The sequence below is a fragment of the Thalassoroseus pseudoceratinae genome, from assembly GCF_011634775.1.
Taxonomy (GTDB): domain Bacteria; phylum Planctomycetota; class Planctomycetia; order Planctomycetales; family Planctomycetaceae; genus Thalassoroseus; species Thalassoroseus pseudoceratinae.
This window is the reverse complement of record NZ_JAALXT010000002.1, coordinates 1,153,427-1,211,097: the sequence shown is the minus strand read 5'-3', so window position 1 is coordinate 1,211,097 and position 57,671 is coordinate 1,153,427. Positions and strand designations below refer to the sequence as shown.

The following is a 57,671-nucleotide window of genomic DNA, read 5'->3' as shown; positions in this document are numbered from 1 at the left end:
TTGACGGGATCGTGCTGGCCCCGATCGATCGGGACGCCTTTGTGCCGGTCGTGAAACGAGCGAAACAGCGGGATATTCCGGTGGTGGTCTTCGACAGTGGACTCCGCGACCTCACCAATGTTGTGAGTTATGTCGCCACCGACAACTCCAAAGGCGGCCATCTCGCTGGCGAAAAGATGATCGAGCTGATGGATGGCAAGGGCGGCGTGATCCTGCTGCGGTATCAAGCCGGGAGCGAAAGCACGGAGCAACGTGAGGAAGGCTTTCTTGAGGAGATCGAAGCGGCTGATGGCGTCAAAGTTCTTTCGGAAAGTCAACGAGTGAACTCTTCAGCGGAGGAAGCCTTGAAGATTGCCGAGCAACTCTTGCGAAATCACAAGGACAATGTCACTGGCGTGTTCACCGTGTGCGAACCGAACAACAAGGGGATGCTACAGGCCCTGGAAAACCTGCAAATGGCTGGCGATGTCAAATTCATCGCATTCGACTCGGATCCGCGAATCGTCGAGGGATTGAAGGACGGCTCGGTGGACGGTGTCATCCTGCAGGACCCGGTCAACATGGGCTACCTTGCCGTTAAAACAATGGTCGCTAAGCTGGAAGGCGAAGAAGTCGAGAAACGGATCGACACGGGAGTCTACCTCGTCACTCCGGAGAACATGAACGAGGAAAAGTATCAGAAACTACTCGACCCCGATCAGTTCGAAGCGAAGTAAACGATTCAGAGACCGACGGGGAGCGTGATCATGAATTTCGCTCCCTGCTCGGATGGTTCCAGAGTCATGATGCCACCGTGGGCTTCTACGATGCGTTGGCAGATCGAAAGCCCAAGTCCGGTCCCTTTGGATTTCGTCGTGAAGAACGGTTCGAAGACTTTCGCTCGAAGTTCCTCAGGAAGTCCCGGACCATTATCCTGCACGGAAACGATGACCGCACGCTGCCCTTCGAATTTGCTGTAGGTCGTGGTCACCGTCAACTGCACCGGATCGCTGCCAGCCGCAATGGCGTTCTCAAAAAGGTTGCGAAACACCTGTTCGATGCGGAAGGCGTCAATCGAACATTCAATCGGGGACTCGGAGCGTTCCACAAGGGAAATCTCCCGATCACGGTGACTCTTCTGAATCGATTCCCATGCTCGCTGCCAGATCGCAGCGATATCAGACTTCGCAACTTGCAAGGCCACGGGAGCGGCGAACGAGCGAACGTCATCGAACAAAACTTGCAATCGGTTCGCACTTTTCTGGATCGAATCGAGCGAACTTTCCACGTCGGGAACGTCAGCCGTTTGCAGGCGGAGCAGTTCCATTCCCATTTGGATCGAATTCAATTCGTTCCGGCTCTCATGTGATAGCACGGCGAGCGTCTCGCCGATCGCCGCGAGACGTTCAATGCGAAACGCTCGTTGGTTTGCAACTTGGAGTTCCGCGGTTCTTCGCGCTAACTGAAGACCGAAAATCACGATGGTCCACTGAGCCAACAGGGCAATGACTCGGTTTTCCAGCCCGAGCCAGAATTCCGCCGTTCCCGCAGGCCAAGGAATAGCAAAGCCGATCACCGTGCAGAGCGTGGTCACGATCGCCGCGACGACCACACTGCTACGGTCGGGCATCCACAAGGCCAAGAAGACGACAGTAATATACGGGACACCGGCGGCTACCCCTAAAGGAAAGACCAAGTCGAGCAGAAACACGATCGCCGTTAAGACGACCATCGTCATCCAGGTGACGCGACTGCGAGTCTCCTGTCCTTGTTGATCCGTGGGTATCGGTGACGTGGAACTCAAGCGACCCTCTTGCAAAAATACTCGAGGGCGGCCCAGAACCCACCCTCGAGACAAATCGACTAGTCAAACCTCATTGGTTCCAACGGCTACATATCCGCCGGTCCTTCGACACCGCCCGTGAATTCCTCATCGTTAGCCGCATGCCCGGTGAGAACTTCGGCCTGATATCCACCACGGCTTTTGAAGTAACCAATCAGGATCAGATAAGCCACGAGCATGATAATCGGGAAGATCGCAACTGTCGCGAGTGCTTGTTGTTTGGCTTCGTTCGAGATCTCGTTGATCTGTTCCTTGTCTTCCTTGGGAAGTTCTTTGACCGCGTCTGGGTTGACGGCTTGCAATTCCCCAAAGACCCATTTCTTGGTTTCGGTCACGTCGGCGTGAATTTCGGTGGCTTCGACCTTGACTCGGCTTTCCACTGTTGTGTCTTGGATATACCCCAAGAAAACGGCCCCAACCACACCGACCCCAAGCATCCCGACCGCACCGGTTGCATTGAGTGTTAAAGCTCCCCCTTTCGGGAATTGTTCGGCGACCACACCGAGCATCGTCGGCCAGAAGAACGTTTTGCCGATCCCGTAGAGAGTTGCAGCGATCAAAATCGTCACACCGGCCGCTTGCGAAAGGAAGACCAAACCACCAGCTGCGATCACAGAACTTGCAGCCAGAAGCCCCAATGGGGAGATTCGATGAACAATCGGTCCGGCGAAGAATCGCAGGATCATCATGATCAGCGACGTGTAAACCAACACCCAACCACCGGAAATGCCGAAGTCGCGTTCCATCAACGGTTCCATCAAACCAGCGATCCAGCTATCGGTTCCCAGTTCGGTGGTCGCCAATGGCACCATGATCACGAGCAAGAAGAGGAACAACGGTCGGCCGATCGCAAAACCAATCCACACGCCAAATCCAATGGTCAATGCGGCAATAATCAACCAATTCACCATGGTTGAAAAACCGAACACCCGACCGATTTCCGAGACCATCAAGAAGGACACAATCAGTGCCCCCCCCATACCGAATTCTCGAAGCATATCCCGGTAGGAAACGCCAGCGGCAACCCGTTCGCTCACAGGGAATTTACACGGGATCATCATCACCCCGTAGACCAGAACCGGGATGAAAATCAAACCGATTTTGTACTGCCAATCAGAGACACCGAGGTTCGTCAGCAACAGCGTCAGAAGCCCACCCAAAACGAGACCACCGGGCCAACCGGCGTGCAAGATGTTGAGCCATTTGGTTTTTTCACGGGCAAACATCGTAGCCACCACGGGGTTTACAACGGCCTCAACGGTACCGTTCCCCAACGCAACGACGAAGTTGCTCAGGTACAGAATCCAGTAGGCTTTTTGGCTATCTCCCGCGGCCAGTGACGGCGTCATGATCGCAATGATCGCCGACGCCACGTGACAGACGAAGGCAAACACCATCGCTTTGCCATAACCGATTCGGTCAATAATTAAGCTGAAGAGCACAATGCTGATCGCGAACGGCCACAATCCGACACCGAAGATCTCCCCTTTCTGCGTCTCCGTGAGATTAAACTCGGCGGCCAAGTCATCCATGATCAGGGCTCGGATGATAAATCCGAAGGCAGTCGCGATCAAAGCGATAAAACACGCCCAGAACAGGGTATAATCGGGTTCGTTCGCGGTCACCGATGGGGTTGGTGAGGCCGCTGCGCTTCCGGCGTCAGACATGGTGAAATTCTCCTCAGAGCGTCGATCAGGATGAGTGAAGACCGGATTGACCGTGCGACGAATGTCCCACGACCCCGGCAGGTTGGCGAGCATCGTACACCGAATCTCAAGCGCTTTCCATGATTCGACTCCACAGAAAACCATTCTGGCTTGGCGAAAACGCCTGATTGGAAAGATTTCCCCCTGGCTTGCTGAAAAATCGCTACAATTTGTGGGTGATCGAAATGATCCAATAAGATACTTCAGGCGTCTCGGGATTTGTTTCGCTTCCCCCCATCGCGTCGGGTAAAATGAACGTAACCTCCCAAGGCGTTTCCCCCGCCTTGCCGTTTCGGCCCGAATGTTGGAGAGCTGAAACTCGGCCTGCCTGAATGAAAGAAGGAGTGGCTTATGCCTTGGCGTTCGTACTCGGCGTCCTCATATCCGTTGGCTCGCAGTTCCCGGACTCGCCGACGTTTGTTGCTGATTCCCGACTTCGGTGTCGTTCCGCATCCGGAATTGGAACTCGAAGACGAAGACGATTCGATCGCAGATGAAGCCGCCCTCGACCAATTCTGGGCCGGACACGATTCCCGAGAGTTCGACGACGACCAACTCGAAACATTGGCGGAGGAAGACTTCGTCAATATCAGCGAGTTTGACGAAACCTTCGAGTCGGCGGAACTCCGGAACGAGCAATTGCGATCGGGCTTGGTGAGCGAAAACGTCTTGGATGAAGACGAAAGCCTGCACCATTCGCCATCGGATGACAACTCCCAGATTTTCGACCTGCTCGAAGAACAAGCGAAACGTTCGGGTGAGCAGTCCCAAATTCTGCGTTGGCACGATTCCAGCAACGAGGGCGGAGAGTCGGTTTTTCCGGTCGAATCGACAGACGACGACCGACCGCGGTTTCCATCCTGGTATGTGCCCACGTTTCGGACGCTGAAACGGCTTGTGGACGATCCGCAACCGGCCACGTGGGTTTTCACGGGCGATCGATTAAACGATGGGAACGTTCCGGGCGGTTGGCAAGACTTTTCCGAGCAATTTGGGGAGCGGATTCGTCGGGAGCTTGGTCGCTCGCAGGATGTGGTCATCAGCACGAGCACCACGGACGGCACCGTCGACGAACTACTTTCCAACCTGCAATACCGCGTGTTTCGATTCCGTCCGGAAGTTGTTACTTTGATGCTCGGCATTGGCGATTGCCGACGCGGTCGGGAACATCTCGATCAATTTCGCGCATCGCTAACCGATCTCATTGGCCAAATCCGCCAGCGTGGATCCGCAGTCGTGCTCCAAACTCCGCACCGGTTCGACTTCTCGGCACATCCCGAATACGCGTCGATTCGATCTTATGTGCGGGGCATCCGGGAAGTCGCTCAGAAATTGAGTATTCCCTGCATCGACCATTGGCGTCACTGGAAAGACATCGCTCCGGAGACGCAAGGCAAACCCGAATGGAGAGCCAGTGACGGACTGTCACCAAGTCGGGCCGGTCATCGAGAAATGGCCCGATTGATCTTCAAACGCTTTGGCATCTACGACGAAGCGAGTCCGTTGTGTTCAACGCAGATTCAGTAGATTGCGTTGTATAAGCCGTTATCAGAGCTGGGTCACGCTTCCGAGAACCGCCACCGTCAACAGCACGAACGCAACGATCATCGCGGCTCCACCTCGGCAGCCGCCTTTGTCCGGTACTGTTGGCAACTTGACATTCTGCCAAGCAAAGTCGGGGTCCAGCGTTCCATCGTGAAGATAGACCTTTAAGATGGCGATCGCGGTTTCACGATCGATCTTCTCGACAGGAGACTTGGCGGTGGCATTCTTGTGGTCGAGAAACAGCAACATCGCAGAGCCGCCCGTCACGGTTGCTTGAATCGCATGGTCTCGATCCCGATGGACCGAGACCCAAAAAATCCGGGATTCCTCGAAAAGGCGGTCGAGGTCGTCGTCGCTTGCCGGATCAATGCGTTCTTGACCGGATTCAATGTACGCCACGTTGCTACTCCAAGTGGAAATCGCAATGGGTCATTGCATCAGTCGTTCGATCCGCCGGTCAATCGGAAGATGTAGTAGATCAGCGTAAGGACGCTTTGCAATGTGGCTGCAACGTACGTCCAACCGGCCGCGTTCAGCACCTTCCGGACCGCAACCGCTCCCTGTTGGTCGACGATTTGATAATCGGTGAGGATCTTCTTGGCTCGATTGCTGGCGTCGAATTCGACCGGCAAATTCACGAGCTGGAAGAAAACCAAACCGCCGTACGCAGCGATCCCAAGGTAAATTAACGCTGGCTGCTGCAACAGAAACCCAAGAATCACCAACCCGAAGAACGCCATTGGCCCAAACTGTGCTGCCGGAACGGCGATGTTCCGCACGACCAAAGGCGCGTAGCGTTTGGCATCTTGCAACGCATGCCCGGCTTCGTGGGCAGCAATTCCGACGGCCGCAGCGGATCGGCTGTTGAACACTTCCGGGCTTAGCCGCAAGACTTTGCCACGCGGATCGTAATGGTCGGAAAGATGCCCGGGAGTTTGCTCAACAGTGACGTTATGCAAACCAGCTTGATCCAAAATGTACCGCGCTGCTGCCGCTCCCGTCAGTCGCGCATCGACCTGCATCGCCGAGTGATACGTCGATTTGATCCGGTATTGCGCCCAGAGCATCAAAAGCATTGCTGGTGCAATGAAGAGGAAATAGAGTGGATCAAAGAACATGGGGTGATTCCTAAATTCCAAATAGTCGTTTACTACGTCTTATCAACTTACGTTTTCGGTGCCAATTCTGTGGGAAGAATTTCGCCTCAGACATAGGCAAACGTTGGGATTGCTCGCTCGGATCACAAATTCCCGTTTTTTCGGTCTTGGTCATAGCGAGCAAAAAATTTCCGTTTGGCCGACAAAGTCGCAATTTGCGTACCAGCTTGGTATGTTCTTAACGCACTCGATTTCCGTCACCCGGCAGGGATTGTTTCGTTGACGGCTGATACCACATACACTTGGACTGTTCACCCCGCCCGAAAGCACCCGTGGCTTGCGGTCCTCGTCCTCGGTTCGCTGATCGTTTGCTCATACTGCATTGCGTTGTGGGGCAGTCATTGGATGTGGGGCGGATTCGCCGCCGTCGTCTTCCTCTGGACGTTACAACAATTCTGGTGGCCGACGGTGTACCTCATCAACGCGGAGGGCATCCAGATTCGGATGGGCCTCGCGGACTCGTCCGTTGCTTGGCCCGAGATTCTGAGCGTGACCGTCGACGAACAAGGCGGGCTGGTCCGCTTGCGACGTCCGTCACGCCGTTACTTGCAAACGCGGGAATTGACGCTCACCTTCGCTGGCAATTGCGGGGAAGTAGTCGAGCGAATTGGTCGCCATGCGTCGGAGATCGTCGTTGAGCACCGTCAACACGCGGCGTCGTGGAAACCAGCGGCGACACCTACTTCCTCCAAGCCCAACCGGGAGGGAGTCGCATGAAACCCCGCATTCCCGATTGGCTCCGTCACGCATTCGCGGTGGAAAAAGCCGAGGACTTCGAACCAACACCCGAGCAACGAGAACTTGTCGACAAGTTAGTGCAAGAAGTCATCCGGCGACGGCTGGTGGCGCCGGCCTTGGTCACACTAGAAATGTCCCGCCCGCTGAATTTCCTCAGTTCCCAGGCGTTGCACTTCTTCAATCCGATGATCACGACAGTGACGAACTCGAAAACGTCAACGCACCTGGCGGAAATGCTGGAACACCGGGGCTCGATCGAATTCCTGATCCAGCAACTCGAAGACGCGGAAGAAAAACATGACGCGGCGGTGAATTCCAACGCAGGGGGTGAGTCCGATGGCTAAACCACGAACGGTGGAATGTCGAGGCTTGTGCGTGTGCCTATCGTGCACCGACCGCTGGCGTTCGGAAGAATTCTACATCGACGTTCTCGGATTCCGACTCGTTCGAGGTGGTGAGGAACCAGGCGTATGCCGGTGGTATCAACTTGGCGACATCACCATCAGTATCATGCCAAACGCAAGTCGCCCGATGCCAGCCGGGTTCTACCCGGAACAGTCGACATTCCTTCTTTGGCTCGAAACGGATGACCTGCAAGCCTTGCACGAACGTTGCGTCAATGCAGGTGTTCCCATTGAATTCTATGACGAAGAAACGGTATTGGAGATTTCCGATCCAGACGGATTGCCAATCGAAATCAACCAGAAGTTCGATGATTAACGCTGTCAACTGATAACCCATAACGGTCCACTGACGACTCACAATCCCCATGCCCAACCCCGACGATATCCAAGTCATTCTCGCCACCGACTGTGGCAGCACGACGACCAAAGCGATTTTGATCGAAAAGATCGACGGTCAGTATCGGCAAACGTATCGTGGCGAAGCCCCGACGACGGTGGAAGAACCGGTGGCCGACGTGACGGCGGGCGTGATCAACGCGGTCACGGAAGTCGGGGAACTCGCGGGTCGAAAATTGGTCGATGACGACGGACAAATCATCCGGCCCGCCAACGGGGATGTCGGCTGTGATGTTTACATCTCCACGTCGAGCGCCGGTGGCGGACTGCAAATGATGGTCGCTGGCTTGGTGCGGCAGATGACCGGGGCCAGTGCGAAACGAGCCGCACTCGGAGCTGGGGCGATCGTGATGGATATGATTGCCGCCAACGACAAACGGTTGCCACACGAGCAAATCCAACGCATCCGCGAACTCCGTCCGGACATGATCCTGCTCTCCGGCGGAACCGATGGTGGGAATTCACGGAAAGTTGTCGAGATCGCCGAACTCATCGCTCCCGCCCGACCGCAACCACGGTTTGGGAGCCAATACCGCATGCCGCTAATCTACGCCGGCAACGCGGAAGCCGCTCCGCTGGTGGAGGACGTCTTTGACGACAATGTCGAACTGAAAACCGTGCCGAACATCCGCCCGGTGTTGGAACGCGAGAATCTCGCACCCGCCCGCGATGCCATTCACGATCTGTTCCTGGAACACGTGATGGCCCACGCTCCGGGTTACAACAAACTCATCGGCTGGACCGACGCGCCGATCATGCCCACGCCGGGAGCCGTCGGCGATATTCTCCGCACGATCGCCGAACGACAAGGCGTGAACGCGGTGGCGGTGGACATCGGCGGAGCGACAACTGACGTGTTCAGTGTGTTTCCCGGTCCTGATGGCAAACCCACATTCAACCGAACGGTGTCAGCGAATCTCGGGATGAGTTACTCCATCTCGAATGTCGTCGCCGAAGCCACCCTGGATTCCGTCCTGCGGTGGGTGCATCTCGACATGGACGAACGCGAGTTGCGAAACCGTGTGAAGAACAAGATGATCCGCCCGACCACGATCCCGCAGACACTCGAAGCGTTGGTCTTCGAGCAAGCGGTCTCACGAGAAGCATTGCGGTTGGCGTATCTCCAGCACAAGGAATTCGCCACCACTCTGCAAGGTGTGCAGCAACAGCGGACCGTCGGCGATACCTTCACGCAATCCGGCGGTGGAGAAACCATTGTCGACAACATGAAACTCAATCTGCTCGTTGCTTCCGGTGGGGTGTTGTCGCACGCACCGCGAATGCACCAGACGGCGGCCATGCTGATCGATGCGTTTGAACCCGAAGGAGTCACAAGACTCGCCAAAGACAGCATCTTCATGATGCCCCATCTCGGCGTGCTAGCGCAAGTGCACGCTCAAGCGGCTCTGGAAGTCTTCGAGAAAGACTGCTTGATTTATCTCGGAACGTGCGTCGCACCGAAGGGGCAGGGCAAGGTTGGCAAACGCTGTTTCAGCTATGATCTGCAAGCCCCGAATTTGAACGAACACGGCGAAATGGCGTTCGGTGAACTCCGCATGTTTCCGTTAGCTCCCGACGAAACTGCCCATATTCGGATTCAACCGGCTCGTGGGTTCGATGTCGGTGCGGGACCGGGGAAGGAATACGAAGCGGACGTCCGTGGCGGAGAAGTCGGTCTCATCCTCGACGCCCGTGGCCGCCCGCTCGCACTGCCCGATCAACCCCGAGAAACCGTAACGAAGTGGATCCAAGCCCTACGACTATACGACTGAATTCAAACGACTGAATCAAACCAATGTCTCAAGCCTACACTCCCGGATTGAAAGTCACCCCGCGGATTCGCCACCAGGTGCGGCGGATTCTACCGCTGTCGGGTGATGTGATGGTCAAAAAAGGCGACAAGGTCCAGGCGAGAGATGTCGCCGCCCAGACCGACATGCCGGGCGATATTTTCCCGGTGAACTTGGCGAACGTACTGGCGATTTCGCCAGGCGATGTGCCGAAGTCTTTGTTGGTGAAAGAAGGGGATTCGGTCGAAGTCGGTCAAACGATTGCACGATCCGAGGGCATCTTTGGATTCTTCAAGAGTGAGTACCAAGCGAAGACGGCTGGGGTTGTCGAATCGATTTCCGGTGTGACGGGGCAGGTGATTCTTCGGGGCCAACCGCGACCGATTCAGGTTTTGGCGTATCTCACGGGTGAAGTCGTCGAAGTTTTGCCGAACGAAGGTTGCGTCATCGAAGCGGACATCTGCTATGTCCAGGGCATCTTTGGAATCGGCGGCGAAGCTTATGGGGTGCTGGAGAGTGTCTGCGAGACGCCGCACGACGAACTGACCGCCGATCGTGTGACCGACAACTTGAAAGACAAAATCATCATTGGTGGAGCCCGCATGACGGGCGATGCCGTCCGGAAAGCGATCGAGATTGGTGCCGCCGCGATCATCTCTGGAGGGATGGACGACTCCGATCTTAAAGATATCTTGGGATACGATCTTGGTGTCGCGGTCACCGGATCGGAACACGTCGGCACGACCGTCATCATCACCGAGGGCTTTGGTGATATCGCAATGGCTGAGCGAACCTTCGACCTGCTCCGCACGCACGTCGGGCAGTCCGCTGCGGTGAACGGAGCCACACAAATCCGAGCCGGTGTGATGCGGCCGGAAATTCTGATTCCCTTAGCCGCGGGTGAATTGTCTCAAGTGCAAGAACCAAGACACTTCGGCGGTCAACTCGAAGTCGGTCGGCCGGTCCGAATTATTCGCGATCCCTATTTTGGGCGACTCGGTGAAGTGGCCGATTTGCCAGCGGAACCGGCGATCCTTGGATCGGGATCGAAGGCCCGTGTTCTGGATGTCAAACTCAACGACGGCGAACAAGTCCGCGTCCCCCGAGCGAATGTGGAATTGATCGAACTATGAACCATTTGGTTGCGAAACTATTGGCCTTCGGAATCGCGTCGCTGTGGGCCACCCACGCATGGGCAGCGCCTGCACCGCCGACCGACGTGCAAGCCGAGGACTACGGCGGCGATGACGGTTCGAGCATCGTGGTGACGTTTGGGCTTTCTCCTGACGACAAATTCACGGAAGACGAATCTGCCGCCTCCCCAGTCGCTTTGTATACGATTCAGCGAACCGCCGAGTGGGGTGGGCTCTACGAAGACGTCGGCGGCGTGATCCCCCTGGAAGATGATTTCGAAGCCGGAAAAGCCTCGATCGTCATTGGAAAGAATCGCCGGGGAGAACCCTATTGGTTCCGTGTGCAAGCGGTTGGTAAAGACGGAACACGCTCCGAATTCGTGTACACGGCTGAAGACGATCCAACCATTCCGACCCGAGAGTTTTTCCTCGCCGATCGCCGATGGTTGGCCTTCATCACATTCGTCATTTGTGGAGCCGTGGTCGGATTTATTGCGTGGGCCCGGTCGGGGCGTCCTTTAAGGGTCCGTCGCATCGCCGGTTTGGAAGCCGTTGACGAAGCCGTCGGGCGGGCCTGCGAGATGGGGAAGACGTGCCTATTCGTGCCCGGCGTGCAAGATATCAACGACATCCAAACGATCGCCGGACTGACGGTGCTCTCGCATGTAGCCAAAACCTCCGCCGAATACGACGTCCAAGTTGAAGTGCCGACCAGTCGTTCGCTCGTCATGACGGCCGCTCGCGAAACCGTGGAATCCGCGTATCTTGCGGCCGGTCGTCCCGAGGGTTTCAATCCCGATGTGATTTACTACGTAACCGATGAGCAATTTGGTTACGCTGCGTTCCTCTCCGGTCATATGGTCCGCGAGGAACCGGCCGCGTGTTTCTACTTCGGCGTGTTTTATGCGGAGTCTCTGATTCTGGCCGAGATGGGCAACAGTATCGGTGCCATCCAAGTCGCCGGAACCGCGATGCCGGCTCAGTTGCCGTTCTTCGTCGCCGCTTGCGATTACACACTGATCGGGGAAGAATTCTTCGCGGCGTCGGCCTATCTCTCCGGCGACCCGGATCAGTTGGGCAGTCTCAAGGGGCAAGACTTTGGCAAAGTGCTCACCGGGCTCACATTGATCGTCGGGAGTGTGCTCGCGACGCTGTATCAGGTCACGGGATCGGAAATATTTTCCGACGCCGTCGAGCATCTGCGGGATGTTATCTTGAAATGATTCGTGAGCAAGATCATCAACCTCCTACCTGTTGAACTGACGACGAATTCATGCTGAAAAACACGGTTCCACTACTGATTACCGCCACGACTGGCTTCGTGCTGATCGTTGCGTCGTTCATTCCCGCGACGGTGAGTTGGGGCGAGACGGCGGCGGTTTGGTTCGATATTCTTGCTGCGATTGCGTTCGTCCTCGGTGGCGGCAACTTGTTGATGCACAATCTCAAGAAGATCAGCAATCGCAATGCCGGCTGGGGATACGCGGTTGTCACGCTCGTTGCGTTTCTCATTACGCTCGTGCTTGGACTCGCCAAGTTCGGAGCACCGCCGTCCACCAATCAAGAGTTTTATGGCGAAGTCTTCGCGGACCTCTCGCTCACCGCGTTTCCTGAATCGCAAGTCTTCACAGTGGAAGGTGAAATCCCGGTTCACACCGACGACGAGTACAACGAGTTGCCACCGTCAGTTCACGGACAACTTCGGGAAACAGATGGGAAAATCGAATTCACCGGTTGGATGCAACGCAACCAAGCACAAGACCTGCGGGATTACGATTCCAGTCTCGCTTGGCGATGTCGGATCGAGCAACTCGCCGAGAAAGCTCAACCGCCAGAGTCGCTCCGTGGAAAGATTCGATTTCGAAAAGATCACGAAGCATTGTCCTTTCAAGGGGTGATGACGGGCGAAGACCGCGAGACATTGCTCGACCTGAGTTCAGAGCCCGAATGGCAAGACGCCGTCGCCAAGTTGTACGAGCAAACGCGAACAACCACCGAGAACACGCTGCCGGACGTCTTGGGCTCGTTCACACTGCCGGATTCGATGACCACCGTCGCCGACTACAACACGGAAACACGGGAACTTGCGTGGACCGGCCCGATGTCGCCTGGACAACGCGACACACTTGCCGATCAGTTTCCGCGAATCAAGCCACTCGATGCCGCCGCCCGGGAGGAATTCGTAGCAGAAATCGAAGCCGCCGGTGGGGAACTTACGGAAGAACAACAGGTAGCGTTCGAGAAAACTCTTGATACCGCTTGGACCGTCGAACAATTCACAGCGGCAATCAATCAAGCGGGAATCGGAAAAGCCCCTGAAAAAACGGCCTGCGAACTCTTGGACGAAATGCAATCCAGCGATGCGCTCGCGGTCAACCCGAAGAAGGAGAAACCGGACGACGTGGAATTGAACGTCGCCCAAATCGACGCCATTGAAGAGTTTGCTGCATCCGATTCCCAGAATGTCGATGAGCTGATCGAGGCGATGGCGGATCGAGGCGAATTGACGGATGCTCAGAAGGCGGCCATTCGGTCTTTCTGGAAGTCTGCACCAACGGTTGGGCAACGCAATGTGAAGTTGTTTCAAGCTCTCGCGACCGAAGGCGAACTCACACCAGAGCAAAAACAACTGCTCACCGAAGACGCCCGCCGCGAAACAATTTGGACGAACGCAATTGCGAATGTGTTCTTTGCCGCCCACCAAACCAAGTATCCATGGTCGGGTGACTACACCGCCGCTGGCAGTCCATTTTGGTGGATTTACGAATATCTGTTCAAACCACTGACGGCGACGATGTTCGCGCTTTTAGCGTTCTACATTGCGTCGGCTGCGTTCCGAGCGTTCCGCGCGAAGAACGTCGAGGCGGCATTGCTTTTGGGGACCGCCTTCATCATTTTGCTTGGTCGGACCTACGCCGGTGTCTGGCTCACACAATGGTTGCCGGAGACCTCCCCGTTCCGCATTGAAAACATGAGCGTATTCATCGGCCAAGTCTTCAACACCGCGGGGATGCGAGCGATCATGATCGGTATTGCCTTGGGCGTGGTCTCGACATCTTTGAAAGTGCTACTGGGGATCGACCGGTCCTACCTTGGCTCGTCGGATGATTAACTTTTGCTTTGGAATGTGATTCACCGCAAGCGAAACGGAATACGGAATCAACCGTGTATCAACTGCTGAAAAAACTCGATCGTCGGATGGTGTTTTTGCTGATGGCATTAGCCGTCGGCATTCCGATTCTGCTGCAATTGCAGTTTCCGGAAAAACCCACCGGGTTGGCATTGGCCGTGTTTGAAGAAATCGAAAAACTCGAACCAGGCGACAAGGTGCTGCTCGCGATGGACTTCGACCCGGCCAGCGAAGGCGAACTCGGCCCAATGGCGACCGCGTTCGTGCGGCATTGTTGTGAGAAAAAAGTCAAAATGTACTTTCTCACGCTTTGGCCAGTCGGCCCTCAGATGATTGATCAATCCATCGAAACGGTCATCAAACCCGATTTTCCCCAACTCATCTATGGCGAAGACTACGTGAACCTTGGTTTCAAACCCGGTTACGAAGGTGTGATCAAAGTGATTGTCACCGACCTTCGGCAACTCTACACCACCGACGACCGCGGCACGAATATTGATGAAATTCCGATGTGCCGAGGCATTCAAAACGTGCAGGACTTCGACCTCGTGTGCAACGTGAGTGCGGGCTATCCCGGTACGAAGGAGTGGGTGCAATACGCCGCCACACCTTACCCGGATGACATCCGCATCGTCTCTGGTTGCACGGGTGTGCAATCGCCTCTGATGTACCCGTACTACCCCGATCAATTGATGGGATTGCTAGCGGCGATCAAAGGGGCAGCGGAATACGAGAAACTCGTTGTCGAGAAGTACATCGGCGACGATCCGGACTCGAAATACACTGAGGCTCAACGTCGCATGGGACCGCAATTGATTGCCCATGTGCTGATGATCGCACTCATCGTCGCCGGGAATTACGTCTATTTTCAACGCACTCGGCGAGGAGATCTCGACTGATGACTCGCAACGCTTTGATTTCCACAATCTTATTGGGATGCGCCGGGTTGTACATCGTTGTGCGACTCGCCAACGGTGGCATGGGTTATGGTTTCGCACAGCGATCCGGTGAGGAATGGGTCACCGCGGACGCTTCCGATGCCGCTGCCGGAATTGCTGAATTCAGTCCGTCGCGGACGGTCGGCATCTGGGTTGCCGCCATGATGACCCTGTGCATTTTTTCGTTTCTGTATGGCGACAACCCGTTCTATAAATTCGCCGAGGCGATTGTCGTTGGTGTTTCCGCCGCCTACTGGATGGTCGTGGGATTCTGGACCACCATCGTGCCGAACTTGCTGGGTAAATTGTTTCCCGGCTGGATTCAATCATGGGCGATGCCGGGAATCTCGCCGGTCCGCCAATCCGAAGATTGGCTTTACATTGTCCCATTGATTCTCGGCATCATGCTTTTGATGCGGCTTTCGCCGAAAGGGAATTGGATCGCCCGCTGGCCGTTAGCTCTCATCATTGGTGCCACTGCCGGTTTGCGGTTGATCGGTTTCATTCAAGCCGATTTCCTCAACCAAGTTCGCATCAGCATCGTCCCGCTGGTGGTCATTGGAGAGGAAATTCAATGGGGACCAACGATTGCCAACGTCGTCATGCTGCTGAGTGTGCTCTCGTGTTTGGTCTACTTCTTCTTCTCGATCGAGCACAAAGGCGTGGTTGGAAAAGTCGCTCGGGTCGGGATTTGGGTGTTGATGATTACCTTTGGAGCCGCCTTCGGGTTCACCGTCATGGGGCGAATCGCGTTGCTCGCAATCCGGTTCGAATTCCTATTCGACGATTGGCTCTGGCTAATCGACCCACTGAACCACCGTGTCGGCTGGTAAGTCAATATTCAGATCAAAGAGTCAAAAGCGTGCCACGATTCTGTGACACACCATTAGATAGTCAATCGGAATTATGACGAAAACACTCGATGGACAAGTGGCTCTCATCACCGGTGGCAATCAGGGCATCGGCAAGGCAATCGCCAGAGCCTTGTGCGAAGCCGGTGCGAAACTCGTTCTGTGCGCACGCAATGAAGACAAACTCAACGCCACCACAAGCGAACTCCAAGCGGCTGGTTTTCCTGTCCTTGGCATCCCCACAGATGTCACTGACGAAACCGCTGTGTCCCAGTTGTTTGATCAAGCCGTTGCGGAATTTGGTCGCGTCGATATTCTCGTCAATAATGCCGGTGCGTTTGATGGCGGGCGGATCGATGAAGTTTCGCTCGAGGCGTGGAACAACGTGATCGGTGCCTGTCTTACCGGAAGTTTCCTGTGTAGTCGGGCCGCGTTTGCGGTCATGAAAGAACAGGGCGGTGGACAGATTTTGAACATCGGTTCGATTTCCGCCCAGCGTCCCCGCGAGAACAGTACGCCATACGCGTCGGCGAAGTTCGGCGTTTGGGGTTTGACCCAAGCAACCGCAATCGACGGACGACCGTTCGGCATCAAATGCAGTTGTTTGCATCCCGGCAATGTCCGAGTGGAACGCCGAATCGACACTGGTGAAGACTCCGACGACGAACCCATGATGGAAATGGAAACCATCGCCTCCGCCGCTCTCGCAATGCTCACTCTTCCACCGGATGTAAATTTCCTCGAAGCTATCGTCTTGCCGACAGATCAACTCTACCTCGGTCGTGGCTAAGTTTTCCACCGCAGAAAGACCCAGATTCCGATGACCGCTACGAATTCCCCGACTCAATATGGCATGTTGCTCGTCGCGGGTTCGCATACGCATCAGGAGAATTATGCACGGGCGTTCGCAGCGGATTCGCGGTGTCGGTTGATCGGTTTGACGGACGAAGCCGACATTCCACTACGGCGAAAGTCGCTCAACTTGCGGTTGGCGTCGGAGTTGGAAATTCCCTACTTCGAGGATATTGACGCGGCCTTTCACCGAGACGATGTGCAAATCGTCTGCTTGTGTCCGGAGCCGGAACGTCGGATGAGACTGGTCGAGCAGGCCGCGCAGGCTGGCAAACACGTTTACATCGACAAGCCCATTGGGACCAGCCTCGAAGATGGTTCCCGGATGGTAGCTGCCATTGAACAAGCTGGTGTGACCAGCCAGATGTTTAGCCTCGTGCGGTCGCCGGTCGCACAGCGAGCAAAACAGACGCTGGAATCCGGCGAAATCGGTGAACTGCTTGCCATTGATTGTGAACTGTGTTTCGCCAAAGGTCACGCCGGTTCCGCGGACCTTTCGATCCCCCGCACCGAATCGGAACACACCGACCGATTCACCTTCATCGATGCAAAACGGGAACTGTTCTGCGTCGGACTATACCCGCTGGTGTTGTTTCAATGGCTGACCGGACAACGATTTCAAAACCTCTTCGCGACAACCGGGAACTACTTTTTCGAGTCCCATCAGCGTCACAATGTTGAAGACTTCGCATCGATGATGCTCACGCTCGACGGGGGATTGCAGGCATCGTTGTTCGTCGGGCGAACGGGATGGACAAGTCACCCGAACTACGGTGTGCATCAAATTCACCTCGTCGGTAGTCGCCGGACTGTAACGTTAGACGCCTTCCGTCCCCGATTGGAAGTCTGGAACGCCGACGCCTGGACACCACCGCCCACACCGCATCCGGAAGACCCGATGGGATTTTGGTCCAGCACGCAATCGGAAAATGGAATTCTTCCGAAAGCCGGATGGCAACCGATCGAAACCGCGATTCAAAGTGATGCGGCCTATTTTCTAGACTGTCTCGACGAGAATCGACCAAGCGACGTGTGTGCAAAAGTCGGTTTTCACGCTCTTCAAGCTATTTTGCGTGGGTATCAATCTGCCGCGGTCGGCCAATGGATTTCGCTTCTTTAGGCATTCTTGCCTTAATTTCGTGCTGAGAATCCGTCTCAGCCGACTGTACCGATGAAAACGCTTTTTCCGGTAATTCGGCGAAAAAGAGCCTAACTTTCGCTCAAGTTGAGCTAAAATTGGGATTGCGAGCCGGTTTTCGAGATCTTTTTCGATCCATTTTCCGTTGATAAAGCGGCTGAATTACCAAAACGGCCAAAAAATTCTCAAATTCTGTTCAAGATTTTAAACACCACAGCGAACAACACAGTGAATCTTCGACGTAATCCAACGTCGAAACTGTCCCGCAAGGTTACAAGGAGTCAGAAGATGAAGAAAATCGTCCTCGGTGGTTTAGCACTATTTGTCGTCGCAGGCTCGTTGATCGGCTTTAACCGCCTATGCTCGATCACGGGTATGGGCGTCGATTATGCCCAAACGAAAGTCGATGAAGCGATCCCGGTCGAAGTGCTTTTGAAAGAGTTGGATTTCAAACTCAAGAGCCTTGATCCGAAGATCAAGAGTTCCAAGGTTGCTGTGGCCAGAGCTGATGTCAAGGTTGAGAGACTTCAGGCTGATGTTGACGAATTAACGGCTTCGGTGAAGAAACAATGGGACAACATTGTTGATGTTCGCAAAGCGATCCCTACTGACACTGAAACTCAATTTGTGTCAGTTGGCGGCAAAAAATACACCTTAGATGAGGTCGAGACGAAACTCGACCGACAGCTCACCGTTCACGACGCCAGCGTAAAGTCCTTGAATGCGCAGAAAAGTCTTCTCAACAGTGGACAGAAAGAACTCGCAGCGGAGCGGAAACAGCTCGATTCACTTCTCGATCTGAAAGTGGAGTTGAAGGCAAAAATCGAGGAGATTAAAGCCCGTCTAACAACAGTCAAGGCGAAACAAGTCGAGACCAGTAGTGCTTACGTAGATGACGCTACTCTGGAGGAAACTCAGAAGTTGCTGGATGAAGCTGACCGACGAGTTGCTGAGCAGGAAAAACTACTTGAGTACGAAGCAGAAGGATTCGGGGCAATCGAAGCAGCGTCTGAAAAACGCAATGTGCTCGAAGAAATCGACGCCCGTCGGGCTGAAGAAGCCGTTCGAGGTGAAGATGGCGAACTGATCAACATTCGCTAGTTCACTGAGTGCCGGAAAAATCCGGCCAACAAGTCGGGACAGCAAAAGGCGGCAAGCGGTGGAAGCTCACCTGTTTGCCGCCTTGTGTTCCGAATCACGAAAGCAAATTCAGTTTTCGCATTGAGCGGGTTTGCTCATGAGTCGTCAGCAAACACAATTGGCAACGAACTCAACAACAAACCAACGGCTATGGATTGATGGAGTCGGTGGTTTTCTTCTTTGCTCAAGCGAATCAATGACCGTCGGGAGTTCAAGTTCCGCGGATTTTGCCATCCGTGCTCCACTCTCGCGACAACATGCAACATTCCATTGGAACAGTGAAAACTGGTCTTGGTGGCTGAACCACACCCCACAAGAAACCGCTCAACAGCTCGATCGAAATTCCGGCGAGTTGGACTTAGGAGAAGGGGTTGTCTTGGACTTTCGGCAGTCGCATCCATGGAGCCAATCTGCCGCCTTAAAGTTGAAATCGTCCCACCGACCTCAGCTCGGTGTTGATGGGTGCATTTTGATGCGTCGCGAATGTCTGCTCGGCCCCACCGATGACTGCCACATTCGCTGCCCCGAGTGGAATGAAACGATTGTTCTTTCCCGCATCGATTTTGACTTTCGATGGCATCGCCTATGTGATGTCCATCCGGCGTCGCAATTCCATGAGAGACGGCCCCTACGGTTGAATGAGTCGCAAACACTGCGAACGGATCAATCCAATGAGATTCAAATTCGGATCGAAAACTTGGAATTTTCAGAATTGAAATGATCTCTATTTCAATGAGAAACGTATTCCCAAATGAGTACGAAACCAGACATTGAATGATCATCACACGGAACGAGACACAACTGCCGTCAGCAAACTCCCCTGTGGCGAAGTCAGGCAGATCAATTATGAAGTATAGTTACCCCCCAGACTCACGCCCGCTCGATGGATACACGATCAAACGTGCGATCAAGCGTGGTGGATTTGGCGAAGTGTACTACGCCGTTAGCGATGCCGGCAAAGAAGTCGCACTCAAACTGATTCGAGAGAATCTTGATGTTGAGTTGCGTGGCGTGTCCTTGTGCCTGAATCTCAACCATCCCAACTTGGTCTCCATCCACGATGTCCGTACGGATTCGCAGGGCCAACATTGGATCATCATGGAGTATGTGGCGGGATCGACTCTGGCCTCGGTCTTAAGCGAACACCCCGGCGGCATGCCCATCGAAATGGTCAAGCGTTGGCTCGCTGGTTTAGCAGCAGGGCTGTCGTATCTGCACGATCAAGGTCTCGTTCATCGAGATCTCAAACCAGCCAATGTCTTCCAAGATGATTCGACCGTAAAACTGGGAGATGTTGGTTTATCGAAATTCATCTCGCAGAGTCAGCGGAGTGCCCAGACCGAAAGCGTGGGCACCGTCTACTATATGGCTCCGGAGGTCGCACACGGACGCTACGGTAAAGAAGTCGATGTGTACGCATTGGGCATCATGCTGTATGAGATGCTAACCGGCGACGTGCCGTTCGATGGAGAATCTCAAGCTGAGATTCTCATGAAACATCTCACGCAAAAGCCAGATCTCTCCATACTGCCAACGCGATTGCGACCGGTCGTTGCGCGTGCACTTGAGAAAGATCCTGAAGTCCGGACGCCGAGTGCCGTTCGACTGTATGAAGAATTCGAACGAGCGATCGATGGAAAAAACGTGGTCGATATTCCGGCAGAGAATTTTCTTCACAGAGGAAATCAAGCACGCCGCACGAATGCTCGCCCCATTCCCAGTTCTGAACAACCCACCGTCCATCGGGGGGCTCGGTCGGCACCGCGACATCAGCATCGGCAATATGCCGGCTACGCAACGCCAGGCGAACGCCCGACGGAAGGTCTGGGTGTTTGGAAGTGGATCCTGATTGGCTTCGTCCTTTGGGTTTGCCTGCCTGGTGGTTTTTTCCGCCTGCCCGCGCGAGTCTGGGTGGCGATGATGATCGGTGTGGGGATCTGGTATTTTTCGTCGTGCCTTTTCGGTGCATGCTCTTCCAAACGGCGGTCGCGTCGTCGAGACCCCGACCGCTTCGCAGAGACGACGCCGATCCGAAAAGCTTATAACCGAAAACATTTTCGAGCAGAGTACCGAAGTCCCGCAGCTCAGACCGCCGCACAACGTTGGGAGGAACGACGACGAGTCCGCGCGAATCGGCGAGTTGCTCATGGGTTCTCGCCATATACCACTCGGCAGATTGATTGGAAGCAGCGATTAACGCAACTCACCGGCTCATTGACCGCGGCCGGTTTTTGTGGTGCATTGATCACCGCCGGATTGGCTGGCATTACTCACACCGTTCAGGGTTGGCCGGAAGTGGTTCTGTTTGGAGCTGCAACAATCCTTGCGAGTTGGGGAGTTCTCTCTGCAGGCAAACTTGTTGAAGGCTCTGATCGAGGCACGTTGCATCGTCGCGGCCTGATGATGATCGCGGGGCTGATGGTCGGAACCTTGATTTGGATGCTGGACCAATCATTGATGGTCAGCTTCACGCCCCACGATGGGATCGGCAGCTATACCACTTTTCTCGGCATGCGAGGGTTGACCTTGACCGATGCGGCTCGCCAACCGACCGTATTGGGCTACGCTGTCTTCTTCGGCGGATTGTTTGCTTGGCGTCGTTGGTGGTGGCATGCGGATACGTTTCGACCCAAACAGTTTCGATTGCTTTCCGTACTACTGACAGCGTTCGTCGGTTGGATCTGGGCAATGATGGTCGGATTTCCGATCGTTCTCGGCGTGACCTGGGCCGCTGCAATTTCCAGTGTTGTCCAACTCACCGCTGCGTGGGTTCCGCCGATGGAACGACCTAACCTGATGGAAGGGCAACGCCATGTTGCATGAAATACTGGGCTGGTTTCGAAGCAATGTCTTGTCCGACCCAGCTCATGCCGTGATTGCCGTGCTGTGTCTGTTGGGCCTGACTTCCGTCCTAACAGTGATGCTGAAAGAACGGAGTTTTAGATTACCATCATTCCGGATGTCCGCCTCGACATTCCTTTGGCTCAGTCCCGTCTTGGCTTTGTTGGCAGTGTTGGGAACGAGACTATTCCCGTTCTTCGCTCCGACCACCGCAGCCGAACGGCCCGATGCCGCAACTCAATTGCCGTGGGAAGAGGATCCCGTATGGCACGTGCATCCCGTCGAAACCTGGGGACCAATTGAGGAGCTGGAATTGGCTCACGTCCAAAAACGGACCGAGGACGGTCGAGTCAGTTGGCGTCTGGTTCTGGAGAGTGAACAGCATACGACAACCGAAGATGCTCGAAACGAGTTGAAGGAAACCGTCGTCGCATTGGTTTCCACTGACTTGCAGAGAGTGTACCCGGAAATTGTGAACCCGGTGATTTCCGAACACGACATTCGCAAGGAGTGCGTACTCAACGAAACGTTGATGACAACAGAGCATGAACTTCCGGATTCCGGACGGACCTTCGAAACCAAGCAGTTGCGTTGGGTGGTCGAATTGAATCCGGAAATTCGCAAGCACATTCGCTCAACATGGGAGAAAGAATTAGTTTCGGCCCGTGCCGGGTTGGTGGCGGGTACCTTTGGATTTGTGACGTTTCTATTCGGTTTGTTGGCGACCTACTTGCGAGTGGACTCGCGGACCAATGGCAATTATCGAGGTCGACTTAAGCTCGGTTTGCTGAGTCTCGCAATTGCCGGAGGACTCGGTTTCCTCAAAGTCTTGAACGTCATCGCGACCGATTCGGTCCAAGGTCTGCACTTCTAAATTGGCATTTGTTTGGGATGATGCGAACATCGGGAATCACCTTGCACGATCGCAGGGTGGTTCCCATTTTTTTTCGCTGCCGCCGACTGCATCTGGCGTTACAATGCAGAAGAGTCACGCCCCCGATTGAAGGAATCGTTTTGAATACCAGTTTGCCATTTACCATTCCCTTGTTGCTCGGTGCTGCCAAGGCCGTGGGGTTGTTGCGACTCGAAGGCCGGTCGCTGCTTTTGGAATATGAACTCACCGACCGAACGTTGGGGTTGTTGCGTTCGGAACTGAAAACCGTTCGGCTGCCGTTAGTGGAAGTTGACGAATTGGAACTCAAGCAAGGTTGGCGATTCGACATCGTTCAGATTCGTGTCTCAACACTTCGGGTGGCTCGAAACATTCCTGGTCACGACTGTGGGATCATCCAACTGCGAACCCGCAAGCGTGATCACCAATTCGCCGAACGTCTCGTGCAATCAGCGATGGCGGAGAAGTCGACAACGAACCTCGATCGAGTGGAATCATCTCGGTCCATCACTTAATCGTGGCTTCAACAACACCCGCGTTGGAGCAGATGATGCAACCTCTGCGTCAGCGACCAATCTTTGACAGGAAATTGGGGTAGATTCTACGTGAGTACTCCAACCAATTCGCGAATCGGTTCCGACCTAATTGCAAGCATTCGGGAAGGCAGCAGCGAGGCTTGGAGCGAACTCATCGGTCGCTATGAAGGACGATTATTGGCATTCGCCGTGAGTCGTCTTGGCGATCGAAGTTCCGCGGAAGATGTCGTTCAGGAAGCGTTTCTTGGTTTCCTTGTGAGTCTGCCGAACTACGACGAAACCACACCAATCGAGTCGTGGCTGTTTACGATTACCGCTCACAAGTTGACCGATCACCTCCGACGCGAAGGACGGCGGCCGACAATTCCGTTGGCACCGGCGGGGCTTTCACAAGACATGCCGGGTCAACAACGGCACGCATCGAGCATCATGCGGAGCCACGAACGGCGGCGATCTGAAGAAACCGTGCTGGCAAACGCCCTGCGAGATTTGATCGCGTCCTGGCAATCCGGCGGTCAATACGAACGTCTGATGTGTATCGAATTATTGTTCGTGGCTGGGCTTTCCAACCAAGCAACGGCAGCCCGTTTGGGCATCAGCGAACAAGCGGTTGCCAATCACAAATCGTATGTGGTGCGGAAACTCAAAGAGGTCGCTCAGTCTCATCGACTCAGCGACCTCTTCAGTTGATTTTGACCGTTGCACTCGGTTACAGAATGTCGTGCTTTTCAAGGAAATCGTCGGGAATTTCCGCGACCTTCTGTCCCACAAGAGCGTAGTACGAGAGCGGTGTTCCCTCCATCGACAGTCGGTGCTGATACCGCTCCAAGTGGCTGACTTTCAAATATTCCGACCAGATCAGCTGCCGAATGAATCGCGAGAAACCGGAAGTATCCGATTCATCCAAAAACGTCTCTTTGATGTTGAACGCCACATAACCGCCGGTTTTGACAAATCGCATCGCCTGTAAAAACGCGGATGTGGGGATGTCGCCGAAACCAAGTGCCGCAACGGATGTCAGACAATCGATCGACCAGTCCGAGATTTCTTCGATCAAGTCATCGGATAGGTCCGTAAAGTCCGCAACGTAATACTCGTCGTAGATGCCGGGACGATCGCGGAAGGTTGCCACCTTTGCTTCTTGGATGATGTCCACTCCGATGAGTCGAGCAACTCCGTAGTTCTTGAGAACCTCCCCCATCAACCCGTTGCCAGCTCCCAAGTCCAAAACTCGAAGCTCGCTGATCGCTCTGTCGCTCGCTTCCAGGGTGCGTCGGAGCAACTCTCCAACTTTCTGAGGCGAAGAACATTTGAGCCGCTCGTAGAAAATCTGTTCGTACAAGCCAGGTCGGAGGTAAATTTGATCGTAGTCATGAAACCGGAGGCGTCTTTTGCCCTCTTCTTCCACGAGATAAAAAAACGCCTCGTCCTGACTGAGTTCGTTTCCGTCCGCGGGGGGAAATTGAATTCGATGCAGGTGTGCCATAATCCTTTAATTTCGTCAGTAGTTCTGAACGCAAATAGTGAGCTACCAACTCAACCTAGCAGACGCTAGAAATGACTTCCACCGGCTCCCCGCGAAACTTTGGAAACTTCAAGAACTTATCTGAAACTCATTTTTGCCGTTCACCGTACATTCATCAATCTGGGCTACGCTGCCTCTTTGTGAGCATCAACGCCTGCTGACCGGAGTGCTCGAACGAGCCGTTCGAACTCTTCGTTCGATCCGAAATGAACGGTAATTTTGCCTTCGTCCTTACCGGTCACACGGATGTCGACCTTCGCACCGAGCGTCTCGCGAAGCTGCGATTCCAACGAAAGAATATGGTTGGTCTTGCCTTCGTTCTCCTCAGATGGCTCGTCCGAACCGTTGGATTCCTCCGATGTGTTTTCGTTTTCTGAACTGGCGGCTTCGTTCGCCAGAGTGGAAAAAGGAACGGTGTCCGGTGTTTCGTCGGCGTCGGTATTGGGGTTGGTGTTTTCCTCTGTAGGCGTGGTCCGTCCGAGGAGCTCCTTGACCGCTTCCTCCGTCTTCCGAACCGTCAACGATTCGCGTTGCACCTGGGTACAAACTTCGGCTTGGGCTTCCGCGTCCAGAGACAACATGGCCCGTGCATGACCATTGGAGATCTTGCCGGAATTCAACGCCTTCTTCACGGGCTCGGCCAAACTCAGCAAACGAATGAAGTTCGATACCGTCGAACGATTCATCCCGAGTTGCTTCGCCAAGTCGGCGGCGGTTCCACCGAATTGATCCAGGTACCCTTGGAACGCCTCGGCCTTTTCCAGATCACTCAGATCCTTCCGCTGCACGTTTTCGACAATGGCGACTTCGCAGACGGCCTTGTCTTCCAGTTCCATGACTCGACAAGGAACGGTCTCGATGCCGGCTTCGGTCGCCGCCAGCCAACGACGCTCCCCGGCGATCAGTTGGAACTTGCCGTTCGACGGCCGAACAATCAGCGGCTGCAACACGCCGTGAGTGATCAAGCTCTCAGCTAATTCATTCAGCGTTTCCTTATCGAACTCTTTTCGAGGTTGATAAGGATTCCGTTCGATCTGCCCCACCGGCACCGAACGAACCGAGATTTTCTCGATCGGATCAGAAGGCTCGATCGGCCCACCGTCGCCGACCAAATGGCCGAGCGTTTGTGACTCCTGTTCATTGCCCCCCAGCAAAGCATTCAAGCCGCGACCCAAGCGGCGGCGCATTGGTTGTTGCGTTGATTGATCGTCCATGATCACAATGCCTACTTGTCAAAGGTGAATCTGAAAAATCGTCCGAAGCTGGAACCCGCGAATCCGTCTTCGGAATGAATGGCGGAATAATCGGCACCACACGTTCAAGTGTGATTAATAGTTTCATCGAACCGTCAGGGCTGCATTCTCTAGCTTGGGTTGCGAATTCTACATCCACTCCCTCCTCAGCGACAAGGTGAGTTAAACCCCACGTTTCACGTGAAACAGGTAAATTAGAAGGTCTGTTACAAATGGGGCTCGACGAAGCAACTTTCGATCGGGCGGCCACGAACATTGGAAACGTTCGGTCGTCTCACTATGATGGTTGTCGAATCCGATTACTTCCCCCACAAATTTGACCACGGTCCTGCACCATGTCTACCGCGAACGAGTTGTACGAATCCGGCCAACAAAAACTGAACGAAGGCGATCGGCAAGCTGCCATCGCCGATTGGAAGTCTGGCTTGGAACAAGACCCCGCACACGCGGAACTCCGACGGGCGTTGGTGTCCGCGATGTACGATGACGGGAACAGTTTGAAATCATCGGGTGACTTGGAAGCGGCGGTCAATCGTTGGAAAGAGATCCTCGACATCCAAGAAGAACACGTCCTGACCCACATGGCGTTGGGTGTCAACCTGCAACGTCTCGGGCAGCACGACGACGCCATCCGGCACGCCAAACGCGTGACCGAGTTGGAACCGAACGATCCGTTCTCGTACACCCAACTCTCCGTCATCTGCCAACGATGCGGTCGAATCCAAGAAGCCGAGGATGCCATGGCGAAAGCTCATGAAATCCAAGGTGGTGGCGGGCATCACTGAGCCGACGATTCCTCGGCGGATGCTCGTTGAGAAGTCGGTTTCCACGATGCAGACGCCGTGGGCTTTCCGTCCTCTGGATTGCTCGCTGTCAGTTGCACCGAAGCGGTCCCGATTGATTCGGACGAGTCACTCGGCATCGGAGGGAAGGGGAGCTCAACCGGTTCACTGGGGATCTTCGCCTTTTCAAGTGCGTTCAAATGCACCGGAAACGGCGGAGCAAGTTCCGCTTCTTCGATTGGTTCAGTGACTTCAGAATCCGACGGATCGTCGACCATTGTGACGGCTGGCAGGTCCGGAATGGGTTCGGCTTCGACTTCGTCAATCACAAGCTTGCTGGGTGGTGGTGAAAGATCGAAGACCGGTTCGGCTTCTGCAACTTCAATCTTCGGCTCGGCATCCGGAGTTGGCATCGGCTCTGGGACGACCGCACTTTGCTGCGGCATTCTTTCGCGTGGAACTGGCGGCAACGCCAACTGCGTTCCCGGTGGAACCGCGCCGCTCGGAGGTGTGATCTGAAACGGATGAGACGCCAGGAAGTCCCGTCCATCAGGAGTCGTCATTCGCGCGTGTACGATCAGTTTGCTGCCGGCCGGCCTCTGCTGCCAAGGAAGTCGAAACAGAAAACCTTGGGACAATCCGGCGTGCCAATGCTCGCGAGTTTCTTCGGTGGAGAAACTCCAACGACCGATTGGCTCACCGTCTTCATTGGAAGCAAAATCAAGCAGCACCATGTCCACTTGACCGGGCAGCTTGATGACTTCACCATCGTCGTCCAACGGATTCAACAAGACAGCAAACGCTTCATCACCTGGTTGATCATCGCGATCGAGCCCGCCGGTAAAGAGCTTGCTGATGCCCAGTTCAGACATCCGTACTAACGAACGTGTCTGCTCTGGTAACAATGCGGTGCCGGAATGATTGACTTGCCGGGTCCGTAGCAGCTCGGCCTCTTCGCGGGCAATTTCCAATTCCGACCGCACCGCTTGGAGTTCGTGACTCAGCGCGTAGTACCGGTCCTCTTGCTGCCGCAGCTCAGATTCCAAAAGTTCTACGTTGCCTCGTGAAGCGCATCCGCAGAACGCCAGGAGGAGTCCGTGCATTAACACGTACAGAGCGTACCTCATGTCGCGCCCGTCTGTGGTTGAATGGTCATAATCGAAGAACGCCGAATCGGAGAGAGAGATCGTTCGGCGCCGGTTAGATACCGTATTTCGAAAATTCAATCAACAGCAGATTGTGCAGCGACGGATTCGCCTACCCTTCGCTTGGAGGCGGAACCTCGAGGTGTTCGAGAACATTGTCGATCAAGCCATACTCTTTGGCTTCTTCACTTGTCATGAAACGATCGCGGTCGGTATCGCGTTCGAGTTCTTCCAGATCTCGTCCCGTGTGCTTCTGGAGGATCTCGTTCATTCGTCGCTTGACCCGAAGGACTTCCTTCGCGTGAATTTCCAACTCTGCCGCAGTCCCTTCCATACCGGCGAGCGGTTGGTGAATCATGATTCGACTGTTCGGCAGGGCATTCCGTTTCCCACTGGCTCCGGCAGTCAGCAGGACGGCCCCCATGCTGGCCGCTTGACCGATGCAATAGGTATTCACGTCACAAGTGATGTACTGCATCGTGTCATAGATAGCCATACCCGCTGTGATCGCTCCACCTGGCGAGTTGACGTAAAGGTGGATGTCGGCTTTGTCATCTTCGAACTGCAAGAACAACATCTGAGCCACCAAACTGTTGGCGACCTGATCGTTGACTTGGCTTCCCAAGATGATAATCCGGTCCTTGAGGAGCCGGCTGTAAATATCCATGGCCCGCTCTTCGCGGCCACTTTTTTCAATCACATAAGGAACGAGAACGGTCACTGGGGCTCCTCCCGTACCGGCCGAGCCGGAATGGAAATACAAATTTCACGCGGGTCGAATCGGCAGCCCGCGGACAAAGACGGCTAACGCAACAACGAAATATTATTCAGGGCGAGCAGAATTACTTGCCCTGTTTTCGTCTGCAAACTGCCGCTTCTTATTCACTGTCTTTCTTGCTCTTATCTGATCGCGAAAGCACCTCATCGACAAGGCCGTACTCTTTGGCCTCGGTAGCCGTCAAGTAACGGTCCCGATCGGTGTCTCGTGCAATGATGTCGATCGGCTGTCCGGTGTGACTCGCCAGGACCTCATTGAGAGTCTGACGAGTATCGATGATGTCTTTCGCTTGAATCTCAATGTCGGAGACCTGCCCACCAACCTGACCGTAGGGTTGGTGAATCATCATTTTGGAATGCGGCAGTGCATACCGCTTTCCTTTGGTGCCACCGGCCAAAATGATGGCACCACCACTCGCGGCCAGCCCAACGCAGTACGTGGCGATGTCACACTCCAGAAACTGCATCGTGTCGTACATCGCCATCGTCGCGGTCACCGAACCACCCGGTGAGTTGACATACAAGTGCACGTCTTGGTGACGATTCTCACTCTGAAGGTAGAGCAACTTCATCACAACCAGGTTGGCGACAGGATCGTTGATCACCCCGTCCAAGAAGATGATCCGGTTCTCCAACAGCAAGTCGCCAATCGTCATTTGCCGTTGACGTTGGTAGTCGCCACGGGCCCGCATCATGGGGCTGAACCGATCGACGGACTCCGCTCCCGACATCGTCTCACCACCGGGCAGCATTGGCCATTGACCGTTATCTGGCTCCATCATCGCGACACGTCCTTCCTGCGAAATGATTCGTTTTCCTCGTCTGGAACCGAGCCCACTTGTCGGACCACTACCGCTTCCGGACGGTTGAGTTAGACAGAACTTGGAGATTACGCCGAACCCGGGAATGCGGACTCGGGATCAACAGCCTGCGGAATGCCACCTTCCGTCGGCACATTGAACTGACCGCAAACGGCCACGGGAATGGCTTCGACAGTCGATGGTTCGGCAACCGGTTCGGAGTCAACGTCCTTGAACTGGGCTTTCTCCAGCACGACGTCGACCGCCTTACGCTCCCGAATCTGAGCTTCGAGGTTGTCCATCATGCCGGAACGAATCATCCGGGTTCGCAACCGACGGACGTTCTCTCCCTGCTGCATCGCCATCATCTGAATTTCCCAGTCAATCTCTGACTGAGCCACTTCGATGCCTTCGGTCTCGGCGATCTTGTCGAGCACGAAGTGCTCTTTCAACGCCTGACGAGTTGTGCTGACGGCATTTTGCCGCAACTCATTCTCACGGCTTTGAATCTGCGTTCGCGTGAACCCGGCTTGTTGCATCTCGAGAATCTCACGACGCATGGCATTCTCGACCTGTTTCCGAACGAGGTCTTCCGGCAACGACCAATCCGCGGACTCAGTGATCTTCTCGAGCACTTGCTCACGGACACGCTGCCGCTGTTGGTAGGTCACTTGTCGTTCGAGGGTGCCGCGAATCAACTCTTTGAGTTTCTCAAGCGACTCGACGCCAACCTCTTCAAAGAACGCACTGTTCAATTCAGGCTGAACCATTCGCTCGACCTTGCGGACAGTGAATTTCACCGCGACGGTTTCGCCACGCATCTCGAGCGAACTGGCTTCCTCACTGACCGTAGTCTCGGTCTCGCGAACGTCGCCAACTTTCGCCCCTTTCATCAACTCATCAAACGCAGCGACTTCGGCGTCATGAAAACGCAGGGTCGGCAACAAACGAATTCGCTGATCGGGACTCTTCCGCAGCGGACGCCCGTCATGCTCGAAGGCGATGTCCGCCCGAACGCTGTCGCCAGGTTCGGCGGCCGCATCCGACTCTTCGAACTTCGCGAACTGTTCGAGGAACTGTTGCAGATAGTTTTCCACATCCTCATCCGAGACGTCATCACTCGGACGTTCGATCACGAAGCCTGAGTAGTCCGGAAGATCAAAAGACGGCCGCACCTCAACTTCAAAGTCGTAGGTAAACGCGCCTTCTTCCGGCAGATCGAGACTTTCGATATCGATGTCTGGCTGATTGATTGGATCGAGTTGGTCTTCCTCTTCGAGTTGCTCGAGGCTTTGCAACAGCACGTTGCGTTTCACCTCATCAACCAACTCTTTGCGGAACCGGCGTTCGATCAACTTCCGCGGAGCGTACCCCGGGCGGAAGCCGGGAACCGAAGCTGTCTTCAACAACTCACCGGTTGCAGCCTCGAAAAACTTGTCAATGTCTTCTCGTGGGACGGTCACACTGACGTGTTTTCGACACGGGCCAGCATCGGCAATGTCGACTTCGAGTGACAACCGATCCGGATTGGCAGTGGTATCAATGACGGTCGTTTCCGTCACATCCGGTTGGTCAGTCGTTGGGGTATCTGAATCGCTCATATCTGTTTCCTTCAAAGTGCTCGCCAGACTGTAGCTAAGTCACCCATTGGCTTTCAATGGTACCGCCGGGATTCACTGCCGGTATTTTCGAGTCTGGCTGGAGAGGCACGGCGAAAACGATGGACTCTCGCTGAGCGCAAACAAAAAAGACCACTCGACTCATGGAGTCGGGCGGCTTTTGGTTGCCCCCAGTTAAGGGCCGTTTGTTGTAGATAAAAAGAGCGGGTGAAGAGACTTGAACTCTCGGCCTTCTGCATGGCAAGCAGACGCTCTACCAACTGAGCTACACCCGCGTGGTGGAGGTAATCACGCCTCGCGTAATGGGATTATGAATTAATCTCGCGTGGAGTCAACTGTCCCAGCTCAGATTTCATGGGATTTTTTTGACCGCGTCTGATCCGGTCGGATTCAACCGTGTGGGAAACCGGCATCATGTTGCATCTTGGCCACATTGATCGGAACTCGATGTCCGCTATGGACTAAAAACGCGTGGCCCGAACTTTGGCCAATCCACTGTTGGAAAAGGGCAACATTGGCCGTTTGGCCGTGTTAAGCCGGTTGAACATCGATTCGATTTTCTGGCAATCCCGCAAGTCTCTTGGCGCGCTGAGTTTACGACACGAGTCAAACACTGGTTGTTCAAGTTTCTGATCGAGTTCCGCGGTTTGGCATTCCGTCTGCTTTACAACCAATCATCAGCCAAACGATGGCTCACAACAAGAACAACTTCGAGCAACTGCCTCATATCAAAAGAAAGCCTTCACCATGACTAACCTCGCCACCGCCTTGCTGAACGACGAAGCCGGTTTCATTGTCTCCGCTGAGTTGATCCTGATTGCCACGATTCTCGTACTGGGATTGGTGGTGGGCTTATCGGAAATTGCCAATAGCGTGAATGGAGAGCTGAATGATGTCGGAGCTGCGATCGGCAGCGTCAACCAAAGCTACTCCTTCTCCGGATTCACCGGCTGCAAAGGGCAACTGGTTGGTAGCAAGTTCCGCGACCATCGAGACGAGGGCGACTCGCAGCACGACATCTCCTGCGACTTCGGCCCACGACCGGAAGCACCGAAAGGCTCCGGCAAGAACTACTAAGAGAACCGCCACCTAACTCGAAACTCACCGCCGCCCGAATGGACCGACCCGAATCTCACCGCCGCTTTGACTGGACGAGACCTGTCTCTCACCGCTTCTGCTCGCTGACCCGAGCTGTCCGCTGACCCCGGACACCTGGCAAGTTGCCCGAAAGCCCGCTTCCATCTGACCCATGGAGGCGGGCTTTTTTCGTTCGAAGACCACGCGTTTCCCAACTGGTGGCAGGTTAGGGTGTTTCACGTGAAACGGACCGAGTCGGCGAGTTGGAATGGTTGCCCCGCTTGCGAACTCTGTTTCACGTGAAACGGATATCAGCGACGTCTTTCCCCGATGACCGGCGACTACTGGTCCTGAATGGCGGCCAACACGCCGTCCCACAATCGAATGCGAAGTTCGATCGCGGCGATTGCGGCATCCGTGGCTTGCTGCCATGCCTGTTCGTTCTGTCCGCAAAGTTGCGTGACCAAGCGAATGGCGAGCGGTCCGTGTTCGTCGCCGTCCAGTTCGATGTGCCGTTCAAGATAGTAGGCCAGTCGTTGAACCGATTGATTCTCCGACGGCAAGGAACGAACCAGTCGATTGAACATCTCGGGGATGATATCTTCCCGTCCGAAGCAGAACGCCGCCGCAACTTCATGGGGTAGGGCGTTCCCGGCGACATCCAGATTCGCAAGCGTGAATTCGCGGGTCGCCTCAGGGATGTCGACGGTGCCCAATGCATCCGCTGCGGAAGTCCCCGATTTCACTGAGGACAAGAAAGCATCAATCGGCCCACCGTCCGCGTGGAGTTCGTCCATCGCGGATCGATAGAGCTCGAAGTGACTGCAATAACCACCGTGACCATCTTCGTCGGTTTCTTCACCGAGGACGATCTCGTTCACGAAACGAGCCAACGAGGGATCAGCGGGTGGTTGCCAGGGTAGGGCGGTGTATGTGACCTCGGTTTGCAATCGTTTGAGAAGGGACATGAAATCCCAAACCGCAAACACGTGGCTTCGCATGAAGGTGCGAACGGACGGCAGGTCTTGAACGGCGTCGTAAATCGGATGGGCCAACAACCGCGTTCGATGGGGTGCCAACGCCGGTTCGATGATGCACTCAACCGAGAAACTCTTGACGACACTCATAGCACTGCAACCGTTTCGTTCCGACTCGACCCTGGGGAAAGACGCTCTAACCCTGCGAGGGATTGTAGACGGTCCCCATACGATCGGACATGCCCTACGGAAGTTTTTTCGCCTCGAGACGACTGATCGCATCCGCATGGAAAATAGGCTCCGGCAGACGATGCCCGTGGAAAAGCAGGTTCGCCAGTCGCGTCGCATCCGCCACGTCGATGCGGTGCCCTGGCGAGACGAAGATGGGCCGGTTCTTGTCAGTGGCTCGCATCGCAGTGCCGAGAAGCTCGTCTCCATCCATAACTGGTTGCGAAGCGTCTGACTTGACGCTGTCTTGGTCCACCCGACCACAGAGCAGTTTCTTGCCAACCCCAACCGTGCGGATGCCCGCCCAGACACCCAGTTGGCAAGCGATCCCCGCTCGTCTCGGATGAAGTCGGCCATTGCCATCAACGAACACGACCTCGGCGACCGGCCGCTGAGCCCTGACTTGTTTCAGCAACTCGAGCAGCACCGGGACCTCTCGGAAGGCGAGGTAGCCGGTGATGTAGGGAAATCGAACCGGCTGACACACCGTGTGCGTCCACACAAGCTGACCACATGCCGTCTCGACGACGGCATAACATGCAACGGCTCGACCGTCGCCGACATACGAAAGATCGACCGCGGCGATCTCGGTGGGCGTTCCCGGATACGGTTCGACAACCAAGTCCCCGTGCAAACCCTCCTGGAAGGTCCGCAGAACGGTCAACGGGGATGAAGTCTCGAAGTCATTGAAGCGATAGCGATCCAAGTCGACGCGACCATCCCGAACTTCGATTCCTTCCTCGATCAGCCGCAACGACTTGGCATCTTGCTCCGTCATGGTTGGTTCCTCATCGGGTTGAACCGATTCGGCATAGAACCGGCCCAGGTCTCCGTTGGCAAGTACGACGCGATGTCTAGGAACTTGCTTGGCCCATTCCGGTGACAACAAGAATTCGCCGACCCAACGTGCCGCCTTACGATCGCCCAACGCATCGGCCAAGTCACCGTACGTTGTCACACAACCGATGGGCACTTGCTGAATGAGGGTCACCAGACACTGGAACAGGTCCGGAATCTCCGGCCAACTGTTCGAGCGGTCAGACGATGAGGCAGGACGATTCATAGCGGGCGGAATCAGAAGTTCAATTGGGCAGGGCGGCTTTCGGTGCCCCGATGTCAATCACACGAACTTCGCCCAGAAACGGTTTGGCCGATGGCTGCGAGAAACCCAGTTTCGGAGCGACGAACGTCGCAGTGCGATTGGCTCGAATGCATTCACCGAGCGGTTCGCCGGTATCGCAGTCCAACCCCGAAGGGAGATCGACCGCCAATACAGACGCCTTCGCTTCGTTGATTGAACGAATGACCGTGCCGAACGGTTCACGGATTTCTCCCTGCACACCGTTGCCCAGCAGAGCATCCACGATCCAGGTGGCAGAGGATAGTTGCTCCCGCAGTTTCCCTTCATCCACGTCACCGCCCCAAACAGCCAACGGTGTGCCAGCATGCTGAAGAATCTTCAGGTTGATAGCGGCATCACCTTGGATGTCATCGAGGCTCGCAAACAGTAACACACGGACGGCAACTCCTCGGTTCTCCAGATGCCGAGCAATCACGAACCCATCACCGCCGTTGTTTCCTTTGCCAGCACAAACGATGACGTTCTCACGTAATGGACGATCAACCAGTTCCGACTCCCACAGCCATTCGGCCGTGTTGCGTCCGGCATTCTCCATTAGAGCCACACCGGGCATTCCGTATTCCTCGATGGCACGCCGATCGACGGCTCGAACATCCTCACGACTGAGTGGCTGATGCATGTCGGCCTCCTTTCTCAATTGCGACCCCAACCACTCTAACTCTACCAAATCCTCAGGGATTCGCGTATCCAGCCGGGATGTGGACTCCCGCTGGCTCTGTCGGTTCCGTGGGGATCGCCTGCGTGGTAGGATGTGGTTTGGAAGTGATTGCAATTGATGGACAAGCAAGGAGTTCCAGCTTGCTGGACACATATGCGGATCGGTGGGCCTTGGTGACCGGTGCGTCCTCCGGAATCGGAGCGGCGTTCGCGCGGCGATTGGCGGCGCGTGGCATGCACTTGGTCTTGGTCGCTCGGCGTCAAGAGGCCATGGAGGAACTTGCCGCCGAACTCGACACGCAACACGGAACACGATCCGTGGTGATTCCATGCGACTTATCCCAAGCCGATCAGATCGAAGAGCTAGCGGCGGAGATTCAGAAGCGTCAAATTGAAATCGAACTGCTGATCAACAACGCCGGTTTTGCGTCGGTCGGTGAAGTCGAGCGAACCGATCCGGCGACTATCCGGCAACTGGTCGACGTCAATATCCAAGCTTTGACCGAGTTGACCTATCGGTTCCTGCCTCAAATGTTAGGACGGGGGCACGGGGCGATTGTGAATGTCTCCTCGGTCGCAGCGTTTCAGCCGGTGGCATGGATGGGAGCTTACGCGGCCAGCAAGGCGTACGTGTTGCACTTCAGCGAATCGATCTGGGCCGAGGTCCGTGATCGAGGCGTGACAGTGATGGCATTGTGCCCCGGCGTCACCAAAACGAATTTCTTCGATGTGGCCGGCGTGCCCAATTGGCTGAAGAAGCACTCCTCGCAAACTCCCGATGCGGTCGTTCGCAAAGCGCTACGTGCGATGGAAAAACGACGGCTCTACGCAATCCCCGGCAAGATGAACTACATCCGCTCGCTGCTCGTGCGTTTTGCTCCGCGAAAAATGGTCGCCAAGCAGACCCTGGATTACTTCCGTCCAAAGTCAAACCTGACGGCGGAGACCACGACAGTGACGGACACAAAAAAGTGACTGAAAGGTAAACACGCTGGCCAAACCGAACTAAACACTCAGCGTGTGGCAAAAAACAAGACTCAACAATTCAACAGGAGTAATTGAACCATGGCGTTCCGTGGATTCGTTTGGAAAGCATTCACGTGTGGAATTCTCACCCTGAGTGTGGGGTGTGGAGCATTTGGCGGAGCCGAAGTCGGCGAGGTGACCGGCAAAGTCACACTCGACGGCGAGCCGCTTTCCGACGCAGAAGTTGCATTCGTGCCCACGAGTGGTGGGACGACATCGACCGGCTACACCAGCGAAGACGGGTCATACCTTCTGGTCTACGATGCCGAGCGGGACGGTGCGGAAGTCGGCGAGCACACGATTCGTGTCACGCGAATCCAGCCAGAAGCCCAAGACGGCGAAACACCAAAGCAATACGAAAAGCTGCCAGCCAGCTACAACACGGAATCGGAATTGAAGATCGAAGTCAAATCCGGCTCGCAAACGGTCGACATTCCCCTGAAATCCGACGGCACAGTACCGACGCTTTAGTATGAAGCTTGTGTAGGTGTACCGAGCGGTCGGTCAATATCGCTGACGATCGACAGACATCGAAAGCGACTCACCGCAGGAAGTTGTCACCTATCGCAGCCTGCTACCGAATCACTTCTCGACAATCACACAAAAAGAAAACCGGCCCTGAGAGCGTTAACTCTCGGGGCCGGTTTCGTTATTTCACCGGATATCAGTCAAAACGTTAGTTCGAGATGACCTCGCCACCACTTCGTGTGCTGTGCGCCCGGTAGTTGGTGAGGACGATGCTTTCCGAAACGAAACGCGTCGAGCCATCCACCATCAAGAAGTGACAACCACCTGGGTGGTAACTTCCGGCGGCTTCCTGATCTCCTTTGTTGATCGGGTCACCCCAAGTCGCGTCGATCTCCATTCCGACCAAGTACTCGGAGATATCGCGTGGGGGATTGTTATCGCCGCCATCGGAGAAACAGTACTTGCGATCGCCACCCGGCATGCTGTCAGACAACTTCGTTTGCACTTCAGCGACGAAATACGTGTTGGTGGTTCCGTCGGTTACGTCTCGCATTCCCACGGCACTGTTCAAGAAGAACATTCCATCGCCCCGATAGGCGGCGTCATTTTGCCCATCGGCATGATCGTCGTTGAATGTGTTGGAACCGCAGACACCATTATACGTGCTGATTTGGTATCCCCCCTGACCCGAGTAGCTCAGGTTCCCATCTGGATGTGATGGGCATTGGAAGACAGTCAACTTGGTATCTCGCCCCGCGAGCCGCTGTTCCGTGTCGCCGCTTCCGCCATTGTCGGTACCAGAAACATTGGACACAGCATCATAGAGGTTATCCTGTTCCAAGAACGGCAGAATTTTGGCATGCCAAGTCCAGCCGAAACCGTAGTGCTGGCTACCTGTCCAATTCGTGACGTTGCCCGCTGGGAAGGCGCCGTTGGTGTCGTGGTAGTTGTGCAATGCCAAACCAATGTTTTTCAGATTGTTTTTGCACTCGGTTCGGCGAGCGGCTTCACGGGCCTGTTGGACCGCAGGAAGCAAAAGTGCAATCAAAATTGCGATAATCGCAATGACGACAAGAAGCTCAATGAGCGTAAACCCACGTCGAGACGTGCTCATTTTGGAAACCGTCCTTTTCAATAGAACTGAGAAATGGGAGTGCGCAAGAAAAATGCGCAATGAGGAATTCGGCAAAGTCTAATTTAGAACTCGATTGAGTGCGGACACATATCCTGACCGATAAGCGTTGACTTGTCAAATGATTCGTCGATAGCTTTCCGCTTCCATAAAAAAATCCCGCCGATAGAGTCGGCGGGATAAACTTAGTTGGATCCATCGAGTACACAAAGTCTTAAAACAATTCGGAAATTGTCTCGCCGCCATCGACGATCTTCATCGGTCGTCCAAGTGGACTAATGTTTTCAATCCGTGGGTCAATTTCCAACGAATGACAGATAGAACAGAACAAATCAGGCACCTCGACGGGACGATCTTCGACCGCGGAGCCGTCGGCCGATGACGAACCAATCACTTGCCCACCACGTACGCCGCCCCCTGCCATTGCCGCATTGAACACGCGGGGATAATGGTCCCGACCGGTCCGTGGGTTGACTCGTGGTGTCCGTCCGAATTCCCCCATCCAAACGATGAGTGTGGAATCCAAACGGCCGCGATCTTTGAGGTCCGCGATCAGGGTGGCGAACGCGGGATCGACTTGCTGGGCCAGACCGCCAATTCGTTCGAAGTTGTCGAGGTGCGTATCCCATCCGCCTGAAACAACTTCAACGAAACTCACGCCGGATTCGACCAATCGCCGGGCCAACAAACACCCCTGACCGAATGGCGTCTCACCGTATTTTTGACGAAGTGACTCCGGTTCGGAGGACAAGTCGAATGCCTTGGTCTGATCGCTGACCACGAGTTGGGCGGTCTTGTCATAGATCTTGCGATGCTTTTTGACCACGTCGGCACCGCCTCGGTTTGCGAATTCGCCTTCGAGTTGATCAAGCAAACCACGACGACGATCGAACCGATTCCGGTTCACGGGCAAGGCCACGTTGTCTGGCAGTCGCCCCGGTTGCGGGATGACGAACGGTTCATATTGCACGCCAAGAAAACCCGCGCCCGCGCCGCCGATGTTGCGTCCACCGCCCACCGTGACAACGGCGGGAAGATCGAGATCAGGGTCCGCGATTTGATGAGCAATATTCGCCGACAAACTCGGATGCTTCACACTCCCCGAAGGCACGTAGCCGGTGTGAAGTTGATAACTCGCACGCGGATGGCTGCCTTCACGATTGGTCATGGACCGGATCAAGGCGATGTCGTCCATCATTTTCGCGGTTTGTTCCCAACCTTCGGCAATCTCGATTCCGTTGGTCGCCGTCTGAATCGATTGCGTCGGGCCACCGTTTTCGGTGCCGGGTTTGGGATCGAAGGTCTCGAACTGACTCGGCCCGCCGGCCATCCAAAGCAGAATCATCGAGCGATTCTGTCGTTGCAATTCGGCGGCTTGCAAACTCATCCAATCCCGAAGATTCAACACACCACCTGCGACCGCCGTTGCGGAAACCGTGTGCAAGAAACGCCGCCGACTGAAATTCGTCTTTCGATTTCGCAAAACCTGTTCGTGCAGTTGTGTCATCATGGTTTAGTTTCCCGTTTGAAAGTCTGTGTTTCCAATGAGATTTTTGTGCGAGACAATGGCCGCTTGTTACCGCCGCGTGAGGAATTCGCTAGAGTTCAGCAAACTCCATAGCAGGTCCTCATAGGCTTCCGAGCGATTGTTGACGTCCGCGATGTAGTCCTGGCAAATTCGCAGTTCCTTCGCTGACGGTTCGCGAGCCAACACCATCAAATACAGTTCCGCCAAAGCGTCTTCATCGTCGTCGAACCGATTCAACAGGCGGCCAAGTTGCGTGTCCGCCGTCGCCCGGATCGCCCGATTGACTTGCGGCGAATTCATCAGGTAGAGAGCCTGCGGAACGTCGCCGGTCATGTCGGCCTGCGGTGTTGATGGATCGAAGCTAAACAGTTCGTTGAAACCGTCCCGAGGAGTTTGGGCACGCCGATACAGTCCGCCACCGCCACGCGGAGTGTTACCTTCGGGTTCCGACGCATTCACGGCTTGCAATACTGCGGTGAAAAGTTGGTCGGAACGCAATCGGGTTGCTCGTCCTGAGGCGAATGGAACTGCCGAATTTGCCGGAGTTTCAGGACGAATTTGACGTGCATATGCATCCGTCGCGGTGATAGTTTTGAACAGCCAATGCAGATCGTGACCGCTGGCGACGAAGCCGTTCGCCAGAACTTCGAGTGCTTCCGGATGCGTCGCGGATCGTTCAGGACCGATGTCGTCGATCGGCATATAGAACCCTTCGCCAAGCAACTCGGACCAAGTCCGGTTCACAATCGCGCGGGCCAACCACGGGTTTTTCTCCGATTTGGTGAGCGAATCGGCTAGCGATTCACGACGGATTTCATCGGTCGCCCCCGGTCGCACGGCCTCGGTATTCACGAAAAAGACCGGGTCGATTTTCTCACCTTGAGCGACTGGGTCTTCCAAATTGGGCATGAAATGTTCGGCCGATCCACGACCGGGCATCATCGGCGGATTGAAACTCTTGAGTTCCTCCAAGTTGATCGCCTTGTCTTTGTCGGTGTCGACCAAGCTCAGCAAGCGGTCGAAATTCCGTCCCAACGGGGAACGACTCACCTCCGACTTCTGCAATTTGCCATCGCGATTCCGGTCGAGAAACCGAAAAGCTCGCTCCGGATTCTCCTGGAAAAATGCTCGACGACGATCGCTCTGCGGCGTCACCCCCACCACCTCGTAAGACACCACTCGGTCGCCATCGCGTTTCGGACGCAGCGAGATCCGTGGGAAAAACGCCGCCAACTCGTGAAACTGTTCGCGGGTCCAAGAGTCGGTTGGATGGTCGTGGCAGTTGGCACATTGAATTTGAATGCCCAGGAAAATCCGTGACACTTCCGAGGCCACTTCTTCCGCAGTTGCTTCTTGAGCGAAGATTAACCCGGTGGCACCGTTCTCGCGGACATCGCCAGTCGCGGTAATAATCTCACGGGCAATCTCATCCCAGGGCGTGTTCTGTGCCAACTCGGCTTCCATCCAATCCGTGAAGCTACCGCGGCCGATAATCGCCCGCTGATTGGTCGCGCGACTGAAGACTACATCCCGCCAGTATCGGGCCCAATTCTCGGAGTATTCACTGGACTCCAACAGCCGATCGACCACTTGGGTTCTCTTATGAATATCTGGATTGAGTCCAAATAGCGTGACCTCACGAGAGGTCGGCAGTTGACCGGCCAAGTCGAACGACACGCGTCTGAGAAAATCTTCGTCGCTCACGAGTGGTGCGACTTCGATTCCATGTCGTTCGAATTCTGTATTCAACAAGCGATCAACTTCCACCGCGGTCTCCAGCGGATCGGGCGAATTCGGTTCACCGGCCTTGATCACGGCTGGCATTACCATCGAGATCCCGAGCAACCATGCAGTAAACAAGCGACCACAACGACAACGTCTTTTACGCAGGTGACACATCGATTCGACTTTCCAGAAAATCTCGAACGGAGGCGATGGGAGTCCAAATGCTTGAACGCGTTGTGCATGAAACCCCGGCAACACCAGATGGGTTTCGGAAAAATCGGACTAAGTGTCCCGGTCGTTCGAGCACCGCCAAATGTCATCCGACTTCAAAATTCCGAACGAAGCCATGACCGATCGATCCCACACTGATGGCAACAACTGCCACACATTCGTCCAGTTCCGAATACTTGTCGAGACGCGATGCGTCAGTTAAGCTGCGGTTGATATCCGCACTCCCGATCGGCGTGACCGAATCGCAGGGACACGTTTATGGATGAGAAGTTTTGGTTCCTCAAGAACTGTGATTTGTTCCGCCGGCTCACGCAGGAACAAATCGAACAGGTCGAATTGCGTTCCCGTGCTCGGGAATTTCAACGGGGCGAAGTGGTCTACCTTCCCTCCGATTCCAGCGATTCGATCGTCCTGCTGACAAGCGGCCGGGTGAAAATTTACCATCTGACAGCCGACGGCAAAGAAGCGGTGATCGGGTTGATTGATCCTGGTGAACTGTTCGGGGAACTCGCGGTCTTTGGAAACGGCCCCCGAGAAGAATTCGCCGAGACGATGGAAAAATCGACGGCGGTTCTCATTCCCAGTGAGTTGGTTCATCAACTCATGCAAGACCATCCAACCGTGACGCTTGGTGTGACAAAATTGATGGGTCTGCAGCGTCGGCGAGTCGAACGGAGATTGAAGTCGCTCCTGTTTCGTTCGAATCGCGAACGCGTGATCTATCTGCTTTTGGAACTGGCCGAGAAATACGGACAGCCAAGTGCGGACGGCGTGCGGTTGACCATTCGGCTTTCTCATCAGGAGTTGGCGAACATCATCGGCACTACCCGGGAATCCGTGACGATGTTGCTTGGCGAACTTCAAACCGAAGGGTTGGTCAAAATCGAACGACGGCGGATCATCCTCCGTGACCTCCAACGCTTGGCCAGTTCGATCGGTGCCGACACGCCGAAAATTATGCCAACCGATGAAGTGGGAACCCGTCTTTATCGCCAAGTTCGTGCTCAGTCCGGTTAGCTACGGAAAGTGTAATCTGTTTTACAGACACGCATCCTCTCTGAGACTATTCTTGAACTATCCTTTCTTAGCCTTTCGACGAATCAGTACAACCGACGCAACAACGCACAATTGAACAGACTATCATGAGCGAATGGAGCGACTGTCCGCGTGGTGAAGTGGGCCAACTGGTCCACAATTTGCGACGTCGACATCAAAAGCAAATTTGGTTACAGTCCGCCGGAGTCGCGGCTGGATTGGTGCTTCTGATCGGTGTTGCGGGTTGGTGGTTTCGGTTCGATTCCGCCCCCCGGTTGACATGTCGAGACGTTCATAATCTCTCCGGTCAGTTCGTCAATGGGGAACTTGACGAGCAAGCTCACCAGCAAATGATGACACATTTTCGACGTTGTCGGAAATGTGTGGACTATGTCAAACGGGAGTTCCCAAACTACCATTCCCCGCTGCTCGACGAAGACAACCAGAATCATGCCGCTCGACCGCGATTTGATTTCCGTCAAGTCGCATGGGTTCATGCCCTTTGAGCATGGTCCTCGATCTGCGAAAAGGACTTCGCAATGGAAGAACCAAATCGAACGGAACTCGACGATCTCGAGATTGAAGAACCGGCCGCCGAAGACGCGATCAGCGACGATTCGGCCACCGATGAACTCGACGAAGCCTATCTTCGAGCGGTCGAAACCATCGACAACATCGAAGCGGAATTGCCAGGCTTGGAATCTGGTTACGATGGTGACGACGACGAAGTCGGATCGCTCAACGACTTCCCTGGTTTCCAAGCTCCCGAAAAACCGGACGCCAGCGACGAGGAACCGGAGTCGGCTCCCGAAGAATCGGTCGAGGAAACCGAGGACGCCCCCGAGGTCATTCCCATCGGTCCTCGCTTGCAAGCCCACCAAATTTTGGAATCGGCGTTGTTCGTTGGTGGAGAACCGTTGACATCAAAAAAACTCGTCGGAGTTTTGGGGGACGGGTTCGATCGTGACTACGTGGAGCACGCGTTACACGAACTGAACGTACAGTACGACCGTGAACGGCGACCGTACGAGATTTCGTTGGTTGAAGGTGGTTGGATCATGAAACTCCGCCACGAATATGAGCCCATTCGGCACAAGGTCTACGGATACGGTCCGAAAGAAATCCGCCTCTCGCAAGAGGCCCTTGAGATGCTTTCCCTGATTGCGTATCACCAACCGATCAGCAAGGAAGAAGTTGAAAAGCATTTCGGCAGTCGCCCGAACGCCGTTCTCAGTCAACTGCTGCGGCGGGAACTAATTCAACTCAAACGCGATCCCGACGACAAGAAAAACGTCAACTACGAAACGACCGCTCGGTTTCTTCAACTATTCGGGCTCGGAAGTTTGGACGAGTTGCCACGTGCCGGGGACTTATACTTCAAATAATTCTGGGGCGGAAATGCAGACCGTTCGCCAGACTTTTCAGCCGATGCACAAATCGCGAGATCGCATCTCTCGAACCATGACACGAAAAAAGCCACCGAGAATTCCCGGCGGCTTTTTGAAATTGTCGATGCAATATTGTCGGTGCTTATGCACTGCGATTCAGTCGCACATTGGCGTCGGTCGGAGTCGTGGGGCCGTTGATCATGTTGCCGAGTTCTTGCCAAGTTTGGCGGTGTTCGGTCAACACGCGAATCGCTGCTTGGAGTTTCTCGGCGTCGCAATCCCGCTCCGCCTCCGCCAAGTTCCGATAGACAAAGACGAACAAAGCCTTCAAAGACGACACCAATTCCGGTGCACTGTCCTCACGCAATCCGCTGATCAATTCCGCGACAAATTCACGACTCCGTGTGCACGCCATCGAAACGACTTCGCGATCCGGTTCGGCAATCGCGGCTTCCGCTTGATACGCAAACCGTAATGCGGCATCGACCACCATCTGATGCAACCGGTACGGAGACGCCGTGAGCACTTCGGTCGATAAATATTGGGCAGACTGGCTGGTCATCAATTTCTCGCAAATGTGAAGAACACGAAAACGAAGGGTGAATGGTTAGAACGCTAGCAAATCGGGTGACGGTGCATGGGTGAGTCGGAAGTTTGTAAAATCGAGAACAACCTGCCCGTCACCTGGACCACAAATGATTTATGACTTAGCTCGATGATTGTTGATTCGGAACGGGTTGGAATGCGGCGAGTGCCTGTTGCTGATTGTTCAGCGTTCCGATAATTGATTCCATATTGGTAAATTGGATTAGCAACCGATTTCGCCGGACGTCGAGAATTTCGTTCAGGTCGGCAATACGTTCATTCGCCGCGTCGATGTTAGCTTGGACGGCATCGGTGGCGGTTTTGAAGGCCCCGTCAATCGGGTCGGTCAGAGACTGAATTGCCGCTTCTGCCTGCGCGCCGAATCCGGTTTCATCTCGCAAGAAAAAGTCGGCGACACCTTCAGGATCGTCGGTCACGGCGGCTTGAAATTCGTCCGTATCGAACGAGAGTTTCCCACCAGTGCTAACCCGAACGCCGATGTCGTTAAGTTGCCGAATCCCTCCGTCGGTGTTAAACCGATCGTTCAAGAGACCGGTCAGTCGTTGCTCCAATCGCAAGGCAAACGAGTTGCCCTGGAGCACGCCCCGTGAATTCGTGGACGGTTCGAACTTGGTCAGCTCGCCGAGAATCGTGACGAGATTGTTGTACGTGTCGACAAAATTCTGAATCGCTTCGGACGAACGTGCGGTGTCTCGTGCAATCGTAATTGTGGCGCTGGTCTCCGAAGCCGCCACAGCAGTGACGTCGAGACCGGTCACGACATCATCGAAGGTATTCGTCTCGGAAGTCACCAGGAATTCCTGACCGGCTCCCGATGTGACGGCCAACAATGCATCCCGACCAACCGCTGTTGTTTGAAAACCCAAGTCGATGCCACTGGTATCGACCAACAATTGAGACCCGCTGCCAGTCGAAGCCGATCGAATTTCCAGACGAACCGGGTTAAACGGCGAGCCGTCGTTGATCAAACTTGCGGACACCGTTCCCGAAAATGTGTTGAGCTGCTCGACCAATTCGGAGACGGTTTCTTCGCCCGTCAATTCGATGACAACCGCCTCTCGGCTTGTGATCGTTTGGTTCCCGGAACCGTCGTCGGAGGCCTCGCCGGTCAATCGCAGATCTTCAACCGTCGTCCCGTCCCCCGACTGTTCGATGGTCAGTGTTCCCTCACCGCCCGCGTCGTCCTCGATGACGAATCCATCACCAGTATCGTTGAGCCGAGCGGTCACGGACACTCCGCTAGCGGAGTTGATGCGATCGATCACGTCGCCGATGGTCTTCACCGTGGAATTGATGCTGACAATCGCTTCCTTGCCCGTGGAATCGGTGATCAAGATCGAACCAAGACCCACCGATTTTCCATCTGGTGCGTAGGTCGACAGCGAAGTTGCTTCATTCACCGACCGTAAGTTTAACGCATCCGATTCAATGGTGGTCTGGTCGGTATCGGCGGCGATGTTCAAGTCGGAAGCGAGGCTTCCAGTCAGGTCGGAGATGATCAAATTCGACGTGGCCGCGCCGGACGTATCGGTAATGGTGATGCCGGTACCGGTGGCATCAATCTCGGCGACGATTTGCAAATCCACATCGCCAGTGCTCTTGGCACCGTTGATCGCTGCGATAACTTCATCGAGAGATTCAGCGGAACTGAGATCGATATCGGCAGTCGTGCCAGTGCGGTCGGTGAGTTGAATGGTTCCCGCAGTGACGCCGTTCCCACCATTGAGATTTCGCAACAAAACGGAACCCGGTCCCGCCGTGAGTCGGTTGCCGGTCAGAGTCGAACCACTCGCGGTGACGTCCAGACCGAGTTGCCGCACAACCTTCGATGAACTCAGATTCTCCACTTCCAACGAACTACTGCCGCCACCAGCGGTGAGGTCTTCGAGTTGAATTCGGCCATCGACCAACGTGGCGGAAACCCGACCTTCGTTCTCCTCGTGATCGTTGATCGACGAAATCACGTCACCGATGGTTGTCGCGTCATCGAGATTGATGTCGAGAGTCGTGTCGTCGGTCAGCGTGATTCGCAGGTCGTCGCCACCGTCGCTGAGTCTCAAGCCGTTTCCGTCGTTGATATAGTCAAGCGTCATGCCCTCGAAGACGGTGAAGACTTCGCTGCCGGTGAGTGTGTCTCCGCTGGCAGACACATCCAGACCAAGTTCCTGTGCCGTTTGCGTCAGTCCCACATTGGAAACTTCCAACGTGCCGCCACCGCCGGATGTGTCGGTGAGAACGAATCGTCCATCCTCAACGCTGGCAGTGATCCCGATGCTCGATTCCGAATTGATTGCCGACAACACATCGTCGACGTTCGTAGCGGTGCTTAGATCGATTTCCGCACTGGAACCACTTCGATCCGTGAGTTTGATGATCCCCGGCGTGATTCCCTCGCCATCATTGAGCAGGTCCAGAGTGGCCGGCGGTGTCAGTGATCCACCCGTTCCGATCACGAGTGTGCCGGCGTCGACCTTCTGATCGGCACTGGAAAATCCACCGCTGAGCATCTGATGAGCCGACGCTGTGCGAACGGTCCGAAAGCCATACGAACCTGGCGAAACCGTATCCCGATCGGTTTTGACAGTTAGTTGGCTCGTGTCCGAGTTGTTCGTTGTCAGGGAGTTGAACGTGCTCTCGGACTTCAACCGAGTGCCGGACAAACTCAACGAAAGCACACTGGCTTCCAAGGCGTTCAACGCACTCGCGGTTTCCTGATAGCCCGCGACACGAGCTTCGATCAGATTGACGCTTCCGCTCTGCGCAGCGACAAGCGCTTCGATGATGGCACTTGTATCAATCCCACTAATGAGACCGATTCCGGCGGAAATTGTGGACATATGCGGAAGGTTTCCTCACTGCAACGAAGGTCCGACTCCTTCGGTCGACGTGAAGTAGACAGATCCTGCCGACTCTTTCGGTTCACGGAGTCGTCGCTCATGAGACGGAATCGAAGTGTTTCTCTTGGTTGCGAAAGGTTCTGGGAAATTAACGATTGGCCGGATTATTCCTGTGAGGAAAACTAGGAAAACTTTGCGGGATACGCGAACGATTCGGGTTCTGCGGCGGCAGAATGCCCATAGCTCGAATTTGAAGAACTTGCAAATTGACTCTGGGGGTTCTGGGTAACTACGGTGGATTTGACTGCAAGTTTTCGCGTTAGGAAAGTCGTGACGACTAAGCCGACTTTCCGCCCCTTGAGGACCCGTAAGGTGCCGACCATGTTTCAACTCCATCGTGACCGATTTCTCGGCTGGGCGTGTTTGTTGTTAGCCGGTGGTTTCACTGCCAACACATTTGGCGGCGAAGTCTGCGGACCCGCATGTTCCGAGGAACTTCCCGCCCATTCTCAAGCACGCATCGAGCATGTTCGTGATCAGAATGGCGAACCATGGAAAGTGCTGATTGTCCCGCGTGTGTTCCAAGTTGTCTCCGGCAATCGACCGGTGAAGCCAGCCGAGACCGCACCCGCACCGGAGGAAGCCGCGAGTCTGCCTGGTATCGACAACCAACTACAATGGGTCTCAACGACCAAGTCCCCGGCGATCGCGGAGGATGTGAAAGAAGCCATCGCCGCGACTTCCGAACAAACAGCGAGCGAGGACGAAACAAGCCCGGTGATCGAACCGGCACCCGCTTCGCCGACCGTTGTAATTTCGGAGTCGGTGGCGTCGTTACCCTCGCACATCAATCCGCATGACTACAAACGGATTTACCAAGCCATTCCCTTCGTCCGAAGCGAGTACGAAGCGAATCCGTCTTATCGACACGAAGCCGCGATGGAAATTTTGTTCGGGCAATTGCGACCACAAGTGAACGTGAAACGGCCTGTGCGATTGTCGCATGCATCGCGATCAGCCACGCCGTTGAACTATCGGCCGCAATTCCGACCGTTCTACAGCACGGGATATTACGGCGGCGGATTGTTCCGTGATGGATACACTGTGCTGGGTGCAGGCGGACCGTTCTACCGTCCTTGGGGGATTGGTTATCCGGGCGCGTACAACACGCTTCCGCCATACTTCTCGACCTACGGCGGATACGGTGCGAGACGTTGGCTCGGCTGGGGCTACTAAAGAGGTATAGCGAACGGGCGGATGCGAAAAAATGACCCGACGGTGGTGGGCACTTGCATTCGCCATTCCGTATCTAAACTTCGTGTTGCTCCCCGTCTTCGTTGTAGACAACACGGTACAGACTCGTCAGGCGGTCGTTCCAATTTTGAACGCTGCCTGACGTTTTGTGTCGTCGAAGCACTTCGAGATCCACGTCATCCATCACGAAGGTCTCGACATTCGGATTGCACTCGGCTCCGACGCCGTCACGTGGAAAACCGACATCGGCGGGCGTGAAAATGCCGGACTGTGCATAGTGAATATCGGCGTTTTCCACGAACGGCAGATTGCCCGTGCAACCAGCAATGACGACATAAACGTGGTTTTCGATACACCGCGCTTGGGCACAGAGTCGCACGCGGAGATACCCCTTCACGGTATCTGTATTGAACGGCACGAAGATGATCTGTGCCCCCTTGGATGCCGCGATTCGCACGAGTTCCGGGAATTCGATGTCGTAACAAACGAGCATCGCCACGCGACCGCAATCTGTGTCGAACACGTTCACGCGGTCACCCGGCGTCACTCCCCACCACTTGCGTTCACTGGGCGTGATGTGCAGTTTGTATTGCTTCTCGATCGAGCCATCCCGACCAAAAAAGAAAGCCACGTTATAGAGTTGTTCGTCTTCGATGACGAACTGAGATCCGCCAATCAGATTCACGTTGTACTTCACCGCACACTCGGTAAAGAATTCCAGGTAACGCGGCGTGAAGTCTGCGAGTTGCCGAGCCGCCAAACCGGGACGTGTCGCTTTCACACACGAGAGCAGTTGCGTCGTGAACAGTTCCGGGAAGACGGCGAAATCGCAGTGGTAATCTGAGGCGGCATCGACGAAGTATTCACACTGCTGTGCGAAGTCGTCGAATCCCTTGATCGCTCGCATGTGATACTGTACCGCCGCCAACCGGACGGAATGAACCGCCCGATGCCGACGTCGCCCCTCCGGTGGCGTGCGGTCGAGGTTTCGCCATTCGAGAAACGTGGCGTAACCGAGCGATGCAGCGTCATCCGGGAAGTAATTGGGGATCAGTCCTTGAACAGCGAACTGGTTTGCCTGCTGCGCGGTCAAGACCGGATCGTGCAATTCCTTGTTCATCACGCGTTCGACATACTCACGAGCACTCATCCGATCCGCGTACTTGCTGTAGCCTGGGATTCGGCCAGCGACAATGAACCGATCCAAATTTTTCTTGACGCATAATTCCTTACGAGCGTCGTACAATCGCCGAGACAGTTTCATCCCGCGGTACTCGGGATCCACCATGATTTCGATGCCGTACAGCGTGTCTCCGTCGGGCTCGTGGTTGCGGATATAACCACCGTCGGCGATCTTCTTCCAATCGTGCCACGCCAGGTTCGGTTCGTAGTTGACGATCAAACTCGAAGCCGACGCGGCCAACTTGCCATCAATTTCGATGACCAACTGACCTTCGGGAAAAATGCTCAACTGACTTTCGATCTGGTCCCGCTTCCAGAGCGACATATCTGGAAAACAGCGGGCCTGCATTGCGATGAGTTCGTCGAAATCATCAATCGTCATCGGTCGAATGCGAACATCCCACGCATAATCACTGAGATCGACTGGTTCCATGCTGGTTGTTATTTCCGTATCAATTGACCCAGGTCAGCTGGATAAGGTACACGTTGAGTTGCATTCTCACGAATTCGGCGACTGTCGGGAAGTATGAATTCCCCCGATTTTCTTCGCCGAAGCGTACTTGATTCGAGACCATGATGTCCGACGAAAAAAAAGCAGTTGTGTTGGTGAGTGGCGGTTTGGATTCCGCGACGGTTTTAGCAATGGCGAAGGATGCAGGTTTTCGCTGTTACGCGTTGAGCTTCGATTACGGTCAACGTCATCGGTTTGAGTTAGAAGCGGCTCAGCGGGTGTGTGAGGCGTTGGGCGTCGAACGGCATGTGACGTTGGAACTCGATTTGCGGGCGTTCGGCGGGTCGGCACTCACGGCGGATATCGATGTGCCGAAAGACCGCACCGACGACGCGATGGCCGATGGCATTCCGATCACCTACGTTCCGGCTCGCAACACCGTTTTTCTCTCCCTCGCACTCGGATGGGCCGAGACGCTGGGAGCGACGGATTTGTTCATCGGCGTCAACGCGGTGGATTATAGCGGTTATCCCGATTGCCGCCCGGAGTTCATCGCCGCCTTCGAAGATCTCGCCAACCTCGCCACGAAAGCCGGCGTCGAAGGCCACGCGAAGTTCGACATCCACACCCCGCTAATCGACCTGACGAAAGCGGAAATCATCCGCCGCGGCATCGCTCTCGGCGTCGATTACGGTCTCACGCACAGTTGTTATGACCCCGACGAAACCGGCGCCCCTTGCGGACATTGCGATAGTTGCCAACTGCGAGCGAAAGGTTTCCTGGATGCGGGGTTTGATGATCCGGCAAGCTAAATTGTAGATCGGGTGAAATTCGATGGCGATGGATGCAATCTTGTTGGTTCGAGTTCATTCAAGAAAGGATCTCGGTGAGATCAATCACTGGCGATGTGATCTTCTTTCTGAGTTCGAGCCAAACGATTTCGAGATGCAAGGGCCATTACGTGTTCTCCCCTTTGACGAAATCGAATACCTCGCCGACCTCAATCCAGGATGGTGGCTCGACGTGGGAATCATGAAAACCTACTACGGCAAAGGTTATGAGCGTGGCGACATCGAGTACATCGTGACGATCGCGCGTTGGTTGGAGAACCGCATCCCCGGCAGCCAGGTTTGGTATGGGCACGATGCCACCGATGAGTCGATGAGGCTGTTTAACGAGCACGAACGAGAATCGATTTTGGAGTACTACCACGCAGTCGGTCATGAACCGTACCGCTACAAACGCGGTCAAGCTGAGTGGTAAGTGCCCCGCAGAATCCGTAGAAAACTCCTCGTGACCGCGGGAATGGGGATTCGGTATAATACATTGTCGGAAAATGTTGTGAACGGGCCATTCGCTGGACGAAACGTTTGATGAGTGCAGTGAGTCACTTCCGTGTAGGGATCGTTTTACGGAGCGGCTTGGTCGAGGAATTCTCGACGGAGCCAAGCGAACGGAGTTTTCAAGCATGCAATTCGACCGCAGTTTCTTTCCGCGCTCTTGGCGTGTCCGCACAGCCGGTGCGTTGGCATTGGCAGTGTCCACGATGACGATGGCCTCCGCGGCCGAACCGCCGTCCGCGAAGTTGGCGTTGTCGTTCAAGCCGACTCAGAAAGACATCGAGATCGATACGCCAACCGGCGACGATGTTGCGGATTGCCGTGTGAAAGTGGAGCGGAAAGGCAAACGCTCCGGCTGGGTGGTTTACGGTCCGCAAGGCCAGGTGCTCCGGCGGTTCATGGATACCGACGGCGATAACGTGGTCGATCAATGGCAATACTTCCATCAGGGTTTGGAAGTCTATCGCGATATCGACGCCAACAATAACAACAAAGTCGATCAGTCCCGTTGGCTCAATACCGCCGGCACACGGTGGGGGCTGGACACCAACGAAGACGGCCAAATCGATGAGTGGAAAATCCTCTCTGCCGAGGAAGCGGCCCGAATCGCCGTCACGGCCCTCATCGATGGTGACGCCACTCGCTTGCAAAGCGTGCTGATCACGCCAAGCGAACTGCAGCGTCTGGGCGTGCAGAAAAAACTGGCGGACGAGATTCTCAAGCTCGTCGCCAAACCGGCAGAAACTCTGCAAAAAATTCGATCGCGGAGTCAACTGATCTCGCCGCAAACTCAGTGGATGCGGTTTGACAGTGCCAATCCCGGTTTGATTCCCGCCGACGAAGACAAAGCCAATGAAGATTTGGTTGTCTATGAGAACGCCATGGGGATCGTTGAAGCTGGCGATCGCGCAGGACTGGTGCAAATCGGTGAGATGGTCCGTGTTGGGAATGTCTGGAAGCTCACGCAGGTTCCGGAACCGATCGAAGGTGACTCTGCCCAAGTCGCAGCAGGAGGCGTGTTGATGCAACCGTCGTCGGTCATCCCGGGTGGGGGAGCACCGATTGACGGCTACAACGAACGCACACGAGAACTGCTCGTGAAGTTGCAAGAGATCGATTCCCAAGCTCCTGCTCCGACGGAAGGAGCTAAAGCGGTTGCCGATTACAATCGCCGTCGGGCGGATGTGCTGGACCAACTCGTCGAAGCCGCCGACTCCCCGCAAGAGCGTGAGCAATGGCAACGACAGCTCGTGGATGGTTTGGCGGCAGCCGTGCAAACGGGGCAATTCAAGGAAGGTCTGGAGCGACTGCAAAAGATCAACAGTGGTCTTCAAAAGCAGAATGCATCCGATGAATTGATGGCCTACGTCGGGTATCGCACGTTGCTCTCTCGATACGCGATGGATTTGCAATCAGCGATCACCAACGAAGAGCAGCGAAGCGACGTGCAGAAGTGGTGGCTGGAGCAACTGCAGAACTTCGCCAAACGGTACCCGCAAGCCGAAGAAACTGCGGAAGCGATGTTGCAATTGGCCGTCTCGAATGAGTTCGCTGGCGATATCGAAGCGGCCAAGCAGTGGTACCAACGGACGGCGAGTCAGCACTCGAAGACCGATCCCGGTCAGCGTTCAGCCGGAGCATTGCGACGGTTGAACCTGGAAGGCAAACGACTGGAACTGAGCGGCAAAGGTTTGGCCGGTGGAACGGTCGATATCTCCAACTATCAGGGCAAGCCGGTCTTGGTGATTTTCTGGTCCACATGGGCGAAACTGGCTGAAGAAGATTTGCCGCAAATTCAGAGTCTCTATCAACAGTACCATCAACGAGGCTTCGAGGTGATCGGGGTGAATCTCGATGCCACCGCCGCTCCAGTTGCACCGTTCGTCAAAGCGAACAACATGCAATGGCCGCAAATTTTTGAAGCGGGTGGATTGGAAAGTCGCTTGGCCAAGGATTACGGCATCATTTCGCTCCCGACGATGTTCCTCGTCGACAAGCAAGGCGAAGTCGTCAGCCGAAACATCGGTGTCGATCAGCTCAAGAACGAAGTGCCGAAATTGTTGCTGCAATAGGTCCATTCGGTCAGCGATGCAAACCGACCCGGTGTGTCACGGCTCTGTGAGCCGGATACACACCGGGTACGTTGCTCAGTACGGCTCATAGTGCTGTGGCACATATTCCCTTTGATCGCCATCATAGTCACAGACAGGGTTTCGAGTGACGAAACGACGGAGTTGGTGGAAGCGGCCGATTTGGAGACTTGCAGAAGTCGCGACGCACACGGTGATCAAGCATCACCGTCGGTCCAGCAAGATTCTCTTCAGCGATACGACGCTCCGTGATGGCGAGCAAATGCCCGGAGCCACGCTCGATCCAGACGAAAAGCTCCAAATCGCTCTGGCATTGGAGAAGGCGGGAGTGCACTCACTCGATGCCGGTTTTCCTGCGTCGAGCGAAGCGGATCGGGAAGCGATTCGCAAGATGGTCGGCGTCGTCCGCGGTCCCGTGCTGACGGCGTTGTGCCGGACAATCCCCGAGGACATCGACGCAGCGGCGGAAGTTCTCGACGGTAATCCAGCCCACAAACGTGGCGTGAGCTTGTTCTGTGGCAGCAGTCCGCTGCATCGAGAACAGAAGTTGAACAAGTCGAAAACTGAGATCATTCAGTTAGTGACCGATGCCGTCGCCTATGCGGCAGAGAAGTTTCTGATTGTCTCGTTCGCTCCCGAGGACGCCAGCCGGACCGAACCAGAATTTCTTTGTGAGCTCTATAAAGAAGCAATCGATGCCGGTGCGACAACGGTCGGATTCCCAGATACCGTCGGCGTCATGACGCCTCAAAAAGTTCGCGAGACGCTCAGTCAGATTCGGGATGATGTGCCGAATTTTGACCAGGTTCTACTTGCGGTGCATTTCCACAATGATCTCGGATTGGCCGTCGCGAACACGCTGGCGGGCATCGAAGTCGGTGCGAATGTTGTGCAATGTACGGTCAACGGCATCGGCGAACGGGCGGGGAATGCGGCTCTCGAAGAAGTCGCGATGGCCTTGGCCATGAACGAGCCTGAATTCGGTTGCAGCATGGGAATCAAGACGGAACAACTGGTTCCGCTCTGCGAGCTGGTCGCGGAACTCACGGGCATTCCGCTACCGCCACATAAACCCATCGCCGGTGGGAATGTCTTCGCCACAGAAGCCGGGATTCATCAGGACGGCATTCTCAAGCACCCCGACACATACTTGCCATTCCGCCCGGAGAAAGTCGGAGCCGACGGTGTTCGGCTCGTTCTTGGTCGACACAGTGGACGCACCGCCGTCGCCCACGAATTGGAGCGGCTCGGTGTTGCCCATGACGAGAACACTGTTTCCAGTGTTCTCGACCGGATCAAGCAATTGCCCAAGACGACGAAAGTCACAGACGAACTTCTACGCGAACTGGCAACGTGGTAAACGCGATTCGGTTCGTCCGCTGCGTGACTATCGGCTCTTGAAGATTCTCTGAAGTTCGTCGAGCGATGTGACGCCTTCGGCGACCAACCGCAGACCTTCCGCTTGAATGTTCTGCATGCCCAGTTTCTTGGCGGCGGCTCGCACATGTTCCGGAGAAGGCTTCTTCGAGATCAGTTGCTTCATTTGATCGTTGATTTCGATCATCTCGAACAACCCAGTTTGCCCGTAGAATCCCAAGCCACCGCATTTTGGACACGGTTCGTATTCGTCGAAGTCTTCGTCCTCTTCGTGCGGCGGTTCGGGAGCGCGATAAAGACGCTTTGTTTCCGGCGGAAGACCAAGTTTCGCGAGCAACTTCGGATGCGGTCGGTACGCCTGTCGGCATTTGTCGCAGAGTTTGCGGATCAACTTCGGTGAGATGATCAGATCGATTTTCTCGTTGACCAACTCGGGATTCTCGAGCCATGCAATGAGCTGACACAATCCGTGAGCGGCGTCCTTGGCGGGCATTTCGGAAATCAACGCGAATTTTTCCGCCTGATTGACGATGTCTTTCGCCCCGGCCGCGTTTTCGATTGGACCGAGAAACAGAACATCGCAGTCAATTCGTTCCAGGCGAGTTGTCAGCGTATCGAGGTCGTCATCCTCACGATACGTCTGCGGAGTGATATTCGTGATGTCGCGGCCTTCCATATCCGCGATCGTGAAGACTGAGTAAATAAATGAATCGACAGAGCGGGCCACACCGACCGTCGTAGTCGTGATCCCGCCGCCAGGCGGTCCACAAACGACGATCAAGCCACGCCGGTTCGCGGACTTTTCGCGGATCTTGTCCCGCATTTCATTGCTGATGCCCAAGTCTCTTGGGGCATCGGAATCTTCTTTGACATTCCGAACACCAATCGTCAGGCGTTCGGCTCCACCTTGCACCGGTTCGGATGTGACGAGCAGTTCGTACTTGACTTCCTCAAGTTCCGCTTTCACGCCGCCCTTCTGCTTCTTGTTGCGGACATTGATATCCAAACCGGCCAGCAATTTTACCATCTGGGTGATGGCGTTGGCTTGTTGTTTGGGCAACCGTCCGCCAGGGAACGCCACGCCATCGATGTACAGAATCACCTGGGCTCGCGGACCTTTCGGTTCGATTCGCACGCGATTGGCACGACGCATCAGTGCATCGGTCACCAATTCTTTGGCGGGTATCAGACCGGCGTGCGTGAGGCGACGGTTTTCCTCCAAATCGACGGGAGCGTCGTTCATCGCCCCTTGGAAGAGGACATACTCAATTTCTTCCTCTTCATCATCGTAATCATCGTCGTAGTCACGTCGCCGTGCCATTTCGCACCGTCTCCTCTGATTGTTTCAACCCGCCCGCGTTTTCGATCCAGCCAACGTCAAACTGGCCAACCCATTCGATTCGCTAAAGAATCTACCTTGCCCATCGCCAATGCGAAACAGATTCGCAATTTTTTTTCAATTGGCCGTAATCCACCTGTCTGATGCAGTTTCCCACATTGGCACGGCGTTGCCAACGGTTCTCGCGGAAAATCTTGTCCGTGAGAGAACTGGTCAGCGGTCGCGAAATACGATATCCTGGCCGGATGCGCTGCCGTGTGAACCGGGGATCGTGATCGTTAGGTACGGTTGACCTTTCCCCATCGGCAGACACAATACGGGCGAGACGAGACACCCTGATTCGTCCCGTTTAAACCAACCACGTGCAGTAAAAGTGCTGCATTCGAACATCGACGACAATCCGCAACTGGCAGGGAGCCACTGTGACGCTGAGTGAGCTTTTGGAAGGCAAGTTTCGAGCCGATTTGCGTTTTCGTGGGGCGGCTTATTTGGAGGCCGAACGAGTCTCGCTGGTCCGAGTCACCCCCGAACAAGTCTTCGGAGTGGTCCGCGACAGCGGTGAGGAAAACCAAACGCAATTAAGCCGGGTCGAAGGCGATTTGAAGATGTATTGCACCTGCGATGCATTTCAAAGATCCGGTGCGTGCAAGCACCTTTGGGCGACCGTTCTGTGTGTCGAACAGGGGAACTTGCTCACGGGACCGGCTCGTCCTGGGAATTGCCCCCCGTTCGTTGCGGAACTCGAACCTGATCTCTTTGAAGATGACTGGGACGAGGAAGAAGACGACGGCGACGTGTTCCAACCGCCGGCCGCTCCCCGAACCAATGGGACCAAAACTACGCAATCGACGGCGGTCGAGACCAAACCGCGTTTACGTCCATGGGAAAGCCGATTGCAGGATCTCCGTAAGGACATGCGTTCCAGCGAACCGCCTGCGCCGTCGGCCGGACGCGAACGCGAGATTTTCTACGAAATCGACATCGAGGAAAGTCGCAACGTCGGGCAACTCGTCGTCCAAACCTCGCAACGGCAACGCCGGGCCAACGGACAATGGGGCAAGCTGAAACCGCTCAAATTGCGTCCTGGCAAACTCGATGAAGTCGAACACGAAGACGACAGCAAGATTCTGGCCTATCTCACCGGGGGAACTCCAGAGCGGTCGAATTGGTACGCACAGCAAGCCGAAGTGCAATCCACGACGTTCCGTTACCGCATTCCGTTTGCGTTATGCGAGTTGATTCTGCCATTGATGTGCCGAACCGGTCGCGTTCGCTTCATGAATTCGGAAGAAAGCGAGCAAACGCCCCTTTCCTGGGACGAGGGTTCACCTTGGGACCTGACGCTCCACGTCAGCCACGATGGTGACGAAGGTGAGTGGAGCGTCGATGGATTACTGCGTCGCGATGACGAATCGATCGAACTGTCGGAAACGGAATTGCTGGTTCCCGGCGGTTTGGTGCTGACGAACACACATATTGCCCGGTTGCAAGACTTCGATGCGTTCAATTGGGTCAACCTGTTCAATGGCGATTCACGGTTGACGGCTCCCGAGGGTGAAGAACACGACTTGGTCGATCAACTCCTCGATATGCCCACGCTGCCTCGGTTAGATCTGCCGAAGGAATTGGACCTTGAGGAAATCACTTGCGATCCCGTTCCGTATTTGACGAT

51 protein-coding genes and 1 tRNA gene (2 of these 52 running past the window's edge) are annotated in these 57,671 nt (G+C 55.0%); 31 read left to right on the top strand and 21 right to left on the bottom strand.

Features of this window, described 5'->3' with window-relative positions; genetic code table 11:
- Positions 1–716: the 3' portion of an ABC transporter substrate-binding protein gene (locus G6R38_RS10225; protein ID WP_166823863.1), read on the top strand. The gene continues 277 nt to the left of window position 1, outside the view; the window shows 716 of its 993 coding nt (coding positions 278–993); the start codon falls outside the window, past its left edge; its stop codon occupies positions 714–716.
- 5 nt (positions 717–721) lie between these two features.
- On the opposite strand, the gene G6R38_RS10220 is transcribed toward G6R38_RS10225, so the two are convergent.
- Positions 722–1,783, bottom strand: a complete 1,062-nt coding sequence (locus tag G6R38_RS10220) for a sensor histidine kinase (RefSeq protein WP_166823860.1) — start codon at positions 1,781–1,783, stop codon at positions 722–724.
- A gap of 86 nt (positions 1,784–1,869) precedes the next feature.
- Positions 1,870–3,489 (bottom strand): MFS transporter, encoded by a 1,620-nt coding sequence (locus G6R38_RS10215; RefSeq protein ID WP_166823855.1) that lies wholly within the window; start codon positions 3,487–3,489, stop codon positions 1,870–1,872.
- A gap of 390 nt (positions 3,490–3,879) precedes the next feature.
- Here G6R38_RS10215 and G6R38_RS10210 point away from each other — a divergent pair, with 390 nt between their 5' ends.
- Complete coding sequence (locus G6R38_RS10210) at positions 3,880–5,055, top strand: SGNH/GDSL hydrolase family protein (protein WP_166823851.1); 1,176 nt, start codon at positions 3,880–3,882, stop codon at positions 5,053–5,055.
- A 21-nt stretch (positions 5,056–5,076) separates the two neighbouring features.
- Here G6R38_RS10210 and G6R38_RS10205 read toward each other — a convergent pair whose 3' ends face one another.
- Both G6R38_RS10205 and G6R38_RS10200 read right to left on the bottom strand, forming a co-directional pair.
- Positions 5,077–5,472: a hypothetical protein gene (locus G6R38_RS10205; RefSeq protein ID WP_166823848.1), complete on the bottom strand. Its 396-nt coding sequence runs from the start codon at positions 5,470–5,472 to the stop codon at positions 5,077–5,079.
- Between the two features lie 38 nt (positions 5,473–5,510).
- On the bottom strand, positions 5,511–6,191 hold the full coding sequence (locus G6R38_RS10200) for a zinc metallopeptidase (protein WP_166823845.1): 681 nt from the start codon (positions 6,189–6,191) through the stop codon (positions 5,511–5,513).
- Between the two features lie 258 nt (positions 6,192–6,449).
- Between G6R38_RS10200 and G6R38_RS10195 the strand changes: the two genes are divergently transcribed.
- The 16 genes from G6R38_RS10195 (at position 6,450) to G6R38_RS10120 (ending at position 23,699) form a co-directional block, all read left to right on the top strand.
- The gene (locus G6R38_RS10195) at positions 6,450–6,947 is read left to right on the top strand and encodes a hypothetical protein (protein WP_206028530.1); all 498 of its coding nucleotides are present in this window, start codon (positions 6,450–6,452) and stop codon (positions 6,945–6,947) included.
- The gene (locus G6R38_RS10190; RefSeq protein ID WP_166823839.1) at positions 6,944–7,312 is read left to right on the top strand and encodes a hypothetical protein; all 369 of its coding nucleotides are present in this window, start codon (positions 6,944–6,946) and stop codon (positions 7,310–7,312) included. The genes G6R38_RS10195 and G6R38_RS10190 overlap by 4 nt, the downstream gene beginning before the upstream one ends.
- On the top strand, positions 7,305–7,688 hold the full coding sequence (locus G6R38_RS10185; protein WP_166823836.1) for a VOC family protein: 384 nt from the start codon (positions 7,305–7,307) through the stop codon (positions 7,686–7,688). Before G6R38_RS10190 ends, G6R38_RS10185 begins: the two co-directional genes overlap by 8 nt.
- 49 nt (positions 7,689–7,737) lie before the next feature.
- Positions 7,738–9,540 carry a glutamate mutase L gene (locus G6R38_RS10180; RefSeq protein ID WP_166823833.1) on the top strand — a complete coding sequence of 601 codons (1,803 nt, stop codon included), beginning with the start codon at positions 7,738–7,740 and terminating at the stop codon, positions 9,538–9,540.
- Between the two features lie 23 nt (positions 9,541–9,563).
- Positions 9,564–10,691, top strand: a complete 1,128-nt coding sequence (locus G6R38_RS10175) for a hypothetical protein (protein ID WP_166823830.1) — start codon at positions 9,564–9,566, stop codon at positions 10,689–10,691.
- Positions 10,688–11,914 carry a DUF6754 domain-containing protein gene (locus tag G6R38_RS10170; RefSeq protein WP_166823827.1) on the top strand — a complete coding sequence of 409 codons (1,227 nt, stop codon included), beginning with the start codon at positions 10,688–10,690 and terminating at the stop codon, positions 11,912–11,914. The genes G6R38_RS10175 and G6R38_RS10170 overlap by 4 nt, the downstream gene beginning before the upstream one ends.
- Positions 11,915–11,964: 50 nt before the next feature.
- Complete coding sequence (locus G6R38_RS10165) at positions 11,965–13,803, top strand: hypothetical protein (protein WP_166823824.1); 1,839 nt, start codon at positions 11,965–11,967, stop codon at positions 13,801–13,803.
- Positions 13,804–13,856: 53 nt separating this feature from the next.
- On the top strand, positions 13,857–14,720 hold the full coding sequence (locus G6R38_RS10160; protein WP_166823821.1) for a hypothetical protein: 864 nt from the start codon (positions 13,857–13,859) through the stop codon (positions 14,718–14,720).
- Positions 14,720–15,592 (top strand): hypothetical protein, encoded by an 873-nt coding sequence (locus tag G6R38_RS10155; protein WP_166823818.1) that lies wholly within the window; start codon positions 14,720–14,722, stop codon positions 15,590–15,592. Before G6R38_RS10160 ends, G6R38_RS10155 begins: the two co-directional genes overlap by 1 nt.
- A gap of 73 nt (positions 15,593–15,665) precedes the next feature.
- Positions 15,666–16,400, top strand: coding sequence for an SDR family oxidoreductase (locus tag G6R38_RS10150; RefSeq protein WP_166823814.1), 735 nt, complete (start codon positions 15,666–15,668; stop codon positions 16,398–16,400).
- A gap of 30 nt (positions 16,401–16,430) precedes the next feature.
- Positions 16,431–17,582, top strand: a complete 1,152-nt coding sequence (locus G6R38_RS10145) for a Gfo/Idh/MocA family protein (protein WP_166823810.1) — start codon at positions 16,431–16,433, stop codon at positions 17,580–17,582.
- A gap of 306 nt (positions 17,583–17,888) precedes the next feature.
- Positions 17,889–18,701 carry a coiled-coil domain-containing protein gene (locus G6R38_RS10140; RefSeq protein ID WP_166823807.1) on the top strand — a complete coding sequence of 271 codons (813 nt, stop codon included), beginning with the start codon at positions 17,889–17,891 and terminating at the stop codon, positions 18,699–18,701.
- A gap of 885 nt (positions 18,702–19,586) precedes the next feature.
- On the top strand, positions 19,587–21,563 hold the full coding sequence (locus tag G6R38_RS10135; RefSeq protein WP_206028529.1) for a serine/threonine-protein kinase: 1,977 nt from the start codon (positions 19,587–19,589) through the stop codon (positions 21,561–21,563).
- On the top strand, positions 21,553–22,455 hold the full coding sequence (locus tag G6R38_RS10130; RefSeq protein WP_166823801.1) for a hypothetical protein: 903 nt from the start codon (positions 21,553–21,555) through the stop codon (positions 22,453–22,455). The genes G6R38_RS10135 and G6R38_RS10130 overlap by 11 nt, the downstream gene beginning before the upstream one ends.
- Positions 22,456–22,595: 140 nt before the next feature.
- Complete coding sequence (locus tag G6R38_RS10125; protein ID WP_166823798.1) at positions 22,596–22,988, top strand: hypothetical protein; 393 nt, start codon at positions 22,596–22,598, stop codon at positions 22,986–22,988.
- A 90-nt stretch (positions 22,989–23,078) separates the two neighbouring features.
- Complete coding sequence (locus G6R38_RS10120; protein ID WP_166823795.1) at positions 23,079–23,699, top strand: RNA polymerase sigma factor; 621 nt, start codon at positions 23,079–23,081, stop codon at positions 23,697–23,699.
- 19 nt (positions 23,700–23,718) lie between these two features.
- Here G6R38_RS10120 and G6R38_RS10115 read toward each other — a convergent pair whose 3' ends face one another.
- Positions 23,719–24,495 carry a class I SAM-dependent DNA methyltransferase gene (locus G6R38_RS10115; RefSeq protein ID WP_166823792.1) on the bottom strand — a complete coding sequence of 259 codons (777 nt, stop codon included), beginning with the start codon at positions 24,493–24,495 and terminating at the stop codon, positions 23,719–23,721.
- 164 nt (positions 24,496–24,659) lie between these two features.
- Complete coding sequence (locus G6R38_RS10110; RefSeq protein WP_240928143.1) at positions 24,660–25,721, bottom strand: ParB/RepB/Spo0J family partition protein; 1,062 nt, start codon at positions 25,719–25,721, stop codon at positions 24,660–24,662.
- A 401-nt stretch (positions 25,722–26,122) separates the two neighbouring features.
- Here G6R38_RS10110 and G6R38_RS10105 point away from each other — a divergent pair, with 401 nt between their 5' ends.
- Positions 26,123–26,572, top strand: a complete 450-nt coding sequence (locus G6R38_RS10105) for a tetratricopeptide repeat protein (RefSeq protein ID WP_166823786.1) — start codon at positions 26,123–26,125, stop codon at positions 26,570–26,572.
- Here the strand turns inward: G6R38_RS10105 and G6R38_RS10100 are convergent.
- The 5 genes from G6R38_RS10100 to G6R38_RS10080 form a co-directional block, all read right to left on the bottom strand.
- Positions 26,566–27,696: a hypothetical protein gene (locus G6R38_RS10100; protein ID WP_166823783.1), complete on the bottom strand. Its 1,131-nt coding sequence runs from the start codon at positions 27,694–27,696 to the stop codon at positions 26,566–26,568. The genes G6R38_RS10105 and G6R38_RS10100 overlap by 7 nt on opposite strands.
- A 130-nt stretch (positions 27,697–27,826) precedes the next feature.
- A complete protein-coding gene (gene clpP, locus G6R38_RS10095) occupies positions 27,827–28,435 on the bottom strand; it encodes an ATP-dependent Clp endopeptidase proteolytic subunit ClpP (RefSeq protein ID WP_166823780.1) in 609 nt (202 codons plus the stop codon).
- Positions 28,436–28,592: 157 nt separating this feature from the next.
- Positions 28,593–29,222: a ClpP family protease gene (locus tag G6R38_RS10090; protein WP_166824208.1), complete on the bottom strand. Its 630-nt coding sequence runs from the start codon at positions 29,220–29,222 to the stop codon at positions 28,593–28,595.
- Between the two features lie 158 nt (positions 29,223–29,380).
- Positions 29,381–30,892, bottom strand: coding sequence for a trigger factor (gene tig / locus G6R38_RS10085; protein ID WP_166823777.1), 1,512 nt, complete (start codon positions 30,890–30,892; stop codon positions 29,381–29,383).
- A 220-nt stretch (positions 30,893–31,112) separates the two neighbouring features.
- Positions 31,113–31,185: transfer RNA gene (locus tag G6R38_RS10080), tRNA-Gly, on the bottom strand.
- 472 nt (positions 31,186–31,657) lie between these two features.
- Here G6R38_RS10080 and G6R38_RS10075 point away from each other — a divergent pair.
- The gene (locus tag G6R38_RS10075) at positions 31,658–31,987 is read left to right on the top strand and encodes a branched-chain amino acid aminotransferase (protein ID WP_166823774.1); all 330 of its coding nucleotides are present in this window, start codon (positions 31,658–31,660) and stop codon (positions 31,985–31,987) included.
- 341 nt (positions 31,988–32,328) lie between these two features.
- Here G6R38_RS10075 and G6R38_RS10070 read toward each other — a convergent pair whose 3' ends face one another.
- The 3 genes from G6R38_RS10070 to G6R38_RS10060 form a co-directional block, all read right to left on the bottom strand.
- Positions 32,329–33,114 carry a DUF3050 domain-containing protein gene (locus G6R38_RS10070; protein WP_166823770.1) on the bottom strand — a complete coding sequence of 262 codons (786 nt, stop codon included), beginning with the start codon at positions 33,112–33,114 and terminating at the stop codon, positions 32,329–32,331.
- 94 nt (positions 33,115–33,208) lie between these two features.
- Complete coding sequence (locus tag G6R38_RS10065; RefSeq protein ID WP_166823765.1) at positions 33,209–34,255, bottom strand: endonuclease V; 1,047 nt, start codon at positions 34,253–34,255, stop codon at positions 33,209–33,211.
- A gap of 19 nt (positions 34,256–34,274) precedes the next feature.
- Complete coding sequence (locus G6R38_RS10060) at positions 34,275–34,952, bottom strand: NAD(P)H-hydrate epimerase (protein ID WP_166823761.1); 678 nt, start codon at positions 34,950–34,952, stop codon at positions 34,275–34,277.
- A gap of 179 nt (positions 34,953–35,131) precedes the next feature.
- On the opposite strand from G6R38_RS10060, the gene G6R38_RS10055 reads away from it, so the two are divergent.
- Both G6R38_RS10055 and G6R38_RS10050 read left to right on the top strand, forming a co-directional pair.
- The gene (locus G6R38_RS10055; RefSeq protein ID WP_240928141.1) at positions 35,132–35,965 is read left to right on the top strand and encodes an SDR family NAD(P)-dependent oxidoreductase; all 834 of its coding nucleotides are present in this window, start codon (positions 35,132–35,134) and stop codon (positions 35,963–35,965) included.
- Positions 35,966–36,055: 90 nt separating this feature from the next.
- On the top strand, positions 36,056–36,487 hold the full coding sequence (locus G6R38_RS10050; RefSeq protein WP_166823755.1) for a carboxypeptidase-like regulatory domain-containing protein: 432 nt from the start codon (positions 36,056–36,058) through the stop codon (positions 36,485–36,487).
- A gap of 205 nt (positions 36,488–36,692) precedes the next feature.
- Here G6R38_RS10050 and G6R38_RS10045 read toward each other — a convergent pair whose 3' ends face one another.
- From G6R38_RS10045 to G6R38_RS10035, 3 genes are all read right to left on the bottom strand, one after another.
- Positions 36,693–37,598: a DUF1559 domain-containing protein gene (locus G6R38_RS10045; protein WP_166823752.1), complete on the bottom strand. Its 906-nt coding sequence runs from the start codon at positions 37,596–37,598 to the stop codon at positions 36,693–36,695.
- Between the two features lie 232 nt (positions 37,599–37,830).
- On the bottom strand, positions 37,831–39,126 hold the full coding sequence (locus G6R38_RS10040) for a DUF1501 domain-containing protein (RefSeq protein ID WP_240928140.1): 1,296 nt from the start codon (positions 39,124–39,126) through the stop codon (positions 37,831–37,833).
- Positions 39,127–39,192: 66 nt separating this feature from the next.
- On the bottom strand, positions 39,193–40,968 hold the full coding sequence (locus tag G6R38_RS10035) for a DUF1549 domain-containing protein (RefSeq protein ID WP_166823749.1): 1,776 nt from the start codon (positions 40,966–40,968) through the stop codon (positions 39,193–39,195).
- A gap of 390 nt (positions 40,969–41,358) precedes the next feature.
- On the opposite strand from G6R38_RS10035, the gene G6R38_RS10030 reads away from it, so the two are divergent.
- The 3 genes from G6R38_RS10030 (at position 41,359) to scpB (ending at position 43,520) form a co-directional block, all read left to right on the top strand.
- On the top strand, positions 41,359–42,117 hold the full coding sequence (locus G6R38_RS10030) for a Crp/Fnr family transcriptional regulator (protein ID WP_166823746.1): 759 nt from the start codon (positions 41,359–41,361) through the stop codon (positions 42,115–42,117).
- Between the two features lie 125 nt (positions 42,118–42,242).
- Positions 42,243–42,641, top strand: a complete 399-nt coding sequence (locus tag G6R38_RS10025; RefSeq protein ID WP_166823743.1) for a hypothetical protein — start codon at positions 42,243–42,245, stop codon at positions 42,639–42,641.
- 33 nt (positions 42,642–42,674) lie between these two features.
- Positions 42,675–43,520 (top strand): SMC-Scp complex subunit ScpB, encoded by an 846-nt coding sequence (scpB, locus tag G6R38_RS10020; protein WP_166823740.1) that lies wholly within the window; start codon positions 42,675–42,677, stop codon positions 43,518–43,520.
- Positions 43,521–43,665: 145 nt separating this feature from the next.
- Here the strand turns inward: scpB and G6R38_RS10015 are convergent, their stop codons facing one another.
- Both G6R38_RS10015 and fliD read right to left on the bottom strand, forming a co-directional pair.
- Positions 43,666–44,085 (bottom strand): flagellar export chaperone FliS, encoded by a 420-nt coding sequence (locus G6R38_RS10015; protein WP_166823737.1) that lies wholly within the window; start codon positions 44,083–44,085, stop codon positions 43,666–43,668.
- 145 nt (positions 44,086–44,230) lie between these two features.
- On the bottom strand, positions 44,231–46,966 hold the full coding sequence (fliD, locus tag G6R38_RS10010; RefSeq protein ID WP_166823734.1) for a flagellar filament capping protein FliD: 2,736 nt from the start codon (positions 46,964–46,966) through the stop codon (positions 44,231–44,233).
- A gap of 381 nt (positions 46,967–47,347) precedes the next feature.
- Between fliD and G6R38_RS10005 the strand changes: the two genes are divergently transcribed.
- Positions 47,348–48,202 carry a hypothetical protein gene (locus G6R38_RS10005; RefSeq protein WP_166823731.1) on the top strand — a complete coding sequence of 285 codons (855 nt, stop codon included), beginning with the start codon at positions 47,348–47,350 and terminating at the stop codon, positions 48,200–48,202.
- Positions 48,203–48,275: 73 nt separating this feature from the next.
- Here the strand turns inward: G6R38_RS10005 and G6R38_RS10000 are convergent, their stop codons facing one another.
- Positions 48,276–49,835: a bifunctional GNAT family N-acetyltransferase/carbon-nitrogen hydrolase family protein gene (locus G6R38_RS10000; RefSeq protein WP_166823727.1), complete on the bottom strand. Its 1,560-nt coding sequence runs from the start codon at positions 49,833–49,835 to the stop codon at positions 48,276–48,278.
- Positions 49,836–49,975: 140 nt separating this feature from the next.
- On the opposite strand from G6R38_RS10000, the gene queC reads away from it, so the two are divergent.
- The 4 genes from queC to G6R38_RS09980 all read left to right on the top strand — a co-directional run bounded on the left by queC (position 49,976) and on the right by G6R38_RS09980 (position 54,643).
- The gene (gene queC / locus G6R38_RS09995) at positions 49,976–50,665 is read left to right on the top strand and encodes a 7-cyano-7-deazaguanine synthase QueC (protein ID WP_166823723.1); all 690 of its coding nucleotides are present in this window, start codon (positions 49,976–49,978) and stop codon (positions 50,663–50,665) included.
- Between the two features lie 133 nt (positions 50,666–50,798).
- Positions 50,799–51,116 carry a hypothetical protein gene (locus tag G6R38_RS09990; protein WP_166823719.1) on the top strand — a complete coding sequence of 106 codons (318 nt, stop codon included), beginning with the start codon at positions 50,799–50,801 and terminating at the stop codon, positions 51,114–51,116.
- Between the two features lie 205 nt (positions 51,117–51,321).
- Positions 51,322–53,265 (top strand): redoxin domain-containing protein, encoded by a 1,944-nt coding sequence (locus tag G6R38_RS09985; RefSeq protein ID WP_166823715.1) that lies wholly within the window; start codon positions 51,322–51,324, stop codon positions 53,263–53,265.
- 145 nt (positions 53,266–53,410) lie between these two features.
- A complete protein-coding gene (locus G6R38_RS09980; RefSeq protein WP_240928139.1) occupies positions 53,411–54,643 on the top strand; it encodes a 2-isopropylmalate synthase in 1,233 nt (410 codons plus the stop codon).
- Positions 54,644–54,670: 27 nt separating this feature from the next.
- Here G6R38_RS09980 and G6R38_RS09975 read toward each other — a convergent pair whose 3' ends face one another.
- Positions 54,671–55,981, bottom strand: coding sequence for an ATPase, T2SS/T4P/T4SS family (locus tag G6R38_RS09975; protein WP_166823712.1), 1,311 nt, complete (start codon positions 55,979–55,981; stop codon positions 54,671–54,673).
- Between the two features lie 440 nt (positions 55,982–56,421).
- Between G6R38_RS09975 and G6R38_RS09970 the strand changes: the two genes are divergently transcribed.
- On the top strand, positions 56,422–57,671 hold the 5' portion of the coding sequence (locus tag G6R38_RS09970; RefSeq protein ID WP_166823709.1) for an SNF2-related protein. It continues 2,074 nt past the right edge of the window; 1,250 of the gene's 3,324 nt are visible here — the first part of the coding sequence; it begins with the start codon at positions 56,422–56,424; its stop codon lies off the right edge, out of view.

Coding starts and splice junctions, on each gene's coding strand:
- G6R38_RS10215 (WP_166823855.1), bottom strand. CDS start 3,489: ATGTCTGACGCCGGAAGCGCAGCGGCCTCACCAACCCCATCGGTGACC.
- G6R38_RS10210 (WP_166823851.1), top strand. CDS start 3,880: ATGCCTTGGCGTTCGTACTCGGCGTCCTCATATCCGTTGGCTCGCAGT.
- G6R38_RS10200 (WP_166823845.1), bottom strand. CDS start 6,191: ATGTTCTTTGATCCACTCTATTTCCTCTTCATTGCACCAGCAATGCTT.
- G6R38_RS10190 (WP_166823839.1), top strand. CDS start 6,944: ATGAAACCCCGCATTCCCGATTGGCTCCGTCACGCATTCGCGGTGGAA.
- G6R38_RS10185 (WP_166823836.1), top strand. CDS start 7,305: ATGGCTAAACCACGAACGGTGGAATGTCGAGGCTTGTGCGTGTGCCTA.
- G6R38_RS10180 (WP_166823833.1), top strand. CDS start 7,738: ATGCCCAACCCCGACGATATCCAAGTCATTCTCGCCACCGACTGTGGC.
- G6R38_RS10175 (WP_166823830.1), top strand. CDS start 9,564: ATGTCTCAAGCCTACACTCCCGGATTGAAAGTCACCCCGCGGATTCGC.
- G6R38_RS10170 (WP_166823827.1), top strand. CDS start 10,688: ATGAACCATTTGGTTGCGAAACTATTGGCCTTCGGAATCGCGTCGCTG.
- G6R38_RS10165 (WP_166823824.1), top strand. CDS start 11,965: ATGCTGAAAAACACGGTTCCACTACTGATTACCGCCACGACTGGCTTC.
- G6R38_RS10155 (WP_166823818.1), top strand. CDS start 14,720: ATGACTCGCAACGCTTTGATTTCCACAATCTTATTGGGATGCGCCGGG.
- G6R38_RS10150 (WP_166823814.1), top strand. CDS start 15,666: ATGACGAAAACACTCGATGGACAAGTGGCTCTCATCACCGGTGGCAAT.
- G6R38_RS10145 (WP_166823810.1), top strand. CDS start 16,431: ATGACCGCTACGAATTCCCCGACTCAATATGGCATGTTGCTCGTCGCG.
- G6R38_RS10140 (WP_166823807.1), top strand. CDS start 17,889: ATGAAGAAAATCGTCCTCGGTGGTTTAGCACTATTTGTCGTCGCAGGC.
- G6R38_RS10135 (WP_206028529.1), top strand. CDS start 19,587: ATGAAGTATAGTTACCCCCCAGACTCACGCCCGCTCGATGGATACACG.
- G6R38_RS10130 (WP_166823801.1), top strand. CDS start 21,553: ATGTTGCATGAAATACTGGGCTGGTTTCGAAGCAATGTCTTGTCCGAC.
- G6R38_RS10115 (WP_166823792.1), bottom strand. CDS start 24,495: ATGGCACACCTGCATCGAATTCAATTTCCCCCCGCGGACGGAAACGAA.
- G6R38_RS10110 (WP_240928143.1), bottom strand. CDS start 25,721: ATGCGCCGCCGCTTGGGTCGCGGCTTGAATGCTTTGCTGGGGGGCAAT.
- G6R38_RS10105 (WP_166823786.1), top strand. CDS start 26,123: ATGTCTACCGCGAACGAGTTGTACGAATCCGGCCAACAAAAACTGAAC.
- G6R38_RS10100 (WP_166823783.1), bottom strand. CDS start 27,696: ATGAGGTACGCTCTGTACGTGTTAATGCACGGACTCCTCCTGGCGTTC.
- G6R38_RS10090 (WP_166824208.1), bottom strand. CDS start 29,222: ATGTCGGGAGCGGAGTCCGTCGATCGGTTCAGCCCCATGATGCGGGCC.
- tig (WP_166823777.1), bottom strand. CDS start 30,892: ATGAGCGATTCAGATACCCCAACGACTGACCAACCGGATGTGACGGAA.
- G6R38_RS10075 (WP_166823774.1), top strand. CDS start 31,658: ATGACTAACCTCGCCACCGCCTTGCTGAACGACGAAGCCGGTTTCATT.
- G6R38_RS10070 (WP_166823770.1), bottom strand. CDS start 33,114: ATGAGTGTCGTCAAGAGTTTCTCGGTTGAGTGCATCATCGAACCGGCG.
- G6R38_RS10065 (WP_166823765.1), bottom strand. CDS start 34,255: ATGAATCGTCCTGCCTCATCGTCTGACCGCTCGAACAGTTGGCCGGAG.
- G6R38_RS10060 (WP_166823761.1), bottom strand. CDS start 34,952: ATGCATCAGCCACTCAGTCGTGAGGATGTTCGAGCCGTCGATCGGCGT.
- G6R38_RS10050 (WP_166823755.1), top strand. CDS start 36,056: ATGGCGTTCCGTGGATTCGTTTGGAAAGCATTCACGTGTGGAATTCTC.
- G6R38_RS10045 (WP_166823752.1), bottom strand. CDS start 37,598: ATGAGCACGTCTCGACGTGGGTTTACGCTCATTGAGCTTCTTGTCGTC.
- G6R38_RS10040 (WP_240928140.1), bottom strand. CDS start 39,126: ATGATGACACAACTGCACGAACAGGTTTTGCGAAATCGAAAGACGAAT.
- G6R38_RS10035 (WP_166823749.1), bottom strand. CDS start 40,968: ATGCCAGCCGTGATCAAGGCCGGTGAACCGAATTCGCCCGATCCGCTG.
- G6R38_RS10030 (WP_166823746.1), top strand. CDS start 41,359: ATGGATGAGAAGTTTTGGTTCCTCAAGAACTGTGATTTGTTCCGCCGG.
- G6R38_RS10025 (WP_166823743.1), top strand. CDS start 42,243: ATGAGCGAATGGAGCGACTGTCCGCGTGGTGAAGTGGGCCAACTGGTC.
- scpB (WP_166823740.1), top strand. CDS start 42,675: ATGGAAGAACCAAATCGAACGGAACTCGACGATCTCGAGATTGAAGAA.
- G6R38_RS10015 (WP_166823737.1), bottom strand. CDS start 44,085: ATGACCAGCCAGTCTGCCCAATATTTATCGACCGAAGTGCTCACGGCG.
- fliD (WP_166823734.1), bottom strand. CDS start 46,966: ATGTCCACAATTTCCGCCGGAATCGGTCTCATTAGTGGGATTGATACA.
- G6R38_RS10005 (WP_166823731.1), top strand. CDS start 47,348: ATGTTTCAACTCCATCGTGACCGATTTCTCGGCTGGGCGTGTTTGTTG.
- G6R38_RS10000 (WP_166823727.1), bottom strand. CDS start 49,835: ATGGAACCAGTCGATCTCAGTGATTATGCGTGGGATGTTCGCATTCGA.
- queC (WP_166823723.1), top strand. CDS start 49,976: ATGATGTCCGACGAAAAAAAAGCAGTTGTGTTGGTGAGTGGCGGTTTG.
- G6R38_RS09990 (WP_166823719.1), top strand. CDS start 50,799: ATGCAAGGGCCATTACGTGTTCTCCCCTTTGACGAAATCGAATACCTC.
- G6R38_RS09985 (WP_166823715.1), top strand. CDS start 51,322: ATGCAATTCGACCGCAGTTTCTTTCCGCGCTCTTGGCGTGTCCGCACA.
- G6R38_RS09975 (WP_166823712.1), bottom strand. CDS start 55,981: ATGGCACGGCGACGTGACTACGACGATGATTACGATGATGAAGAGGAA.